Genomic DNA, 43,221 nt, shown 5'->3' on the forward strand with positions numbered 1-43,221 from the left:
CCTCGGTGTGAGTGTTGATCTGTGGAAGGACCAACTTCTCTACCGGGGTCCTGCGCCCGTTCCGGGTCAACTCACCGTCGTCGGCGTGTCGCCCCGCCACCACCGCGCCGCTACTGAGAAAGGCTCAATGCGCTCGAGCGGGCCCCCCTCAGCGCATTATGGAACCGTAATGCGCTCGACTGGGTCCCATCGGCGCGCTATGGAACCATAATGCGCTCGAGCGGACCCTTCCTTCCAGCGCACCCGCTCCATCGCACCCTTCCGGCGCGTTAGGGAACCATAACGCGCCCCAGCAGACCCTCTCAGCGCATTATGGAACCATAACGCGCTCTACCAGACCCGCTCAGCGCGTCATGGAACCATAACGCGACCAGTCGGGACGTCGTGGCGCGTCCGAGGTCGGCCGAGGGCCCGAAGCAGTGATCGCCGCCCCGGTGCTCCGGGACGGCGATCAGGGAGAGCTCAGGCAGCTCGGGCGAGCGGGGCCTCGACCCGCAGGTCCGTCCCGTCGACGTCCACCTCGAAACCCGCGCGGGCGAGGACGAACCGCAGTGGCTCGTGGGCGTCGTCGCTGGCGTGCACCGGAAGGGCACCCCGCAGCGTGCCGTCGGGGCCGAAGCAGCACTCGTCGGTGCGGAGCCAGAAGGCGTACGACCCCAACGCGCGCGGCGCCCGCGTCCACAGCCCCACGAGCAGACGCTCGCGGGCCTCGTCGGCGGTACCGGCCAGCGACTCCTCCGCCGTCACGCCGTACCGGGTGAGCTCCGCGAAGGCCAGCAGCAGCCGGTCCCGGTCGCTGACCGACCCAGCCACGCCGATCACGCCGCCACCTCCCCCACCGGGCCCCGGTCGTCGAGCCGGCGCAGCAGCCGCACCTCGGGCCGCATCGCCGCGCTCTCCGCGCGCAGCAGCGCGCGGATCTCGGCGAGGTCCCAGCGGTAGCCCGCGATCTCCTCGGCGACCGAGAACAGCAACCGGGACACATGGTCGCGGGTGCGGCCGTAGTCCAGCTCGCCCTGCACGGAACGGGCGAGGAGCTCGGCGTCGCGCAGGGCGTCGGTGATGCCGTGCGCGGTGAGCGGGTCCTTGAAGTAGCCCGCGTCGCCGACCAGCGCCCAGCCGGGCCCGGTCGGGGTGCGCAGCACCGCGGGCGCTCCCGGGAACCCGCGCAGCGGTCCCTGCCGCTCCCCCAGGGCGACGCCGGCGGCCCGCCCGAACACCTCGTCGAACAGGACCTCGAGCCCGCGCGGGCGGCCCGCGGCGAACTCCGCCGGTGGCATCCCCGCCCACACGCAGGCCAGGCCGTCGGTGGTCGGGATGATCCCGGCCGTGGCCCCGGGCACGTAGAACCACTCGTACCCGGTGGCCGGCGCGGGGAAGTACCCGTAGACGATCGCGCTCGCGGCGCGGCCGCGGCGCACGGTGCCGGCACCGACCAGCGTCGCCATGGTCGAGCGGGCCCCGTCCGCGCCCACGGTCAGCGGGGCGTGGGCGCGCAGGGTCCCCCCGCCCCGCACCCGGGCCTCGACGCCGGTCACGCGGTCGTCGCACCGGAGCAGGCCGGTCACGTCCACCCCGAGCCGCACGGTGGCGCCCGCCGCGCGGGCGCCGTCGAGCAGCACCCCGTCGAGGACGGTCCGGCGTGGCGCGTAGAGCGGCGCGGCCATCTCGACGGTCTCGACCTGCGTCGTTGCGGACAGAGGGGGCCCGTAGTGGAAGGTCGTCGTGCCGACCGGCGGCGTCCCGGCCGCGACGATCGCGTCGAGCAGGCCCCAGCGTTCGAGCTGGAGCACCCCGCCGCGCATCAGCGCGTGGGTGGAGAGGGTGTCGCGGGTGGGGTCGGTGCGGTCGACGAGCAGGACGTCGAGCCCGGCCCGGGCCAGCAGCATCGCGGTCGCGGAGCCGGCACACCGGGCGCCCACGACGATCGCGTCGTACGAGTCCATCAGGGACCTCCGGAGGGGATGGGGACAGGTGGCCGGGCGACCCCTCGGCACGCCCGGCCACCTGCGGCTCAGGCGGTGACGACCTCGAGGTCGACCGGCACGCCGTTGGTCACGGAGTCGAACACCACGGACCGGTCGCGACCCCGCTCGACGACCTGGCGCAGCTTCTCCGGCGGCGCGTCGCCGGCGATGGTCACGGTCATCCGGATCCGCTCGAAGCCGTTGCGGTGGTCCTCGGTGTTGACGCCCATCGCGCCCTGCACGTCCAGGTCCCCCTCGAGCATCGAGGACACCGAGGTCAGCCGTACGCCGCGGGCGGCGGCGGAGTAGACCAGCGACGTCGTGACGCACGCGGCGAGGGCGTGCAACAGGAACTCGGCCGGGTTGGGGCCGGTGTCGGTGCCCAGCAGGATCGCGGGCTCGCCGGCGTCGAGGGTGAAGGCCTCGGTGCGCGAGGTGTCCTCGGCGCACGCGGCGTAGAAGCCCTTGATCGTCGAGCGGTTGTGCGCGCCGTCGATCCAGGTGTTGGTGGCGCGGAACCGGAACTGCGCGATCTCGGGCTGGGCCTTGATGGCGTCGAGCGTGGCGAACATGGTCGCGGTGTCGACGCCGTTGCGGACGGTGTCGGTGACGGTCTGGCTCATGGTGTGCTCCTCGGCTGTGGTCTCGCGGCCGGCGGGTCCGGCCCGGCACGACAGACCGTGCCCGGCAGCGGGGGGACCGCCCATCGGCGACCACCACCCATCTCCGGACGGCCACCTGCCCATGCCGCTGCGGATGGGTATGGGCAAGGGCCGACATGGGTGCCGGGCACCGATGAGGGCGACGCACAAGCGGGTCGACGCTGGTCGTCGTCCCGAGCCGACCGGTCCCGAGGAGGACGACATGAGCGCCCCGACCCCCCTGACCCCCACCGAGGCATCCCGTCTGCGGTTCGCCGCGGCGCGCGTCCTGCGCACCCACCCCGGCCCGATCGGCGAGCTGCTGCACCGCGAGCTGCTGGCCTGGCAGGACTTCGGGCACCGCTTCGGCGCAGGCCGGCTCACCTCTGCGGTGGCCGACCAGATCCTCGCCGCCCCGCTCCCCCCGGACGCCCAGCCCGACTGGTGCCCGGGCCTCCACCCGGTCCGGAGCGCGCGCGCGGCGTGAGCGGCGCCGCACTCAGCCGGGCGTCTCCAGTCCGGCCAGCGCCCTCGCCGCGTCCCGGCGGGAGGCCACGCCCAGCTTCTGCAGCACCGCCGAGACGTGGTGGTCGACGGTCCGGACGGACAGCACGAGGCTCGCCGCGATCTCCGCGTTGGTCAGCCCGGCGGCCACCAGCCGCAGGATCTCGAGCTGGCGCCCGGTGAGGCCGGCCGGGTTTCCCCGGGTGGCCTGGTGGGGGCCGCGCGGGACCCGGTGCACACCCATCCCCCGCAGCCGGGCCCGGACGAGCGCGGCGGCGGGCCGGGCACCGAGGGCGTCGAGCACCGCGAGACCGTCGAGCGTCGCGCCGGCCTCGTCCGAACCGGTCAGCTCGAGGGCACGTTCGTAGGGCGCGCCGATCCGCTCCCAGGCCGTGGCCGCGGCCCGCCAGTCCCCGCGCAGTCCGGCGGCGTACTCCTCGGGGCAGCCCGGGAACGGGACGACCGGGTCCCCCAGCCGGTGCAGCCAGCGCAGGAGCTCGGCGTGCTCGCGCTCGCGGCCGGGGCCCTCGGTGGCGGCGAGCAGCGCCCGGGCGTGGTCGGCGAGGGAGTCCCGGCCGGTCAGCCACGCCTGTTCGGCCTCCGCGACCGCGGTGGCGACCATCGCGGGCAGGGCGCGGGCGCTCTCGGCGTTCGCCCAGGCCGTCGCGAGCAGCTCGGGCGCCTCGGGACTGCCCTGCCGGACGGCGATCTGGGCCAGGGTGGGCAGCGCCTGGCGGGCGACCATCCCGCCGCCGTCCACGCCGTCGAGCCCCCACCGCAGGTCCGCGTCGGCGTCGGCCCAGTTCCCGCGCAGCGCGGCGAGCCGGGCACCGAAGGAGCGCACCACGCGGTCGTGCGTGGTGTGCTCGGTCCCGTCGGCCTGGCGGCGGCTCGCCTCGAGCACCTCCTCCAGCTCGGCGTACCGGGCGTAGCGCCAGAGCAGCGAGGCGAGGTTCGTGTACCCCATCATCACGTCGTCGAGCCGGCCCAGCTCCTCGGCGAGGGCGATCCCGGCCCGCACGTCCTCGTGACCGTCCGGGTCGCCGCGCTGCCACCGTGCGCGCCCCCGGTAGATCAGACCCGTGGGCCGCAGCTGCGCCAGGCCGAGCCGCCCGCCGACCGCGAGCGCCTCGTCCGCGGCCTCCCGCCCCTCGCGCTCGCGGTCCAGGTTCACCAGGAGCACCGCGCGGTAGGTCAGGGCGAAGGCCAGCGGGAACGAGTCGCCGCCCGGACGCAGCGACGCGACGGCACGCTCGACCGACCGCAGGCCCTCGTCGATCTGCAGGGCGGCCCACTGCTGCAGTGCCAGGGTGCTCAGCGCCTGCCCGAGCGCGGCCGGGTCGCCGAGCCGCTCGCGCAGCGCCACCGCCTCGGTGCCCGCGCGCACCGCGCCCGGCCGGTCGTTGCCGTGGAAGTGCGTCCAGGCCAGGTCCTCCAGCAGCGCGGCCCGCTCCGCGTCGGGCAACGCGGTCCGCAGCGCCTGCCCGTACAGCGCCGCGGCCTGGCGGTGCGCACCGGCGGCCGCCGCCTGCCGGGCGGCCGCGGGGGCGTACTCGGCGAGCGCGGGGTCGTCGCCGGCGCCGGCGGCGTGGTGCACGACCCGGGCGAGGTCCGGCTCGTCGCCGGCCGTCAGGGCGCGCAGGACGGCGGCGTGCAGGGCCATCCGCCGGGTCGCCGGCAGGGCGTCGTCGATCGCGCGGCGAGCGAGCTCGTGCCGGAAGGCCACGGCGTCCGGACGCACCTCGAGCAGGCCGGCGCGCTCGGCCGGGGCGAGCACCGAGAGATCGTCGAGCAGGGCCCTGGCCAGCGGCAACCCGACACCTGAGGGCACGACGGCGAGCTGCTCCAGCGCCGCGAGCGCCTCCGGCGGGAGCACCCGGGCCCGGGCCAGCACGGCGTCGACGACGGTGGCGGGCACCGCGTCGGGGCCCGCGGCCACGGCTTCGGTCACGAAGAACGGGTTGCCGCCGGTGAGCCGGAACAGCGTCGCCGAGGTCGCGGTGGTGCCCCCGGCGAGCCGCGCCACCGCACCGCGCGAGAGCGCGGCAAGCGGGAGCCGGCGCGAGGCGAGCAGGGCTCCGAGGAGCGGGCGCAACGGGTGGTCGGCGCCCATCTCGTCGTCGCGGTAGGTGAGCACGAGCACCGCGGGCAGGCCGGCGATCCGCCGCCCGACGTGGCGCAGCACGTCGAGCGTGGGCTCGTCCGCTCAGTGCACGTCCTCGACCACCAGCACCGCCGGTTCCTCGCCCGCGCCCCGGCCGAGCAGGTCGAGCGTCGCGTCGTAGACCGCGTCCCGGTCGCCGGCGGCCAGGGCCGACGCCAGCGGCCCGCCCGTCGGCGCAGCGTCCCGCAGCGGGCCGAGCGGACGCGGCGAGAGCAGGTCGTCGCAGGCCCCGAGGTAGGCGCGGGCCCGGCCGGCGAGGCGGCGGCGGAAGGCCCGGACCACGCTCGTCTTGCCGATGCCGGCCTCGCCGTGCACGAGTACGACCTCGCCCGCGCCCCCGGCGGCCGCGGCGAGCGCCCCCTCCAGCTCCGCGAGCTCGCGCTCGCGCTCGAGCAGCTCCATCCCCCGATCGTGGCAGCGGACCCGCGCGGGCCCATCGTCCGAAGTGGGCATCTCTCACCGATTTCCCGCGGCTCGCGCGCCGGGCAGCATCTCCGGAACGACAGCGCACGCCGAGGAGGACACCGTGACCGTCGTCGACCGCCTGCTCGCCCTCTGGGACGCCCCGCCGGACACCCGGCCCGATCCCGAGGCCGGGTTCGCCGCGCTCTACACCGACCCCGTGCTGGTCAACGGCACCCCGACGACCGTCGCCGAGATGGTCGACCGCGCCCGCGCGCTGCACGCCGCGTTCACCGGGCACGAGCGCGAGGTGCTGGAGGTGGTCGAACAACCCGGCAAGCTCGCCGTGGCCTTCCGGCTGGTCGCCGACCCCACCGGCCCGTGGCCGACCGCGGTCGGCGAGCTCGCCCCCACGGGCAGGCGTATCAGCACGACGGTGATCGACGTCCTCACCCTCACACCGGACGGTCGGGTCGCGTCGATCGTCATGGTCGCCGACGAGCTCGGCCGCCTGCGGCAGGCCGGGGCGATGTGACCGCAGGACCCGCCGGTCAGAGGGCCGCCGCGGCGGCGTCGTCGGGGAGCAGCGAGTACATGACGACGTCGATGCGACGCCCCTGCACCACGAGCCGGCGCCGCAGCGTGCCCTCCGCGACGAAGCCGGCGGCCTCGGCGACCCGCCGCGACCCGGTGTTGGTCGGGTCCACCATGAGCTCGAGGCGGGCGACCCCGGCCTCGCGCAGGCACCAGCGGGCGAGGGTGCGCAGGGCGTCGCGCGCCAGCCCGCGGCCACGCGCGCCCGCGGCGACCCAGTAGCCGACCTCTGCCGTCCCGCCGCGGACCCCGTGTGCACCGATGCTGCCCACCGGCGCACCGGTCGCGACGTCGACGATCGCGAACACGGCGTCGCCCTGCTGCCACGCCTGCGGGGCGAACGTCGTCACGTAGCCGACGGCGTCGTCGTACGAGTACGGCGACGGCACCGTCGTCCGGCGCTGGATCTCGGCGTCCTGGCAGGCGGTGAAGACGGTGGCGGCGTCGGCGGCGGTCCACGGCCGCAGCCGGACCTTCGCCCCGGTCAGCACCGGCTGTGTCTCCCGCACTGCTCCCCGGACGGTCGCCACCCCGGCAGTGTGCCGGGGCCCGGGCCCGGCGGACACGGCCGACCGGCCCTCCTTACGGGAGCGCGGTTCGCGACTTCGCGTCGAGCAACGTGTGGAGGACGGCGTCGCGGCGGGCGGCCAGCTCGGCCGGGTCGGTACCGGCCAGCTCGGCGTCGACGCCGGCCACGAGGGTCGCGACCAGCTCCGGGGTGAGCGTGACCTGCCCCAGGTCGCGCCACCACTTCTCGGTCGGCGGACCGAGGTGCTCGAGGACGTGCGCGATCCCGCCCGGCCCGCCGGACAGGTGCTGGTTCGCGAACGGCCCCAGCACCGCCCACCGCAGCCCCGGCCCCTGGGAGATCGCGGTGTCGATGTCGGCGACCGTCGCGACCCCGCGTTCGACCAGCGAGTACGCCTCCTGCCAGAGTGCCGCCTGCAGCCGGTTGGCCACGTGCCCGGGGAGCTCCTGGCGGAGCCGGATCGGCTTCTTCCCGACGGCGGCGTAGAAGGCCAGCGCCCGCTCCACCGCCTCCTCGGTCGTCCTCTCCCCCGGCACCACCTCGACCAGCGGGATCACGTGCGGCGGGTTGAACGGGTGCCCGATCACCACCCGCTCCGGGTGCGCGGGGCAGCCGCGGGCGATCGCCGTCGGCAGGAGCCCGGACGAGCTCGACGCCAGCACCACGTCCGGCCGCGCGGCCTCGTCGAGCACCGCGAACAGCGCGTGTTTGACGTCCTCGCGCTCCGGCCCGTTCTCCTGGACGAAGTCGGCGTCGGCGACGGCCGCGGCCGGGTCGGCGGTGAACGCCAGCCGCTCGGGCGTCGCCCCGTCGACCGGGCTCAGGGCCGGCCACAGCGCCGCCACCTCGGCCCGCAGCCGCTCCTCGGCGCCGGGTGACGGATCGGTCGCGACGACGTCGAGCCCGTGGGCGAGGAAGTGCGCGGCCCAGCTGATCCCGATGACCCCGGTGCCCACGACGGCGACCCGGTCCACCCCCGCCGCGCTCACGCCCGACCCCGGGCGAGCGCGACGAACGGGTCCAGCGCGGTCGGGTCGGCCAGCACGTCGCGGCTCGCCACGTCGTCGAGCGCCGCCCCCAGCAGGATCTTCTTGGCCGGCAGCTCCAGCTTCTTGCCCGTGCGGTTCTTCGGCACCACCGGCACCGCCTCGATCCGGTCCGGGACGTGCCGCGGCGACAGCTCGGTGCGCAGCGCGGTGGAGATCCGCCGGCGCAGGGCGTCGTCGAGCGTCGTGCCCGCGCGGAGCTGGACGTAGAGCTGCAGCTCCCCGTTGCCGCCTGCCGGGTCCTCGAGGTGCACGACCAGGCTGTCGACGACCTCGGGCAGCTCCTCGACGACCCGGTAGAACTCGGCGGTGCCCAGCCGGACGCCGCCGCGGTTCAGCGTGGCGTCGGAGCGGCCCGCGATCACCGCGCCGCCCCACGCCGAGAAGCGCACCCAGTCCCCGTGCCGCCAGACGCCCGGGTACCGGTCGAAGTAGGTGTCGCGGTAGCGGGTGCCGTCCGCGTCGCCCCAGAAGCCGACGGGCATCGACGGCATCGGCGTGGTGATCACCAGCTCGCCGAGCTCGCCGACCACCGGTTCGCCCTGCTCGTCGAACGCCTGCGCGTCCACGCCGAGGCAGGGCCCGGAGATCTCGCCGACCCACACCGGCTGCAGGGGGCTGCCCTGCACGATCCCGGAGCAGACGTCCGTGCCGCCGCTGCCGACGTTGAGCAGCACGCCCGGCCCGAACTCGTCGGCCACCCAGCGGTAGCCCTCGGGCGGCAGCGGGCTGCCCGCGGCCCCGATCTGCCGCACCGCCGACAGGTCGAGCTCCCGCGCGGGCCGCACGCCCTCGGCGCGGCAGGCCATCAGGTACCCGGGGCTCGCGCCCATGAGCGTGGCCCCGGTCTCGGCGGCCAGCCGCCACTGCCAGCGGAGGTCCGGGTACAGCGGGTTGCCGTCGATCATCACGATCGACGCGCGCACCAGCAGCCCGGAGACCAGCGCGTTCCACATCATCCACGCGGTGGTCGAGAACCAGAGGATGCGGTCGCCCGCCCGCAGGTCCCAGCTCAGCCCGTGGTTCTTCAGGTGCTCCAGCAGGATCCCGCCGTGCGAGTGGACGATCGCCTTCGGCTTGCCCGTCGTCCCCGAGGAGAACAGCACGTAGAGCGGATGTGCGAAGGGCACCGGGTCGAACGCGAGATCGCCCGGCCCGGCCAGCAGGTCGGCCCAGTCGAGGGTGTCGGGGAGCTCGTCCGGGCCGTAGGCGACGTGCACGACGTGCTCGACCGTCGGTAGCCCGGCGCGGATCTCCGCCACCTGCGCACGGCGGTCGATCGCCTTGTCGCCGTAGCCGTAGCCCGACACGGCGAGCAGCACGGTCGGCTCGATCTGCCCGAACCGGTCGATCACGCTGCGGGCGCCGAACTCCGGGGCACAGCTGGCCCACACCGCCCCCAGGCTCGCGGTGGCCAGGAACGCCACCAGGGCCTCGGGGATGTTGGGCAGGTAGGCCGCCACGCGGTCGCCCCGGCCGACACCGAGCCGCTCCAGTCCGGCACGGCAGCGCGCGACCTGCGCGCGCAGTGCACCCCAGGTCAGCTGCTGCCGGTCGCGGGTCTGCGAGTGGGCCAGCACGGCGACCTCGGCGTCGTCGGCGCCGCTGTCGAGCAGGCCGACGGCGTGCTCGGCGTAGTTCAGGGTCGCACCGGGGAACCACTCCGCCCCGGGCATCTCCCGGCGGCCGAGCACGCGCTGCGGCGGCGAGGCGAACCGGACGCCGAAGAACGCGGCGATCGCGGACCAGAAGGCCTCCGGGTCGTCGACCGACCAGCGGTGCAGGTCCGCGTAGTCCTCGAACGGCAGCCGGCGCTCGCGCTCCAGCCAGCCCAGGAACCGGCCGATCTCGGTGGTGTCCCGGACGTCGTCGGCGACGGGGCGCAGCAGCTCCGGGGCGTCGGTCTCGGTCGCGGTCATCGCCGGACCCGCCCGCCGCGGCCGGAGAGGAACGCGCGCATCCGCTCCTGCGCCTGCTCGCTGCTGCCCGCCAGCGCGGCCATCATGGACTCCATCAGGTAGCCCTCGGCCGGGTTGGCCTCGGCGATCCGCGGCAGCGCCTGCAGCACCGCGAAGTTCGTGACCCGCGAGTTCTTCGCGATCCTGCCCGCCAGCTCGATCGCCTTGGCGAGGCCGTCCCCCGGTCCGACGAGGTAGTGCGACAGCCCCAACGCCTGGCCCTCCTCGGCGTCGAGGACCCGGCCGGTGAGCATCATGTCGGCCATCCGGTGCGCCCCGACGAGCCGCGGCACCCGCACGGACCCGCCGCCGCCGACGAACAGCCCGTGCTGTCCCTCCGGCAGGGCGTAGAAGGCGCTCGACTCGGCGACCCGCAGGTGCGTGGCCGACGCCAGCTCCAGCCCGCCACCGATCACCGCGCCCTTGAGGACCGCGACGACCGGCAGCCGCCCGCGCTCCATCCGCTCGAAGGCGCGGTGCCACATCATCGAGTGCTCGAGGCCTTCGATCGCGTCGCGCTCGGTCAGCTCGGACAGGTCGAGGCCGGCGCAGAAGTGGTCGCCCTCGGCGTCGAGCACCACGGCCTTCACTCCACTGGGCGGCGCGCTGAAGAAGGTCTCGATCCCGAGCACGGTCGGGTCGTCGAGCGCGTTGCGCTTGGCGGCCCGGGTCAGCCGGAGCACGGCGACGTCGTCGTGCCGCTCGACCTGCAGCGACGTGGGCAGCAGGGCCTCGACCCGCTCGCCCGCCGGCTGCTCCGGCTGCGGTGCGGCGCTGGTCATGACGCTCCCTCCGGCCGCGGCCCCGCCGCGACCCGTTCGATCGGATGCTCGTCCGCCGCGCGCCGGCGCAGGTCCACCCGGCGGAGCTTGCCGGTGGCGTTGCGCGGCAGGTCCGCGACGAACTCGACGTACTTCGGGACCTTGTACCGGGCCAGCCGCGACTCGAGATGGGCGCGCAGCGCGGCCTCGGTCAGGTCCGCCCCCTCACGGACCTGCACGTAGGCGACCCCGACCTCGCCCCACCGCGGGTCGGCGACCCCGACGACGGCGCACTCGGCGACCGCGTCGAGCTGCACCGCCACGGCCTCGACCTCGGCGGGGTACACGTTCTCCCCGCCCGAGATGTACATGTCCTTGACCCGGTCGACGACGGTGGCCCAGCCGTCCTCGTCCACGCGCAGCACGTCGCCGGTGCGGAACCACTGCCCGTCGACCAGGCTGTTCGCGGTCTCCTCCGGCAGGTTCCAGTACCCGGCGAACACGTGCGGCCCACGCACCACCAGCTCCGCCGGCTCCCCGCCGGCGACCTCCGGGCGCCCGTCGCGCAGCTGTGCGACGTCGGTGAAGAAGTGCGGCACGCCGACCGCGGTCGGGTGGGCGGCGGTGCCGTCGTGGGTGCTCATGGACACGCCGGGCGACGCCTCGGTCATGCCGTAGCCCTGGATCAGGCGCACGCCGCGGTCGAGCCATTCCCGCGCCACACGCTCCTGCACCGGCGAACCGCCGTACTGCACGAGGGTGAGCGAGCTCAGGTCGGCGGCCGCCCACCCCGGGTGCTCGCACATCATCTGCAGCATCGTCGGCACCGCCGAGAAGCCGGTGATCTGCCCGCCCGAGATCCGCTCCAGGACCAGCCCGGGGTCGGCCTTCGGCAGCACCTCCACGCTGCCGCCCTTGAACAGCGTGGGCAGCGTGACCTGGCCGAGCCCGACGCAGTGGAACAGCGGGGCGATGCACAGGGCCCGGTCGGTGCTCAGCACGTCGACGTGGGCCAGGAAGTTCACGGTGTTCCAGGTCAGGTTGCCGTGGGTCAGCACGGCGCCCTTCGGCCGGCCCGTCGTCCCCGAGGTGTAGAGGATCAACGCCGGGTCGTCGAGGGAGACCGCCGGCTCGGCCACGAGCTCCGGGCCGGCGGCGATCTCGGCCTCGTAGTCGAGACGGTCCGTACCCCCGTGGACCGCGACGACGTGGCGGAGCGCGGCCGGACGGGCGTCGGGCGCCGGGCCGACCACGCCGGCGACGAGGGCGTCCGTGTCGGCGCTGTGCACCAGGACGGACGCCCCGGCGTCGTCGAGCACGAACCGGATCTCGGGCCCGGAGAGGCGGTAGTTGAGCGGGACGGCGATCGCCCCGAGCAGCCAGGTCGCGAAGAACGTCTCGAACACCTCGACGGCGTTCACCCCGACGTAGGCCACCCGGTCCCCCGGACCCACGCCGAGCCGGCGCAGGGCCCCGGCGTACCGGGACACGCGGTCCGCGAGCTCGACGTAGGTGAGCGAGCGGTACGGGTCGCTCAGCGCCACGCGGCCCGGGGAGATCCTGGCCCGCCGCGCGGGCCAGGTCCCCAGGCCCGCGTTGGGGCCGGCGACGAGTGTCGGGTTCATGAGTCCACCACCGTTGGTGCGGCCGGGTCGTTCGGGACCAGGAGCCCGGTCGGTCTCAGACTCCTTGATACGGCATTGATAGCAAGGACCTTGATATCGCGTCAAGCGGTCCGGTCGCCGTGCCGGGCGAGCCCCTCCGGCGGCACCGTCAGCGACTCCAGGCACCGCTCCAGCGCGCTGCCGAACGCCACCGCCTCCTCGGGGGCGAGCCGGGAGAGCATCCGCTCCTCGACGTCGTCGACCGCCCGGTGGCACTCCTTGAGCACCTGCACCCCGTGCTCGGTCAGCCACGCCCGCAGGATCCGCCGGTTCCCCTCGTCCGGCCGACGCTCGATCAGCCGGTCGCGCTCCATCGTCGCGATCAGCTGGTGCATCGCCTGCGGCGTGACGACGTGCCGGCGCGCCAGCTGGGCCGACGACAACCCCTCACGCGCCTCGAGGATGCTCAGCGCGGTGTACTGGTGCAGCGTCACCCCGAGCGGGCGCAGCACCTCCTCCATCCGCGCGCGCTCGGCCATCTCGAGCCGTTTCACCAGGTAGGTCAGGCGCTGGCCGCGCCGGCCGGCCGGTCGGGCCGCTGACTGGGTCATGCCGGGAGGGTATTCCGAAACCTGAGACCGGTCAGCCGTTGACGTGAGGTATCAAGCTCCTTACCATCGGCCGCCATCGACGCCCGGATCCCGGGCCCGTCACCAGCAGACAGGGCATCGCAATGACGCACCCGCACCCGGATCGGCACCCGAGTCGGCACGGCCAGCTCCGCCGCGCCGTGCTGTCGAGCTACCTCGGCAGCGTGATCGAGTACTACGACTTCCTGCTCTACGCCACGGCGTCGGCCGTCGTGTTCAACAAGGTCTTCTTCGCGAACCTCGACCCGCTGGTCGGGACGGTCGCCAGCTTCGGCACCCTCGCGACCGGGTACTTCGCCCGGCCGCTCGGAGGGATCCTGTTCGGGCACTTCGGTGACCGGATCGGCCGCAAGCGGATGCTCGTGCTGAGCATGACGATGATGGGGCTCGGCAGCACCCTCATCGGCCTCCTGCCCACCTCGGCGCAGATCGGCGCCTGGGCGCCGGTCCTGCTCGTGGTGCTGCGCGTGGTGCAGGGGGTCGCCGTCGGCGGCGAGTGGGGCGGCGCGGTGCTGATGTCCGCCGAGCACGCCACCTCGCGGCGCGGGCTCTGGGCGAGCTTCACCAACGCGGGCGCACCGAGCGGCATGGTGCTGTCCACACTGGTCCTGGCCGTGTCCGCCGGCGCGACCGGCGAGCAGGCCTTCCTCGCCTGGGGCTGGCGGATCCCGTTCCTGCTCAGCGTGGTCCTGCTCGCCGTGGGTCTGTTCGTCCGGGCCCGCGTCACCGAGACCCCGGTGTTCACCGAGGCCGTCCGCACCACGCCGGCGACACCGCCCCTGCTCGACGTGCTGCGCAACCACCCGCGCAACCTGCTCCTGTCGATCGGCGTCGGGTTCGGCGCGTTCATCGCGCAGGGCACCCTGACGACCTTCGTCATCTCCTACGCCGTGCAGGCCGGCTTCCCCCGGCAGACCGTGCTCAACGCGCTCACCGTGTCCTCGGTCGCCGCGATCGCCGGCATCATCGGCTTCTCCGCGCTCTCGGACCGGTTCGGACGCCGCCCGCTGGTCCTCGCCGGCGCGGCCGCCATGGCGGTCTGGGCGTTCCTGCTGTTCCCGCTGATCGACAGCGGCTCGACCTTCCTGCTCGCGGTCGCCGTCGTCGTCGGGCAGGGCGTGGTGCACGCCTGCATGTACGGCCCGCTCGCGGCGCTCTACACCGAGCTGTTCTCCACCCGGGCGCGCTACACCGGCGCCTCGCTCGGCTACCAGATCGCCGGCATCGGCGCGGGCGTCTCGCCCGTAGTCTTCGCCTCGGTCCTGGCCGGGGGTGCCGGCACGACCACGGTCTCGATCATCATCGCGGCCGGGTGCGTGCTGACGATCGCCTGCATCCTCGCCCTCCGCGAGACCGCCACCCTCGATCTCGGCGGGTCGACGGAGACCTCCGCGGCGCCGGCCGCGCGAGCCTGACGTCGACGACCCGGGCGGTGTCCGGCGGCCACGGCCGCGGGGCACCGCCCGGCGTCGCCTCGCTGCGGGACCGACCGGTCAGGCCGGCTGGTCCGCGGTCTGCTCCTCGCGCCACTGCTCGACCAGCGACCGCTTGAACCGGTTGTTGGACGGGACCTCGATCCCCTTGTCCTCCGCCCACTGCCGCAACTGCTCGCGCTCCTCGGCGGTCAGGCCGGTGCTCGTGCTGACCTGCCCCCCGGCCCGCTTCGCCGGACGCAGCTCCGGGATCGACGCGTCGACGCGGCCCGCATCGATGTAGGGCTGCAGCAGCGCCAGCAGCTTGCGGTACTCCGGCCCGGCGAGGTCGATCTGCACCCGCATCTGGTCGATGTTGAGCTCGTGGGACTCGACATCGTGCTCCGAGCCCGTGAGGTCGCAGTACCGGATCTCCCTGATGCCCATCGATCAGCCCGCCTCGGCCTCGTCGCCGGTCCGCGCCGGGCGCCGCCGCCCGGACGCGCCGCCGGCCTCCTGCGCCGCCTCCTTCGCCGCCTCCTTCGCCGCCTCCTTGGCCGCCTTGCGCAGCGCGGTAAGGGTCTGGCCCGCGAGCGCCTTCGAGGCCACCGAGTCGCCGATCTGACGCGGCGTCATGCGGCCGCGACCGGTCTCGGCAAGGTAGGTCTGCCCGTCCGGACCGGTCCGGTACTCCAGGTTGGAGGCGACCCGGTGGAACCGGGTCCGACCCCGCTGGCGCACGCCCTCCCACCGCTCCACCTTGACGGCGAGCAGGCAGCACGTGCAGGTCAGTCGGCGGACGAACAATCCCTCGTCGTCCACCTCGGTGAAATGGATCCCCGCCTGCCGGATCGTCGGGAACAGGTGCCGGCCACGTTCCCGACACGCCAGCACCTCGTCGGAGACGCGGTCGACGTAGAGGTCGACGTCCTCGTCCGAGGCCCGGACGATTCCCGTCTCCTCCAACTGCTCGCCCTGGATCGACTTCGGCAGATCGGCATCGCCGTCGGCCACCTGGCACCCCTTTCCACAGTGTTGCGTGCAGTGTCGTGTGCAGTGTCGCGGTCCATCACGGTCCGCGGAACCAGCAGATCACATCATCACCGGCGATCGGACGCCCGTTCGGGTCCAACGATCCGCGCAGATCGGTGGTTCCGCCACCCCGGCATGGGCAGCGGTGGGCCCCCGACCTGGGTGATGGTCACCGATGTCCGGCGCGGGCCGGCAGGAGCAGGCTCGTCCCGTCACCCGACGAGAAGGGACCGACCATGACCACCGCCACACCCCCCACCCCCGCCCCGGCGGCGACCACCCCGAAGGAGCTGGCCGTGCGCTGGCTCGACCTGATCTCCGCCGGCGACGTCGAGGAGCTGTGCCGCACCGCCTCGCCGACCTGGTCGATGGCCGGCGGCCCGCCCGGCCTGCCGCCCGGCCCCGACGGGATCCGCGCCCTCGTCGCCTCCTTCGGGCGGATCCGGCAGCACTGGACGGTCGAGGACGTGATCGCCGAGGGCGGGAAGGTGGTGGTCCGCGCCACCAACCACTGCGAGCAGGACGAGTTCCTCGGCGTGCCCGCCACCGGGATCGAGCAGGTGTTCGCCGCGACCTTCGTGTTCCGGATCGTCGACGGGCACGTCGAAGAGATCTGGCGGACCGCCCAGGACCTGCAGCGGCTCCTGCAGCTCGGTGCGACCGTCCTGCCGCCGTCGCAGCGGGCGAGCATGCCCTGAGCGCGGATCGGGCCCGGCCGCAACCTCCTCCTTGTCCGCTGCAACATTTTGCTCATATGCTGCACGCGTGAGTGTCGCCGATCACAGTCGAGCCGCGGTGCGGTCGGGCTCCCGGGAGGCGGTGCGGCTGGCTCGGCGGGCGTTCATGGCCGGTGAGCGCCTCGATGCGCAGCGGATCGCCGCCCGGCTCGGCGTCGACCGCACCACGCTGTTCCGCTGGGTCGGCAACCGCGACCAACTGCTCGTCGCGGTGCTGACCTCGCTCGCCGACCCCACCCTGCGCGACGCGGCGGCCGCCGCGCCCGGCTGCGGGCCCGAGCGCATCGGCCGGATCCTGCGCGACTTCTCCCAGGCCCTGATCGACGCGCCGTACTACCGCCTCTTCCTGCAGCGCGAGACGGAGCGCGCGCTGCGCCTCATCACGACGAAGGCCAGCCCGCTGCAGCAGCACGTCGTCGGCGCGGTCGAGCGGCTGCTGGCCGAGGAGTGCAGCCGCGGGCACCTGCGCACGTCGATGCCGCTCGGCGACCTGGCCTACCTCGTGGTGCGGATCGCCGAGTCGTTCATCTACGCCGACCTGCTCACCGGCGACCCACCGGACGCCGTCAAGGTCGAGGTCGCGGTCACCGCGCTGCTGCACGGCGCAGCCCGCGTCCCGGCCCCCGCGACCTCCGAGACCTGACCCCGCACGATCCGCACCCGACGAGGAGAGCACCGATCATGGCCGAGCTCCAGGGCACCTGCGAGGACCGCTTCGACCCGCTGCGCAGGCGGCTGCAGGACCATCTCGACAGCGGCGAGGAACTGGGCGCCTCGCTGGTCGTGGACCTCGACGGCGACCGGGTCGTCGACCTCTGGGGCGGGTACCGCGACCGGGCCCGCACCACGGCGTGGGACGAGCACACGATCGTCAACGTCTGGTCGACGACCAAGACCGTGACCGCCCTGGCCACGCTGATGCTCGTCGAGCGCGGGCAGCTGGACGTGCACGCCCCGGTCGCCCGGTACTGGCCGGAGTTCGGGGCGGCCGGCAAGGAGCGCGTCCAGGTCCGCCACCTGCTCTCCCACACCTCCGGGGTGTCCGGGCTCGACCAGCCGGCGGCGGTCGAGGACCTGTACGACGCCGAGCGGGCCGCTGCTCGGATGGCGGCCCAGGCACCGTGGTGGGAACCGGGCACGGCGTCGGGCTACCACGCCCTGAACTACGGCCACCTGCTCGGCGCGCTGATCCGGCGCGTCGACGGCCGGACCCTCACCGACTTCGTCGCGCAGGAGATCGCCGGCCCGCTCGACGCCGACTTCACCGTCGGCGCGCCGGAGAAGGCGTGGGGGCGGATCGCCGAGGTCGTGCCGCCGCCGCCGCTGCCCGTCGACCTCTCGGCCGCCGATCCCACGAGCCCCGCGGTCCGCACGCTGACCGGCCCGCTCGTCGAGGCCGAGACGGCGAACACCGAGGCCTGGCGGCGCGCCGAGATCGGCGGGGCGAACGGCCACGGCAACGCCCGCTCGGTCGCCCGGATGCTGTCCTCGATCCCCCGCGGCGGCGAGGTCGACGGCGTCCGGTTGCTCTCCCCCGCGACCATCGACCTGATCTTCGACGAGCAGGCGAACGGTGTCGACGTGGTCCTCGGCGTGCCGCTGCGGTTCGGCATCGGCTACGGCCTGCCGCAGCGGGACACCCTGCCGTACCTTCCCGACGGGCGCATCTGCTTCTGGGGCGGCTGGGGCGGATCGATGATCATCATGGACGTCGACCGGAGACTGACGATCTCCTACATGATGAACCGCATGGGGCCGGGCATCATCGGGTCGGAGCGCAGCGCCGGGTACGTGCGCGAGATCTACCGCGTGCTGGGGGCGGCGTGATCATCCACAGCCCGTACCCCGCCGTCGAGATCCCCGAGGTCTCGCTGCCCGAGTTCCTCTTCGGCGCCGGCTTCGGCGACCGGGCCGACGCCGAGGCCTTCATCGACGGCGCGACGGGCTCGTCCGTCACCTTCGACGAGCTCGACGGCATGGTCCTGCGCATCGCGGCGGCCCTGCACGAGCGCGGGCTTCGCCAGGGCGACGTCGTGGCGCTGTTCGCGCCGAACTCGCCGGCGTGGGTGGCGATGTTCCAGGGCATCCTGCGCGCCAACGGCACCGTGACCAGTGCGAACTCGCTCTACTCGGTCGCCGAGCTCGCCCACCAGCTCACGGACTCCGGCGCGACGATGCTCGTCACCGTCTCCCCGTTCCTGGACCGGGCGACGGCGGCGGCCGCGCAGGCCGGGCTGCCCGACGACGCCGTCCTCACCCTCGACCGGGTCGACGGCCGCACGTCGTTGCTCGACCTCCTGGCCGGCACCGCGGCACCGCCCGAGCTCCGGGTCGGGCCCGCGGACACCGCCGTGCTCCCCTACTCGTCCGGGACGACGGGGCTGGCGAAGGGTGTGGTCCTGACCCACCGCAACCTCGTCGCCAACCTGCTGCAGTTCACACCCCTCGGGACCACGGACGAGACGACCCGGATCCTCGCCGTCCTGCCGTTCTTCCACATCTACGGCATGACCGTCATGATGAACCACGGCCTGCACCGGCGGGCCACGGTCGTCACGATGCCGCGCTTCGAGATGACGGAGTTCCTGCGGGTCGTCGCGGAGTACCGGCTGAACCGGCTCTACATCGCCCCGCCGATCGCCGTCGGCCTGGCCAAGCACCCGCTGGTCGACGAGCACGACCTGTCCTGTGTGGACGTCGTCTTCTCCGGTGCCGCCCCGCTCGACGCCGAGCTCGGGCACGCGGTCGCCCGCCGCCTCGGGTGCGTGGTCCTGCAGGGCTACGGCATGACCGAGCTGTCGCCCGTGAGCCACTCCATGGACGAGCGCCGGCCCGACGACGACCTGAACGGCGTCGGCTACGCCATCCCGAACGTCGAGAGCAAGCTCGTCGACCCCGAGACCGGTCGCGAGGTCGACCCCGGCGAGCGCGGCGAGCTGTGGGTGCGCGGCCCGAACGTGATGTCCGGCTACCTGAACAACCCCGAGGCCACCGCCGGGACGCTCGACGCCGACGGCTTCCTGCACACCGGCGACGTCGCGACGGTCGACGAGACGGGCTTCTTCCGGATCGTCGACCGGGTCAAGGAGCTGATCAAGTACAAGGGCTACCAGGTGCCGCCGGCCGAGCTCGAGGCCGTGCTGCTCACCCACGAGGCGATCGCCGACGCCGCCGTGATCGGGGTGCTCGACGCCGAGGGCGAGGAGGTGCCGAAGGCCTTCGTCGTGGTCCAGGACGGGGCGACGGTGAGCGCCGAGGACGTGATGGCGTACGTCGCGGAGCGGCTCGCCCCGTACAAGAAGGTCCGTGTGGTCGAGTTCCTCGAGGCGATCCCGAAGTCTGCCTCAGGGAAGATCCTCCGCAAGGACCTGCGGGCGCGCGAGCAGGCCGCAGCGGTCGGCGGCTGAGTCGCCGACCGCGCTCGTGACCTGCGCCACCGCCATGGTCGGCCGCACCGGTCCGGACGTGCGCGGACCCGGCGGCTGGCCCAGGCTCGGACCATGCCTCCGGAGCGCACCGCCGCGGCGAGCCGTGGTGGGAACAGGACGCGACCGCCCGCGAGCGCCGCTGGACCGGGGCGGTCGAGACGCTGGAGGCGCTCACGGACGGGCTACCGTGATCGCGTGACGCGCAGGAGGAACGGCTGGGGCGAGGTGCTCGACCCTTGGCGGCAGCTCGCCGAGATCGCGTGGTCGGCGCCGCAGGTCGTGGCCCACCGCACGGCCCGCATGGCCAGGGGCGGATGGCCGCCGGGCCCGCGGGACCGCCGGGAGTACCGGCGGATGGTCGCGGAGAAGGGCACCGCGTTCACCCGCGCCGCCGTCGCCTCGGCCTGGGCCGTCCCCCGGGCCGCGAGCCTGGTGCTCACCGCGGGCCTCACACCGGTCCACCGCACGGTCACCGCGAACCGTCGCCGCCTCTCGCGCTGAGCTCCCCGTCAGCGCGCGGGCGAGTCCGTGGTCCCGGTCAGGAACTCCTCCACGCCGAGCACCCGCAGGAGCTCCAGCCGCTCGCGGGTGTCGGCATCGGCCGGGGTGAGCACCAGCAGCTGCTGCCCCAGGTCGGGCGTGACCAGGGTTTCGCAGTCCATCACCAACGGGCCGACCCGCGGGTGCACCAGGGTCTTGCGGTCCGCGCGGCGGACCGCGACCTCGTGGTCGTCCCAGAGTCGGCGGAAGTCGGCGCTCGCCGCCCGCAGGCGTTCCACGAGCCCGGCGACCGTGGGGTCCCCCGGCCGGCGGCCCGCGACCGCGCGCAGGTCCGCCACCATCTGGCGGCCGTGGCGCTCCCGCTCCTCGGGCGGGGCGACCGCCCGGGCCTCCGGCTCGGTGAACCACCGGTACACGGGATAGCGGCGGTCGCCGGCGAAGGCGGTCTGGTCCCCCGTCAGCAGCACGGACGCCCGGTTCTGCGCCAGGACCTCGCCCACGTCGGAGATCACGAGCGCCGGGGTGTCGCCGAGCAGGTCGAGCAGGCGGACCAGGCCCGCGCGGGCCAGGCGGACGACGCCGTCGGCCAGCGGCGGGCGGTGGCCGGCCAGGTGGAACAGGTGGTCGCGCTCGTCGTCGGAGAGGCGCAGCGCCCGGGCCAGCGCGCCGAGCAGCTGGGTCGACGGCTGGCTGCTGCGGCCCTGCTCGAGGCGGACGACGTAGTCGACCGACATGCCCGCGAGCATCGCCACCTCCTCGCGACGCAGGCCGGCGGTCCGACGACGGGGCCCCTCGGCCAGGCCGACCTCGGCCGGGCGGACCGCCTCGCGGCGGCGGCGCAGGAAGTCGGCGAGCTGGTCGCGCTGCATGACCCCATGGTCCGCGCGGGGCGTGCGGTGATCCAGGGACCGGCGCTCCCACGATCGACGGTCGCTCCCACGCGGCCCGACGCGGGCGCAGAGTGGATCGCGAGATCGACCGCTCGAGCACGACCGCTCGGGAACGACCGCGAGGGAGTACGCGATGCAGACACGGACGCTGGGCAGCACCGGACCCACCGTCTCCACCCTGGGCCTGGGCGCGATGAGCATGTCGGGCGCCTATGGTCCGGCCGACCGCACGGAGAGCATCGCCACCGTGCACGCCGCGCTCGGCGCCGGCGTCACGCTGATCGACACCGGCGACTTCTACGCCATGGGGCACAACGAGCTGCTGCTGGGTGAGGCGCTGCGGGGCCGTGACCGGGACGGCTACGTGCTGTCGGTCAAGTTCGGGGGTCTCGCCGGCCCGGGCCTGCCGCCCCTGAAGCAGGACTGCCGGCCCGAGGCGGTGAAGAACTTCCTCGCCTACTCGCTCACCAGGCTCGGCGTCGACCACATCGACATCTACCGCCCGGCCCGGCTGGACCCCGCGGTGCCGATCGAGGACACGGTCGGCGCGATCACGGAGATGATCGAGGCCGGCTACGTCCGGCACGTCGGCCTCTCGGAGGTCGACGCGGCCACGATCCGCCGGGCGCACGCCGTGCACCCGATCGCCGACCTGCAGATCGAGTACTCGCTGATCTCGCGGGCCGTCGAGGACGAGGTCCTCCCGACCCTGCGGGAGCTGGGCATCGGGCTCACGGCCTACGGCGTCCTTGCCCGCGGCCTCATCTCGGGACACTTCACCGCCGACCGCACGGGACGGCCCGGGGACGCCCGCGCCCGCAGCCCGCGGTTCTCCGCCGGGAACCTGGAGCACAACCTCGCCCTGGTGGAGGCGCTCCGTCAGGTCGCCGACGCCAAGGGCTGCACCGTCGCGCAACTGGCGATCGCGTGGGTGGCGGCGCGCGGCGAGACCATCGTGCCGCTGGTCGGCGCCCGCACCCGTGAACGGCTGGCCGAGGCACTGCCCGCGGCGGAGCTGACCCTGACCGCGGACGACCTCGCCGAGATCGAGAAGGCGGTCCCCGCGGGATCGGCGCGCGGCGACCGCTACCCGTCGGTGTTCATGTCCGGCCTGGGCGTGGGGAACTGAGCGGGGGGGAACTGAGCGGGGGAACCGAGGTCGCCCGGCCGGATCGGCAGGGCCCGCGTGCAGGGACGGTGGGCGGTCGCAGCCCGGGTGCGCGCAGCCCCCGTCGCGGGAGTTCACCGCGCCCGCCCCTCGGGACGCCGTCTGCCGCGTGCGACGGGAAACGGTCGGCACGTGCCTCGACCGCCGTGGTGGGACAGGGAGGCGCAATCCCGCTCCTCACCTGCCAGGGTGGGACGCGGAGCGAGAACGGAGGCCCGCGCATGAGTGCCCACCCCCACGACATCACCGTCCCCGGCCGGCCGACGCTGGAGGAGGTCTCGGACGGGATCTGGGCCTACGTCCAGCCCGACGGCACCTGGTGGATCAACAACACCGGGTTCGCGGTGGGCCCGCAGGGCGTGGTCGCGGTCGACTCGTGCTCCACCGAACGGCGCACCCGCGCCTTCGCCTCCGCGATCGCGTCGGTGAGCCCGGCGCCGATCCGGACGCTGGTCAACACCCACCACCACGGCGACCACACCTGGGGCAACGCGCTGTTCACCACCGCGACGATCGTCGCGCACGAGCGTGCCCGGGAGGAGATGATCGCGTTCGGGCCGCCGCGGGAGCTGCCGTTCTGGGAGAACCCGGACTGGGGCTCGTTGCCGCTCGACCCGCCGTTCCTCACCTTCACCGACCGGATCGCCCTGCACTTCGGGGACCTGCGTGCCGACGTGCTGCACGTCGGCACGCCCGCGCACACCACGAACGACTCGCTGGTGTGGTTCCCCGAGCGCTCGACCCTGTTCTGCGGCGACCTGGTGTTCAACGGGGGCACGCCCTTCCTGTTGATGGGCTCGGTCGCCGGGGCGGTCGAGGTGCTGGAGACGGTCGTGGAGCCCCTCGGCGCGGCGACCACGGTGCCCGGTCACGGGCCGGTCTTCCACGACCGCGCGCCGCTCGACGCGACGCTGGACTACCTGCGGTTCGTCCTCGCCCTCGCCGAACGCGGGCGTGCCGCCGGGGTCACGCCGCTGCAGGCCGCGCGGGACACCGACCTCGGCCGCTTCGCCGACTGGCCCGACGCGGAGCGGATCGTCGGCAACCTCCACCGGGCCTACGCCGAGCTGGCCGGGGCCGGGCGGGGTGCGCCGATCGACGTGATCGCGGCGCTCGGCGACATGGTCGCCTACAACGGCGGGCGTCCCCTCACCTGCCTGGCCTGATCCAGGAACCGCCGAGCCGAGCCGGAACGACCGGCGCGCCGCACCGGCACCAGACAGCCCGGCGACGCGCTCGAACCCGGGGCCCGGCTCGTCGGCGAGCAGGACATGGCGGCCGCTTCTCCGCCGGCCCGGGAGGCCCTGCGGGGCCGCGACCGGCCCCGCGCCGCTCACCCAACCGGACCAGTACGCGGCGGCATCTGCTCCGGCCTGGGTGGGAGTGCGTGGGCGACGGAGGCCCTGCGGGGCGCGGCGTTGTCCGACGGAGCTGGCCGGCAGACCGGCCAACCGCTCCGTGGCACCGGGGAACGCTGGTGATACGGGGAGCGCCCCACTAGAGTGGCTCTCGGGTTCGACCAGCAGCCCGCCCCTTGCCAGGAGACAAGAAACCGTGGGCGTCGCTGCACCGGAAATCCGTCGGCCCGATCTTCGTACCACGTCCGCACCGCCGTCCGGGCTCGACGGTGTCGTCCTCAGCCCGGGCGACCACATCTGCTGCTTCTCCACCACCGACCCGGGCCGCCGGGTCGAGCCCGCCTTCCGGCGGGCCGGCATGCAGCACGGGGACGAGTGTTCCTACCTCGGTGATTCCACCGGTCCCGACCTCGTACGCCGCCACGTCGAGGCCCCTGCTCGGCCGGCCCCCGACCAGCTGGTCGCCGAGCTCGCGACAGAGGCCTACCTGTGGTGAGGCCGGTGGTCCGCCGCCCGGATGATCAAGGTCTCCGACGAGCGGAGAGGGACGTCGTCGGCACCGCCGGCTACGAAGCGGCGAGGAACGACTTCGCGCCGCGGTGCCTGCAGGCGCTCCTGTGGCTGGACGACGTGCGGCGGTTCGGTTCGGCCATGCTCGTCGACGCGGTCGGGACCCACCCGACGATGCCCATCGGCAACCTCCTCGTGGAGAACTCGCGGTGCATGCCCGCGCTCGAGCCGTGGGTCTCCGGTGCCGATTCCGTGGGGGTCTGCGAGCACCGCGGGCAGGGAGGTGCGGAATGACCTGCTCCACGGAGCACGATGTCCTGGTCCGGACCCGGATGTCCCAGATGAGCTCGCTGTTCGTGATGTCGATGCTCATGTCCGACCGGCTCGACGTCCGCGAGATCCTTGATCTGGCCCTCGGCGCGATCCCCTCGCTCACTCCATGTCGCGTCATGGCCGGCTGGCTGACCGGCGACGGGAGCATGCTCCGCGGGCCCGAGGGCGGTCAGATCACCAGCGACGAGGTCGCCCAGCAGCTCGTCTCGCTCGACGGTGCCGACGGGCCGGTCACCGGCAGTGCGGCCTGGGTACGGGCGTTCGCGATGCGAGCGGTGAACGGGCATTGCGGCTATATCGTCGTCGGCGCCGACGAGGAGCCTTCCGAGCACGAGCAGTCCTTGCTCCGGATGCTCGCGCAGCAGACCGGCGATGCGGTCAGCAGCGCCACGCTGCACTGCAAGGAGCAGGAAGGGGCGGCCGAGCTGCGTCGCCTCACCGTCGAGCTCGCCGCCGTCAACGAGCAGCTCAGAGCGAACGTCGTCGACCTCGAGCGGCGGCGGCGTATCCACGAAGTCCTCATGGCCGTCGCCGTGTCCGGCGCGGGCGTGCGCGGGATCGCAGGCGCGGTGCACGAGCTGACCGACCTGGCGGTCGCGGTGGAGGACCGCTTCGGCAACGTCCGCGTCTGGGCCGGGCCGGGCAGCCCGCCCCACTCCGGCCGTTCGCCGTCCCGCCGGGAGGAGGTGCTCGCGAGGGTGCGTCAGGCGCGTCGACCGGTGCGTGACCGCGACCGCGTCGTCGCCCTCGCGCAGTCGCGAGACGAGGTGCTGGGGGTGCTCGCGCTGGTCGATCCGGGTCGCTGCGTCGGCGAGCACGAGCTGGCGGTTCTCGAGGAGGGCGCCGTCGTGCTGGCGGTGGAGCTCGCCCACCTCCGGGCATTGGCCGAGACCGAGCTGCGGTTGCGTCGGGACCTCGTCGACGACCTCCTGTCCGGAACGGACGACGAGAGCGCACTCTCCCGTTCGGCCGCTCTCGGCCACGACCTGACCGTCCCGCTCAATGTGCTGGTCGTCAGCTCGGCCTGCGGGCTGCGCGATGAGACGGTCGAACAGGCCGTCGACCGCGCGGTCGCGACGACCCTGCACGAGCGTGCGTTGCTCGCGCGGAGGCCTGGTGTGATCGTGGCGATCGTGCCTCGCCCGGCGCAGTGGTGCGACGGCGACCCGTGGCGCGGGTTGCAAGCCGCCGTGGCCAGGCGCCTCGACTCGGCCGAATTCTCGATCGGGGTCGGCGGGCTCGTCACCGCCCCGTCGCACATTCCCCGTTCCTACGACCAGGCGCTCCGGGCGTTGCGGATCCGGCAGGCGGCCGTGGTCGCGACGGGTGTCACCGCCTACGACGAGCTCGGCATCTACCGGCTCCTGGCCGATGGCGACACCGTCGAGACCGAGCGGTTCGTCCGGGAGTGGCTCGGCGGCCTCCTCGACTACGACGAGGCGAACCGCACCCAACTGGTCGAGACCCTGTGGCAGTACTACGAGTGCGGCGGCAACTACGACTGCACCGCGCGTGCACTTCTCATCCACCGCAGTACGTTGCGCTACCGGCTCCGCCGGATCCGCCAGCTCACCGGCCACGATCTCAATGCCGTCGAGAGCAGGCTCAACATGCACGTCGCCGTACGAGCCTGGCGCGTCCTGCAGGGCTTCACGTGAGTCGGTCCGCTGGACCGGGCCGCAGCCGGCGTCCGCGGGCCCCTGAGGTTGAACCCTGGTCCGGCGCCTCGTCCCGACGGACCGACGACCTCACCCACCGCCGGGAGCAGCATCGCGGCATGTCTGTGGGACAGCCCCGAGGTGACCTGCACGGTGGACGAACGCGCCGCGTCCACGCGGCCGCTGTCGGACGTCCCCCGCTGCCCCGGGCTGCGCTCGCGCTCCTCCTGGTGGTGGCCGCTGCGCTGGCGGGGTGCTCGACCCGCGCGGACGAGCCGGCGCCCCCGGTGTCGGGGACGGCCGAGTCACTGGAAGCACAGTTCACGTCCGTGGTGCACGACGTGCTCCCTTCGGTCGTCGAGATCACCCGCGACGGGGCGGTCGGTTCGGGCGTCGTGTTCGACAACCAAGGGCACATCGTGACGAACGCCCACGTCGTCGGGACGGCGTCGGCGTTCGAGGTCCGGCTGGCCAACAGCAGCGCCGTCCGCCCCGCGAGGCTGGTGTACTCCCACGCGCCCGAGGATCTCGCGGTGATCCGGGTGGAGGACCCCGCGGGGCTCGCGCCCGCCCGCTTCGGTTCCAGCCGTGATGTGCAGGTCGGCGGCATCGTCCTGGCTATGGGCAGCCCGTTGGGCCTGGAGAGCAGTGTGACCCAGGGGATCGTGTCGGCGTTGGGGCGGGCGGTGCCCGAGCCGCCGGACCCGGCGAGCGGAGTGCCGGGAACCGTGCTGCGGCAGACGATCCAGACGAGTGCTCCGATCAACCCGGGCAACTCCGGCGGAGCGCTCGTCGACCTGCATCGCGAGGTCGTCGGCGTGCCGACGCTGGCCGCAGTGAACCCGGGTACGGGCGGTACCGCGGCAGGGATAGGTTTCGCCATCCCGGGTGACATCGCCCGTGACATCGCCCAGCAGATCGTCGCGAACGGGCGGGTGGTCCACTCCGGGCGGGCCGCGCTCGGGATCAGCGCGGTCACCGTCACGAACGACCGCGGGGAGCCGGTCGGTGCCGCGGTCGCCGCGGTCGCCGCGGTCGACCCGGCCGGCCCGGCCCCCGGGGCCGGGGTACAGGTCGGGGATCTGATCACGCGGATCGACGACCAGGAGATCCGCACGGCTCAGGACGTGCAGGCCGTGATCGCCGCGCAGCAGCCCGGCGATGTCGTCCGTCTCACGATCACGCGTCCGCCGACCGCGGAGCCACGCACGATGACGGTCACCCTCGGCGAGCTGCAGGTCCCTGGCGGAGGCGCGTGATGCTCACGGCCGAGACGCTCACGCCTCGGTGTTCACCGCCCGATGAGACCGCAACCGTCCGTCCAGAACTCGACCTTCCAGAGGATCGACCGGTCCGGCAGGCCCGTGGCATCGGTGTCGACCCGGGAGGGCGACAGCCCTCCCGGAGGTTGACCCCGCGGGACCCGTTCGACGTCCCGACCGCGCTGGAACAGTGAAGCGAGCCGTCCACCTCGGGAGCCGGTCATGGCCGATGACGCGAGCACTGTCAGCCAGGCGCGTTCGACGGTGGTGCAGCGTCCGCCACTGCTGGTCCTGCGCGACGGCGTGGTGGTCGCCAGGCAGGCCGGCGTCGCGCCCGTCCCGGTATTGCGGCTGGACCCGGCGCTTGCCGACCCGTCGAGTGAGGAGAGCACGTCATGAACCTGCGCGACCGCGCGTGGGGGACGCCGCCGCGGCTCACGGCAGGGGCGTCCGTCCTGGACTCGGGCCTGCGCAAGTGGGTCGACGAGGAAACGGCGAAGGAGCCGCCCGGCCTCCCGAGCGGCGCCTCTCCGTTCCCGAACGACGTCGAGCCGCCCTTGGCGAGGCGCTCGTGGCTCGCAGCCATGGGTGCTGCACTCGTGCGCGGGGACCGGAGGGAGCGGTGACTGCGGGATACGGGGCTCCCGGCCGGGTCACGGACCCGCACCTCGCGTCGGTCCGTGACGTCGTACCTCGCACGCCGCAGGGGTGCGAGGAGTGCCTGCGCATGGGCACGCCCTGGGTGCACCTACGGCTGTGCCTCACATGCGGTCACGTCGGGTGCTGCGACTCCTCGCCGATGCGACACGCCCGGGCGCACGCCGGCGTTCTCGGCCACCCGATCGTCCGCTCGATGGAACCCGGGGAGAGATGGCGGTGGTGCTATGTCCATGAGGCCTTCGCGTGACGACACACCAACATCGGGAGGCGCCGTGCGACCGCAGGACATGATGACCTTCGAGGAAGCCCGCAACCGGGCGTACGAGGCACTCGGTGACGTGCGCGACCTCCTCGCCGGCGAGTTCGAGCCGCAGAGCATCCCGTCCGGGCTCGCCGCCGCAGCCCTCGCGGAAGCGCTGGGGCACCTCAGCGCCGCCGAGGACGCGCTGGACCGGGCGGGACTCGGATGACGATGCACACGGGATCCGCTGCTCGGGGCCGGCCTCCGACCGAGGCGGTCGAGGAGACGCCGCTCGCCCCGCACGTCCTCGTCGTCATGGGCGCCACCGGCGACCTCGCCCAGCGCAAGCTGTTCCCTGCGTTGTTCCACCTCTGGCAACTCCGCCTGCTGCCCGAGCGTTTCCGCCTCGTCTGCTCCAGCCGTACCGGGCCGGAGATCGGGGACACCTTCCTTCCGATGGTGCACGCGGCCGTGGACGTCTACCGGGGGACGGTCGACGACGCCGCGTGGCAGGAGTTCTCCCGGCGGATCAGCTTCGTACCCACGTCCGGGGACGACGGCGCCGCCTTGGAGAGGGCGGTGGCAGAGGCGGCCAAGGAGGTGGGGAGCGACTGCGAGATCCTGTACTACCTCGCGGTTCCACCGTCGGCGACGGAGAGCGTCGTCCGTATGCTCGGCACGTTCGACGTGCCCGGTTCGGCGAAGATCGTCCTCGAGAAGCCGTTCGGAAAGGACCTCGAATCGGCCCGCAGCCTCAACGAGACCCTGCACGAGTTCTTCGAGGAGCGCCAGATCTACCGGATCGATCACTTCCTCGGCAAGGAAGCCGTGCAGAACATCCTCGCGCTGCGCTTCGCCAACGGGATCTTCCAGCCGGTGTGGAACCACCAGCACATCTGCTACGTGCAGATCGACGTGCCGGAACAGATCGACGTTCAGGGCCGGGTGGAGTTCATGGAATCGACGGGCACGTTCCGGGACATGATCTCGACCCACCTGTTCCAGCTGCTCGGCTTCGTGGCGCTGGCCCCGCCGGCACGCATGGACGCGGACTCGTTGCATCACGAGACGATCAAGGTCTTCCGAGCGATCCGCCCGATCGATCCGGAACGCGTCGTGTTCGGCCAGTACGAGGGGTATCGCGACGAAGCCGGCGTCGACGAGGCCTCGAACGTCGAGACGTTCGTCGCCATGGAGGTCTACGTCGACGACTGGTACTGGATCGGCGTCCCCTTCTACCTGCGCACGGGGAAGGCGCTCGCCGAGAGCCGGCGCACGATCACGATCGGTTTCCGGGAGCCGCCCCTGAAGGTCTTCCCCGGGGACGTCGACGACACCTGCAACGAACTGGTCCTCGAGCTCACCGACGACCCGACGATCTTCGCCGACGTCCGGGCCAAGGTGCCGGGCCCAGCGTTCGGGCTCGGCCGGGCCCGGATGCGGCTGGCCCTGGTCGAAGCGTTCCCGGAAGCCGAGCCGCTCGAGGCCTACGAGCGCCTGCTCCTCGATGTCATGCGCGGCGACTCGACGTTGTTCATCAGTACGGAACAGGTCGAGTTGCTCTGGCGCCTGTGCGACCCGTTGCTGCGGAATCCACCGCGGCCGATACGCTACCCACGCGGTTCGTGGGGGCCGAGCGAGGCCTCACGACTTCCCTCCGGGCGTGGGTGGCGGTTGCCCGACTCCTAGCCGGGTCCGCGGACGTGCTCGCCGCGCTCGAGGCCGCCGGGCGCCCGTCCGGCGACAAGACCGTGGCCGCTGCGCCCGACCGTTCCGGACGGGTTCGGTCTCGACGAACTCACCGTTGCCCCGGTTCAGGAGTAGGGGCCGTGGCGGCTCCATCCTTCCCGCCGGGTCCAGAGGTAGACGCTGTGCCCGATCAGCGGCGCCAGCCACAGGTGGGACACGCCGGGGCCGGCTGGCGGAGCAGTGGTGGGTACACCGGCGGCGCGCGCGAGCGCATCGAGCGCCCGACTGACCGGGGCGCCGCACCCGAGGGTGAGGTACAGGTGCCGCTCGTCGGCACGTCGCGCTCCGAGGCGGCGGAGCGCGCGGACCGATGTGTCACGGCCGAGCCACACGGGAAGTGCCGGCCCGACAGCTGCCATGCCCACCGCTGGCTCCCGGCCCGGGGCCACGACCACCGTCGCCGGCCGGCCCAGCTCCAAAGGGTGCCCGCGGAGCTGGGCCGGCCGGGCGTGGAGGAGCCAGTGCAGGTCGGGAACTGCCCAGGTCAGTGGGGCCGGGAGATCGCCCGGGCCGCGGACTCCGACCGCTTCGCAGGTCCGTGCCGCCATCGGGAAGAGTTCTCGCACCCGAGGCAACACGGAGACGTCGTGGACGGTGACGTGCCACCACCACCTGGCCGGCGCCGGCCACTGCATGGCGCACCGGTGGCGGAGGTGCTCCGGCCGGAGGTCCTCGTCCGTTCCGAGCGTGGCCTCCTCGAGAACGGCGCGGCGCCCGTCCCGGTAGGAGAGGGTGATGCCCCCGGACCGGGAGCCGGACGGCCTGGCGCCCAGGACGTGCCCGGCGATCTCGCCGGCGACCTCCTCCTGAGCGGATCGGGTGAGGGTCGACGGTGCCGGCGATGTCGACACGACGGGGACCTGGGCCACGGGGCCAGGATGTGGCGCCGTGCCGGCAGCGAACTGGCGTGCAACTGCGGCAGAGACGGTCTTCGTGGTCACGGCCGAAGGGTGCCGGTCGGCGTCGCCCCTGGCATCCACCTGCAGCCGCGAAGACGTCCCATCGGCCCTGACCCGGTAGGACGGTCCTGGCGACCTCCCTCGTCCGGCTGGGTGAGCATGGCGGTCCGCGGCTTCCGCCGTCGCGCGCTCTGGCCGGCGCGAGGCCTGGACCGTCGAGACGGTCGTACCTGGTCCACGGTGGCAGGTCACGCCTGCTCGTCCGGGGGTTCGCGATCGCCGGACACCACGAGATGCCCGGCTGCCGCAGCATCGGAAGCGCCAGGGCGAGCAGCCGCAGGTGCCTGCCCGATCGACCTGACGGTGACCCAGAGGTGGTCCCCCGCCACGACGGTCGCTTCGGCCGGTCAGGGTGAATCGCCGGACCCTTCTCCGCACGAGGTGTCAGTGCTCGCTCGGTGGTGCTCGCTCGGTGGTGCTCGCTCGGTGATGCCCGCTCGGAGGTGCCCGGTGGCGAGCCGAGCCGTGTCCGAGCGAGGAGCCGGCCTCGCGGGTCGAGGTCGGAGCCCGATTTTGCCTCTGCCGAAGCGGTTCGTCCCGGCGCCGTCCGGTGCCACGGTGGGCCGTGCGCGAACCCCGGCCGGCGCCGGGTCGCCCCTGGCCCCTACCACGACCCGTTCTCGGAGGAAGCCGTGGCTCTGATGCGTTTCGACCCGTTCCGTGAGCTCGACCGGCTGGCCGAGCAGGCCATGCCCCGTGGCGCTTCCCGCGGCCTGCCGATGGAAGCCTTGCGCCGCGGGGACGAGTTCGACGTCTTCCTCGACATCCCGGGCGTCAACCCGACAGCTGTTCCTGGGGGAGAACCTGGACCCGGGCGGGCTCGCGGCCGACGTCGCCGACGGCGTGCTGACCCTGCGGATCCCGGTCCGGGAGGCGAGCAAGCCACGCCGGATCCCGCTGGGTACCGGTGCGGCTTCCGGCTCCGGCGGCACCGGGTCCGGGTCCACGTCCGGACAGCCCGACGCCGCGCCGACCGCCTGACCAGGTGACGATCATGCCTGGTCCCTCCGGCACGGTGGTGTTCGGCCGGTTCTTCCGTGAGGTGGCTGCCCTGCGGATGGACCGCAACGACGTCAAGCGTTTCCAGGAGTTCGTCGATGAGATGATCGACGCCATTGCCATCACCGGGCGGAACGTCGCCAGGTGGAACGGCCGCGACGTGATCGCCCCACAGGATCTGCCGCTCACCCGGGGCCTACAAGAACGGATCCGCGAGTTCGACAAGCACGCGGATGCCCCCGACATTCGCAGGTTGCTGGCACAGGTGGTGCGCCGCCCGCCCGCCGACGTGACCTTCTCCGAAGAAACCGAGGACCTGCTGCCGGAGCTGTTCGGAGGGCTGAGCATCGCGCTCGCCCGCACCTTCCGGATCGTGGACCCGAATGTCGTCAATCCGGGCGAGGAGCACTGGGAGCGGGTCACGGACGCGTTCCGCCAGATATTGTGATCCGGCGCCGCGAGCGATCCTCCGCAGCGTGCTGCTTCTGCCCTGTCCCGTCCCCGGCCCGCAGCTCGTTCCCCAACGTGCCGGGGGGCGATGCCGTACGCCGCCATGATCGGCGCCGCCGGCGACGACGGGAGCATGAAGTCGGCTCCGACGGCGCTCAGTGGATGTGCGAGCCGCCGTTGACGTCGTAGGTGGCACCGGTGATGTAGCCGGCCTCCGGGCGGCAGAGATAGGTGATCAGGTCGGCGACGTCGGCGACCCGGCCGTTGCGCCCCACCGGGATCCCGGAGAGCAGCGCCTCCTTGCGCTCGCCCTCGAGCGCCCCACCGGTGATGTCGGTGTCGATCAGGCCGGGGGCGACGCTGTTGACGGTCACGCCGTGCTCGCCGATCTCGCGGGCCAGGGCGCGGGCGAACCCGAGCTGGGCGGCCTTGGCGGCGGAATAGGCGACCCCGCCGAAGACTCCGCCCCCGCGCTCGGCGGACACCGAGGACAGGAACACGATCCGGCCGAAGCCGCGCTCGGCCATGCCCGGGGCGAGCCGGCGGGTCATGTTGTAGGCGCCCCGCACGTTGACGGCGAAGATCCGGTCCCACTCGGCACCGTCGACGTCGAGGAACCGGGTGGGCGAGGTGATGCCGGCGTTGTTGACCAGCGCCCCTACCGGCGGGGCGTCCGCGGTCAGGGTCTCGACGGCGGTGGCGACCGAGGTCTCGTCGGTCACGTCGCAGGTCAGGCCGAACGCCTGGACCGCGTGCGCGCCGGCGATCTCGTCGGCGGTGTCCTTGGCCGCGGCCTCGTCGAGGTCGAGGACGGCGACGTTCCAGCCCGCGGCGGCGAGCGCGTGGGCGGTGGCGCGGCCGATGCCGCGCTTGGACGCGGCCCCGGTGACGACGGCGGTGGAGTTCGAAACGGACACGAAGGCTCCTCAGAGGGCGGCCTTGACCCGCGCGCAGAGCGCGGCGGTCGACAGGCCGTAGCGGTCGTGGAGGGTGGGCAGGGCACCGGCGGCGAGGAACTCGTCCGGCAGCGCGGCGGGCTGGATGCGGGTGGCGATGCCGGCGTAGGCGGCGGTCGCGGCGACCGCCTCGGAGAGTCCGCCGACCACGGTGTGGTTCTCCGCGGTGATCACCAGGCGGTCGGTGCGCAGCTCGCGCACGATCGTCCCGGTGTCCAGCGGCTTGATCGTCGGCACGTGCAGGACCGCTGCGTCGACGTGGTCGGTCTCGAGGCGGGCCGCGGCCTGCAGGGTCCGCATGGTCATCAGCCCGGTGGAGACGAACAGGACGTCCTTGCCCGGGCGGACCAGCGCCGCCCTGCCGAGCTCGAAGCGATAGTCGTACTCGTCGAGCACGGTGGGGACCTTGCCGCGCAGCAGGCGCAGGTAGGTCGGCCCGGCGTGGTCGGCCAGCTGCGGCACGGCCTGCTCGATGTCGACCGAGTCGCAGGGGTCGACGATCGTCAGGTTCGGGCAGGCCCGCAGGATCGCGAGGTCCTCGGTGGCCTGGTGGCTGGGCCCGTAGCCGGTGGTGAGGCCGGGCAGCGCGCCGACGACGTTGACGTTGAGCCCGGGTTCGGCGATGTCCAGGCACAGGAAGTCGTACGCCCGGCGGGTGGCGAACACCGAGTAGGTCGAGGCGAACGGGACGAGCCCGACCTCGGCCAGTCCCGCCGCCGCGCCGAGCATCGCCTGCTCGGCCATGCCCATCTGGTAGAACCGGTCCGGGTGGGCGTCGCGGAAGATGTGCATGTCGGTGTACTTCGCGAGGTCCGCGGACAGCCCGACGATCTCCGGGCGCTGCTCGGCGAGCCGGTTCAGCGCGTGCCCGAACGGCGCGGGCGCGGTGCGCTGACCGGGGTCGGCGAACGAGGCGATCATCGCCGAGGTGGTGAGGCGCTTCGTGGTGGCTGCGGTCATCGCCGAACTCCCTCGAGGGCGTCGTGGGCGGCGGCCCACTCGTGTTCGGCGACCGGCATGAAGTGGGCCTTCTCCCGGGTCTCGAGGAAGGGGACGCCGCGGCCGGTGCGGGTGTCGCAGATCAGCACGGACGGACCCGCTCCGTCCCGCAGAGCGCGGTCGCGGATCTCGTCCAGGCCGGCCAGGAGTGCGTCGACGTCGTTCCCGTCGACGCGTACGGCGTGCCAGCCGAAGGCCCGCCACTTCTCGGTCACCGGCTCGGTCTTCAGCACGCCGGGAGTCGGGCCGTCGGCCTGCAGCCCGTTGACGTCGACGATCGCGGTCACGTTCGTCAGACCGTGGTGGGCGCAGGCCATCGCGGCCTCCCAGGTCGAGCCCTCGTCGAGCTCGCCGTCGGAGAGCAGGTCGAAGACGCGCGCGGGGTTGCCGCGGTGGCGCAGCCCGAGCCCCATCCCGCAGGCCACGCCGAGGCCGTGGCCCAGCGAGCCACCGGAGATCTCCATCCCGGGCGTGTAGGAGGCCATCCCCGACATCGGCAGTCGGGAGTCGTCCGAGCCATAGGTGTCGATCTCGGCGAGCGGGATCGTCCCGGCCTCGGCGAGGGCGGCGTAGAGCGCGATCGCGTAGTGCCCGATGGAGAGCAGGAACCGGTCGCGGCCGTCCCACTCGGGCTCCTCGGGGCGCAGCCGCAGCTCGCCGTCGCCCTTCGCGTAGAAGGCGGCGAGCACGTCGGCGACGCCGAGGGCCTGGCCGATGTAGCCCTGCCCCTGCACCTCCCCCATGGTCAGGGCGTGGTGGCGGATCCGGGTCGCGGCCGCGCGGACCCGATCCGCCTTGGTGACCTCGATGGTGGTGGTCATTCCTCTCCTCCTCAGGCGCGAGCGGGCTGGGCCGCGGTCTCGGACGTGGCGAGGGACCGCTCCAGGGCGGCCACCTCGGCGCGTTCGGTACGGCCCCAGGTCTCGCGGGTCAGCAGCGTCGCGACGAGGCCGAGCACGCCGTAGGCGCTGAACAGCAGCGCCGGGCCGACCCAGCCGGTGTTCACGAACAGCGCGGTGGTGATCAGCGGGGTGAACCCGGAGACGACGGCCGAGAGCTGGTAGGCCAGCGACGCGCCGCTGGTGCGGGTTCGGGCGTCGAACAGCTCGGAGAACCAGGCGCCCTGCACGCCCGCCAGGCAGTTCTGGCAGACCGCGTAGCTCACGACGAAGGCCAGCACGATCGCCACGGCCTGCCCGGTGTTGAGCAGCAGGAACAGCGGCACACCCCAGACCACCGAGAGCACGGTGCCGATCAGGTAGACCGGACGGCGGCCGATCTTGTCGGTGAGCGCGCCCCAGAGAGTGGTCGCGACGATGCCCAGGCCCGCGGCCAGCAGCAGGCCGAACAGCGTGGTCGAGCGCTCGGCCAGCCTCTCGCTCGCGAGATAGGACAGCACGAAGGTGACCGAGATGGCGTAGCCGGCGGTCTCGGTGATCCGCAGGCAGAACGCCCGCAGGACGTTGCGCCAGTCGTCACGGAGCACCTCGAGCAGCGGGTTCTTCGCCACCTCGCCCTCGGACCGCAGCGCCTCGAACTCCGGCGACTCCTCGACCTTCAGCCGGATCACGACTCCGACGACGATCAGCACGGCCGACAGCAGGAACGGCACCCGCCAGGCCCATTGGTCGCCGAGTGGCACCGACAGCAGGAACGCCGCGTTGGCCAGCAGCAGCCCGACCGGGAAGCCCGCCTGCGTGATGCCGGTGTAGAGCCCCCGCTTGCGCCACGGTGCGTGCTCGAAGGTCATCAGGATCGCGCCGCCCCACTCCGCGCCGAACGCCAGGCCCTGCACGACCCGGACGGCGACGAGCAGGATCCCCGCCCACACGCCGACCTGCGCGTACGTGGGCAGCACACCGATCAGGACGGTCGCGACGCCCATCAGCAGCAGGGAGCCGACCAGCACCGGCTTGCGACCGATCCGGTCCCCCAGGTGGCCCCCGATGATGCCGCCCAGGGGACGGACCGCGAACCCGATGCCGAGCGTCGCGAAGGACAGCAACGTCCCCGACAGCGGATCGGTCGACGTAAAGAAGACGTGGTTGAAGTACAGGGCCGCGGCCGTGCCGAAGCCGATGAAGTCGTAGGTCTCGATCGTCGCTCCGATCGACGACCCGACGGCGACCCGTCGCCGGGCCGGCGTGCCCCGTACCGCCGGCGGGGGCGCGTGCTCTCCAGACATGTGATCTCCGGTGATCCGTTGTCGGCCGAGCCCGGGACCATCTCCCGACAGTCCGACTGTTAACACTCGGCAGTGATGGAGAAACCCTGGGGCCTCACGGGCCCACTGTCAACAGTCGGACAGAACTTTCCCGAATCCGGACGGGCCGGGGATCAGCGCGCGCGGGTGCTCGTGAAGTGGTCGGCGGCCGCGGCCATGTGCTCCTCCACCACGGCCAGCGCGCCCGGGAGATCGCCCCGCTCGATCGCCTCGATGATCGGCGCGTGCCGGCCCGGCGTCATCATCGCCGGTGCTTCCTCCGGGTCCCGGTTCATGATCGTGACCCGCATCCGGCCCTCCAGGTGCCGCCAGGACTCGACCAGCATCGGGTTGCCCGACAGCTCGCACAGGCGCACGTGGAAGCCGAGATCGGCCTCCACCTTCGCCGCGAAGTCGTCCCCCGCGCCGGCCAGCTCGTCGACCGCGGCCCGCAACGCGGCCACGGCCGCCGAGCGGTCCGGCCGCGCGATGATCTCCGTGACGGCCAGGCCCTCGAGCGCCGCCCGCACCCGGAACAGACCTCGGATCTCCTCGACGGACAGGGAGTTCACCCGGAGCATCCCGCGGTTGCCCGCCGTCACCAGGCCCTCCTGCTGAAGGTGCCGGAGCGCCTCCCGAACGGTTCCCCGGCTCACCCCGAGCCGGCCCGCGAGCTCGACCTCGCCCAGATGGTCGCCCGGCCGGTACGCCCCGGAGGTGATCGCCGAGCGCAGGGCCCGCAACACGCGCTCCCGCAGCGTGCTGCGGTCGATGTTCGGCAACGGCTCGACGGACACGGTGCTCCCTCCGACTGTCGACAGACTACCTGCCGACAACGGCATCACCGGCGCGCGACCCGGACCCGCCCGACTCACCCACACCGGGCGGTGCCGACCGGCCCCGACTCGCCGACGGTCGACACCGAGCACGCCCCGCCGGGGCGGTCGAGGTGCAGGAGTGGCCGATGTCCGCGGTGGACGACCTGAGCGAGCTGGTCGAGCGCGCGGGGGCGGCGGAACGGGCCGCGCTCGCGTCGAAGTGGAAGGACCGTCCGGAGGTCGACGCCCTGCGGCAGAAGGTCCGGCGGGCCGTCGACGAGAACCTCGCCGCCGAGCGGCGTACCGACGGCAGCGGACTCGCCCCCCGGCGGGCCGCCCAGCGGGAGGCGTTCCTCGACGCTCCCGATCCGCCGCCCACGGTCGAGGGGGAACCGGCCACCCACGCCGACGCCGCCCGCGTCGAGCGGGACGCGGCCGCCGCCGTGGGCGTCGCGCGGCTGGCCCTGCTCGAGGCCCACCTCGCCGTGCTCGACGCCCGCCTCGCCCGCATCGACGCCGGCGAGGACGAACCCGGGGCCGCGGCCGTGGACGGGCACCTCCCGCTGCAGGGGCGCAACGCCGTCAGCCGGCACGGGCCCGCCCTGGCCCACGGCCTGCGCGGTGAGATCGCCTACGTCCTGCGGCGCCGCCCGCGCACGGCCGTGAAGAGCCTGGCGGTCAGCCTGGCCCTGGGCCTGCTCTACCTCGGTTTCATCCGCGTCTTCGAGTGGGACCGGGACCAGCGGTGGCTGCCCTACCTGGGGCTCTGGGTGATCTCGGTGATGATGGGCGGCGCGGTGTGCATCAACGCGATGTGCTTCGACGCCATGCGGGTCCGGGCTGCGCTCGAGGGCGGCTCCCGGCTCTGGCACCTGCTCGTGATCAAGAACCTCGCCGTCGCCGCGCTCGTCGCCCCGATCGGGTTCCTGCTCAGCGCCCTGCTCGCCTGGCGGGCCGGTGACTTCGGCGCGCTCATCAAGGCCTGTGCGCTGGTCCTCTGCTTCATCCTGCTCTGGCTCGGGGTCGGCAACGTCCTGTCGGTGCTGCTGCCCGTGCGCGACGAGCCGATCCGCCGGCGCAAGCGGTCCGGGAGCCTCAAGCAGTTCGCCGTCGCCTTCGTGGTCGCCTATGCCGTCGGCTACCTGGTCAACCTCATGCTCCTGTGGCGCATCCTCGCCGCCCAGGGACTCGCCGCTCGGCTGGGCGGGGAGGTCATCCCGGTCGTGCTCGTCGTGCTCAGCAGCCTCGTGATGTGGTTCCTGCTGACGGTCTTCGCCGTCGCCCTGTCCCAGCAGCCGAAGATCCGCCGTGCCCTCATGCGGGAGATCGTCGAGCAGACCGCCGCGAAGGCCGAGGCCCCGCCCACGGCCGAGGCCCGTCAGGCGGTGTGACCCCCGCACCGTTGCGCCGGTGACCCTGCAGTGAGCGAGACTGCGGGCGTGGGAAGGAACCGACGATGAAGGCGCTCGCCGACGGCAAGGGTTTCAAGCTGGGCCTGTTCTCCGCGAACTGCTCCTCCGGGCTCGCGGTGACGCGCGTCCCGGAGCGCTGGTCCGGAAGCTGGGCGGACAACCTGCGGCTGGCCCGGCTGGCCGACGAGGTGGGGATCGACTTCCTGGTGCCCACACCCCGGACGACGTCGCCGACGGGATCGCCCGCTTCCACGAGGCCGGCTTCGCCGGGATGACGCTCGCCTTCCTCGACTACGCGGGCGAGCTCGGCTGGTTCGCCCAGGAGGTGCTGCCCCGGCTCGAGGCCCGCGGGGTCCGCGTGCCCGCGTGACCGGCCCCGGACGCGCTAGCGTTCCCACCCGACCCCACCATCCACCCGAGGAGCAGGAGCCGGTGCCCACCACCACCGAACTGCGTACCCGGCTCGTCGACCGGCTCGCCTGGTCCCGGGACGCCTCGCACTTCGCGCTCGTCCCGCAGGCCGTGGCCGTGCCCGCCGACGCGGCCGCCGTCGGCTCGTTGTTCGCCGACGCCGCGCTGACCGGCGTGCCGCTGACCTTCCGGTCGGGCGGCACCAGCCTGTCCGGGCAGGCCGGGACCGAGGGGATCCTCGTCGACACCCGCCGGCACTTCCGCGGCATCGAGGTGCTCGACGACGGTGCCCGCGTGCGCACCGGACCCGGCGCCACGGTCCGCCAGGTCAACGCCCGGCTGGCGCCCTACGGCCGCAAGATCGGCCCGGACCCGGCGAGCGAGTCCGCCTGCACCCTCGGCGGGGTCGTCGCGAACAACTCCAGCGGGATGGCCTGCGGCACCACGGCCAACAGCTACGCCACCCTGGACTCGCTGGTGCTGGTGCTGCCGTCGGGCACCGTGCTGGACACCGCAGCGCCCGACGCCGACGCGCGGCTGCGCGCCCTCGAGCCCGAGCTGCACGCCGGGCTGGCCCGGCTCCGCGACCGGGTCCGCGACGACCCGGCCCTGCGGACCCGCGTCGAGCAGCAGTTCGCGATGAAGAACACCATGGGCTACGGGTTGAACTCGCTGCTCGACCACACGCGCCCGGCCGACGTCCTGGCCCACCTCGTGGTGGGTAGCGAGGGCACGCTCGCGTTCATCGCGTCGATCGTGCTGCGCACCGTCCCGCTGCTCCCGCACGCCCGCACCGGGCTCCTGGTCTTCTCCGACCTCGCCGGGGCCACCGGTGCGCTGCCGGAGATCGTCGACACCGGTGCGACGACCATCGAGCTGCTCGATGCGACGTCGCTGCGAGTCGGGCAGGCGGACCCGCAGGCCGACGCGGCACTGCGGGCGCTGGAGGTCGACCGGCACGCCGCACTGCTGGTGGAGTACCAGGCCGCGACCGCGCAGGAGGCGGACGACCTGGCCGGCGCGGCGACCGGGGTGCTGGGCACGCTGCCCGTGTCCGGGCCGCGCAGCCTGGCCGCCGACCCGGCGGCGCGGGCCGCTCTGTGGCACATCCGCAAGGGCCTCTACGCCACGGTCGCCGGCGCGCGTCCGACCGGCACGACGGCCCTGCTGGAGGACGTCGTCGTCCCCGTCCCGGCGCTGCTGCCGACCTGCGAGTCGCTGAGCCGGCTGTTCGACAAGCACGAGTACGACCACGCCGTGATCTTCGGGCACGCGAAGGACGGCAACATCCACTTCATGCTGACCGAGCGGCTCGGCGGCGACGTCCCGCTGGACCGGTTCGCCCGGTTCACCGACGACATGGTCGACCTGGTCCTCGGCCACGGCGGCTCGCTCAAGGCCGAGCACGGCACCGGCCGGATGATGGCGCCGTTCGTGCGCCGCCAGTACGGCGACGAGCTCTACGAGGTCATGCGCGAGATCAAGCGGTTGTGCGACCCGCGCGGCGTGCTCAACCCGGGCGTGCTGATCGACGAGGACCCCGAGGGGCACCTGCGGCACCTCAAGAGCGCCCCGGCCGTCGAGGAGGAGGTCGACCGGTGCGTGGAGTGCGGGTTCTGCGAGCCCGTGTGCCCGAGCCGGGACCTCACGACCACGCCACGGCAGCGGATCGTGCTGCGCCGCGAGATGCAGCGGGCGCGGGAGGCCGGCGACACGGCCGTGCTGGCCGAGCTGGAACGCGACTACGAGTACGCCGGCATCGACACCTGCGCCGCCGACGGGATGTGCCAGACCGCCTGCCCGGTCCTGATCAACACGGGTGACCTGGTGAAACGGCTGCGCGCCGAGCAGGCCGGCCCGCTGGCGCAGCGGGGCTGGGCGGTCGCGGCGAAGCACTGGGCGGGGACGACCCGGGCGGCGGCCGGCGCCCTGACCGCGGCCGACGCCCTCCCGGACCGGCTCGTCGCCGGCGCCACCGCGCTCGGCCGGCGGGTCGTCGACCCCGAGGTCCTGCCCGCCTGGTCCCCCGAGCTGCCCCGCGGCGGCCGGCCGCGGTCCGACACCGCACGGCCCCGTGCCGACGCCGTGCTGTTCGCCTCCTGCACGGGCACGATGTTCGGCCCGGCCGGTGACGACCGGTCCGGCGAGCGGGGCGCCGCGGCGGCCTTCGAACGGCTCTGCGCCCGCGGCGGGGTCACCCTCACCCGCCCGGCCGGGCTGGCCTCGCTCTGCTGCGGCACCCCGTGGAAGTCGAAGGGGCTCACGGCCGGGTACGCCGAGATGGCCCGCCGGGTCCTGCCGGCGCTGTGGGAGGCCAGCCGCGGGGGCGAGCTGCCCGTGATCGGCGACGCCTCGTCCTGCACCGAGGGTCTCCGGCAGCTGGTCGCCGACGCCACGGACCGGCGCTACGCCGCGATCCGGGTGGTCGACGCCGTCGCCTTCACCGCCGAGCGCCTGCTCGACCGGCTGACGGTCACCCCGCTCGACTCGCTCGCGCTGCACCCCACCTGCTCGGCGGTCCGGATGGGGCTCGACGGCCCGCTGCGTGCGGTGGCCGCGGCCGTCGCCCGCACGGTCACCGTCCCCGCCACCTGGGGCTGCTGCGGCTTCGCCGGCGACCGCGGCCTGCTCCACCCGGAGCTGACCGCCGCCGCCACCGCGCCGCAGGCCACCGAGCTCGCCGGCCGGACGTTCGACGCCCACGCCTCCTGCAACCGGACCTGCGAGCTCGGCATGACCCGCGCCACCGGCCGGCCCTACGAGCACGTGCTGGAGGTGCTCGACCGGGTCAGCGCGGCGTCGGTTCCAGCAGCGCCGTGAGCCGCTCCCCCGCCGCCTCCGGCAGCCGCCGCCGGCTCCGGAGGTGCCGGAAGACGGGGCCGAGGAGGTCGTCGGCGAGCAGCACGGGGCGCGGCAGCGGGTGCGGCAACGGGCGCACGACCGCGCTCGCGTGCCAGCCGCCCTCCGCCCGCGGCTCGGCGTCGGTCGTGAACTCGACCAGCGCGGCGACGCCCCCGCCCGGTCCGGTCAGGTAGACCACCGCCCGGTCCCCGGCGCGGGTGGAACGCAGGCAGCAGGGCGCAGCGGGCGGGTCGCGAAGTTCCTCGGCGTCCCACAGCAGGACCGAGCTCGGGGCGGTGTGCACGCGGGGAGTTCTACCCGTCCCGCGGGTCGAGGCACCGGTCGGCCGGGCGGCGTCGGCGAAGCGACGGCCTGCTCGTCGTCGAACAGCAGCGGTGGCAGGTCGGTGCCCGGGGGTCGCCGCCCTCCCCCACCTGTCCGCGACCCGTCCGCTTCCCGAGGCGCGCTGGAACGAGCCCGGCGGGGCGCGGATCGTGCGCCAGGTGCTGGTCCACGTGTTCGCCGAGACCGCCCAGCACGCCGGGCACGCGGACATCCTCCGCGGGTCGATCGACGGCCACACGGCGAGCCGATGGCCCGGCTCTCCCCGGGCGCTGAACCGCGCCACGCTCGGCCGCCAGCTCCTGCTCGACCGCGCGGACCTCCCGGTCCCCGACGCGGTCGCGCACCTGTGCGGCCTGCAGGCGCAGGCGCCGCAGGAGCGTTCACCGGCCTCTTCTCACGGCTGCGGGCGTTCGACCCGGCGGTGTTGTCGCGTCTTCTCACCGCCCGGCGGCTGGTCCGGACGACGCTGATGCGGCGCACCCTCCACCTCGTCACGCGGAGGACGCGCGGGCCTGGCGGCCACGCCACGACGCGATGCTGCGCACGCGGGTGCCGACGCCCGCGCCCCGACTCCGACACCCCGGCGCCGGTGCCCTTCCTCCCCGCCTTCGACAACGCGCTCCTCGGCTACGACGACCGCAGCCGCCGCGTCGACGCCGACCACCGCGGCCTCTCCGTGGCCGGGGAGCGCGCCGTCCTCGTCGACGGCCGGGTCGCCGCGCTGTGGACCGTCGAGGCCGGCACCGTGACCGTCGCTCCGGCTCCCCTGCGGGGCTTCTCCCGGGCCGACCGCGCCGCCGTCGCCGAGGAGGGCCGGCTGGGGCCGGGTTCCTGTCCGCCGGCGAGCACCACCGGGTGCGGGTGGCGGCCTCACCCCGCCGAGCACCACGCGGTCAGTAGGCCCGGCCGATCAGCACGGCGTGCCGGGCCGGCTCCCCGGTGACCACGCAGGTCGGGGCGGGCGGCTCGGCGTCGACCAGGCAGCGGATGGTGGCGCCGGTCCGCTCCGCCAGCACCTGCTCCGACCCCTGCGCGCCGGACCAGGCGGCGAGGAAGAGCCCGCCGTCCC

General features: G+C 73.7%; 45 protein-coding genes and 3 pseudogenes. 26 read left to right on the forward strand and 22 right to left on the reverse strand.

Annotated features, from left to right (window positions below; translation table 11 throughout):
* Positions 1 to 462: 462 nt before the first annotated feature.
* From LWC35_RS31210 to LWC35_RS31220, 3 genes are all read right to left on the reverse strand, one after another.
* Positions 463 to 822: a hypothetical protein gene (locus LWC35_RS31210; protein ID WP_232873878.1), complete on the reverse strand. Its 360-nt coding sequence runs from the start codon at positions 820 to 822 to the stop codon at positions 463 to 465.
* Entirely contained in the window at positions 819 to 1,946 is a 1,128-nt protein-coding gene (locus tag LWC35_RS31215; protein ID WP_232873879.1) for an NAD(P)/FAD-dependent oxidoreductase, read from the reverse strand. Before LWC35_RS31215 ends, LWC35_RS31210 begins: the two co-directional genes overlap by 4 nt.
* Before the next feature lie 68 nt (positions 1,947 to 2,014).
* A complete protein-coding gene (locus LWC35_RS31220) occupies positions 2,015 to 2,590 on the reverse strand; it encodes an OsmC family protein (protein ID WP_232873880.1) in 576 nt (191 codons plus the stop codon).
* Between the two features lie 241 nt (positions 2,591 to 2,831).
* Here LWC35_RS31220 and LWC35_RS31225 point away from each other — a divergent pair, with 241 nt between their 5' ends.
* The gene (locus LWC35_RS31225) at positions 2,832 to 3,095 is read left to right on the forward strand and encodes a hypothetical protein (RefSeq protein WP_232873881.1); all 264 of its coding nucleotides are present in this window, start codon (positions 2,832 to 2,834) and stop codon (positions 3,093 to 3,095) included.
* 12 nt (positions 3,096 to 3,107) lie between these two features.
* On the opposite strand, the gene LWC35_RS31230 is transcribed toward LWC35_RS31225, so the two are convergent.
* Positions 3,108 to 5,297, reverse strand: coding sequence for a LuxR C-terminal-related transcriptional regulator (locus tag LWC35_RS31230; protein ID WP_232873882.1), 2,190 nt, complete (start codon positions 5,295 to 5,297; stop codon positions 3,108 to 3,110).
* Between the two features lie 21 nt (positions 5,298 to 5,318).
* Positions 5,319 to 5,678, reverse strand: a complete 360-nt coding sequence (locus LWC35_RS31235; protein ID WP_232873883.1) for an AAA family ATPase — start codon at positions 5,676 to 5,678, stop codon at positions 5,319 to 5,321.
* Positions 5,679 to 5,802: 124 nt separating this feature from the next.
* On the opposite strand from LWC35_RS31235, the gene LWC35_RS40580 reads away from it, so the two are divergent.
* Positions 5,803 to 6,213 carry an ester cyclase gene (locus tag LWC35_RS40580; RefSeq protein ID WP_232873884.1) on the forward strand — a complete coding sequence of 137 codons (411 nt, stop codon included), beginning with the start codon at positions 5,803 to 5,805 and terminating at the stop codon, positions 6,211 to 6,213.
* Positions 6,214 to 6,229: 16 nt separating this feature from the next.
* Here LWC35_RS40580 and LWC35_RS31245 read toward each other — a convergent pair whose 3' ends face one another.
* The 6 genes from LWC35_RS31245 to LWC35_RS31270 form a co-directional block, all read right to left on the reverse strand.
* A complete protein-coding gene (locus LWC35_RS31245; protein ID WP_232873885.1) occupies positions 6,230 to 6,802 on the reverse strand; it encodes a GNAT family N-acetyltransferase in 573 nt (190 codons plus the stop codon).
* A gap of 52 nt (positions 6,803 to 6,854) precedes the next feature.
* Entirely contained in the window at positions 6,855 to 7,790 is a 936-nt protein-coding gene (locus LWC35_RS31250) for a 3-hydroxyacyl-CoA dehydrogenase NAD-binding domain-containing protein (protein WP_232873886.1), read from the reverse strand.
* Positions 7,787 to 9,766, reverse strand: a complete 1,980-nt coding sequence (locus LWC35_RS31255) for an acetoacetate--CoA ligase (RefSeq protein ID WP_232873887.1) — start codon at positions 9,764 to 9,766, stop codon at positions 7,787 to 7,789. The genes LWC35_RS31250 and LWC35_RS31255 overlap by 4 nt, the downstream gene beginning before the upstream one ends.
* Positions 9,763 to 10,587, reverse strand: coding sequence for a crotonase/enoyl-CoA hydratase family protein (locus tag LWC35_RS31260; RefSeq protein WP_232873888.1), 825 nt, complete (start codon positions 10,585 to 10,587; stop codon positions 9,763 to 9,765). Before LWC35_RS31260 ends, LWC35_RS31255 begins: the two co-directional genes overlap by 4 nt.
* Positions 10,584 to 12,191 (reverse strand): acyl-CoA synthetase, encoded by a 1,608-nt coding sequence (locus LWC35_RS31265; RefSeq protein ID WP_232873889.1) that lies wholly within the window; start codon positions 12,189 to 12,191, stop codon positions 10,584 to 10,586. Before LWC35_RS31265 ends, LWC35_RS31260 begins: the two co-directional genes overlap by 4 nt.
* Positions 12,192 to 12,292: 101 nt before the next feature.
* Positions 12,293 to 12,781, reverse strand: a complete 489-nt coding sequence (locus LWC35_RS31270; protein WP_232873890.1) for a MarR family winged helix-turn-helix transcriptional regulator — start codon at positions 12,779 to 12,781, stop codon at positions 12,293 to 12,295.
* A gap of 122 nt (positions 12,782 to 12,903) precedes the next feature.
* Here LWC35_RS31270 and LWC35_RS31275 point away from each other — a divergent pair, with 122 nt between their 5' ends.
* The gene (locus LWC35_RS31275) at positions 12,904 to 14,235 is read left to right on the forward strand and encodes an MFS transporter (protein ID WP_232873891.1); all 1,332 of its coding nucleotides are present in this window, start codon (positions 12,904 to 12,906) and stop codon (positions 14,233 to 14,235) included.
* A gap of 78 nt (positions 14,236 to 14,313) precedes the next feature.
* On the opposite strand, the gene LWC35_RS31280 is transcribed toward LWC35_RS31275, so the two are convergent.
* The gene (locus tag LWC35_RS31280) at positions 14,314 to 14,679 is read right to left on the reverse strand and encodes an Lsr2 dimerization domain-containing protein (RefSeq protein ID WP_232872516.1); all 366 of its coding nucleotides are present in this window, start codon (positions 14,677 to 14,679) and stop codon (positions 14,314 to 14,316) included.
* 3 nt (positions 14,680 to 14,682) lie between these two features.
* Complete coding sequence (locus LWC35_RS31285; RefSeq protein WP_232872517.1) at positions 14,683 to 15,246, reverse strand: hypothetical protein; 564 nt, start codon at positions 15,244 to 15,246, stop codon at positions 14,683 to 14,685.
* A 254-nt stretch (positions 15,247 to 15,500) separates the two neighbouring features.
* Here LWC35_RS31285 and LWC35_RS31290 point away from each other — a divergent pair, with 254 nt between their 5' ends.
* From LWC35_RS31290 to LWC35_RS31310, 5 genes are all read left to right on the forward strand, one after another.
* Positions 15,501 to 15,962: a nuclear transport factor 2 family protein gene (locus LWC35_RS31290; RefSeq protein WP_232873892.1), complete on the forward strand. Its 462-nt coding sequence runs from the start codon at positions 15,501 to 15,503 to the stop codon at positions 15,960 to 15,962.
* A 67-nt stretch (positions 15,963 to 16,029) separates the two neighbouring features.
* A complete protein-coding gene (locus LWC35_RS31295) occupies positions 16,030 to 16,644 on the forward strand; it encodes a QsdR family transcriptional regulator (RefSeq protein WP_232873893.1) in 615 nt (204 codons plus the stop codon).
* Between the two features lie 38 nt (positions 16,645 to 16,682).
* Positions 16,683 to 17,828 carry a serine hydrolase domain-containing protein gene (locus LWC35_RS31300; protein WP_232873894.1) on the forward strand — a complete coding sequence of 382 codons (1,146 nt, stop codon included), beginning with the start codon at positions 16,683 to 16,685 and terminating at the stop codon, positions 17,826 to 17,828.
* Complete coding sequence (locus LWC35_RS31305) at positions 17,825 to 19,408, forward strand: AMP-binding protein (protein ID WP_232873895.1); 1,584 nt, start codon at positions 17,825 to 17,827, stop codon at positions 19,406 to 19,408. The genes LWC35_RS31300 and LWC35_RS31305 overlap by 4 nt, the downstream gene beginning before the upstream one ends.
* 216 nt (positions 19,409 to 19,624) lie before the next feature.
* Positions 19,625 to 19,930, forward strand: coding sequence for a hypothetical protein (locus LWC35_RS31310; RefSeq protein WP_232873896.1), 306 nt, complete (start codon positions 19,625 to 19,627; stop codon positions 19,928 to 19,930).
* Positions 19,931 to 19,938: 8 nt separating this feature from the next.
* Here the strand turns inward: LWC35_RS31310 and LWC35_RS31315 are convergent, their stop codons facing one another.
* Positions 19,939 to 20,799 carry a helix-turn-helix transcriptional regulator gene (locus LWC35_RS31315; RefSeq protein ID WP_232873897.1) on the reverse strand — a complete coding sequence of 287 codons (861 nt, stop codon included), beginning with the start codon at positions 20,797 to 20,799 and terminating at the stop codon, positions 19,939 to 19,941.
* Between the two features lie 154 nt (positions 20,800 to 20,953).
* Between LWC35_RS31315 and LWC35_RS31320 the strand changes: the two genes are divergently transcribed.
* The 11 genes from LWC35_RS31320 (at position 20,954) to zwf (ending at position 29,699) form a co-directional block, all read left to right on the forward strand.
* Complete coding sequence (locus LWC35_RS31320) at positions 20,954 to 21,949, forward strand: aldo/keto reductase (protein WP_232873898.1); 996 nt, start codon at positions 20,954 to 20,956, stop codon at positions 21,947 to 21,949.
* Between the two features lie 260 nt (positions 21,950 to 22,209).
* Positions 22,210 to 23,154: an MBL fold metallo-hydrolase gene (locus LWC35_RS31325; protein ID WP_232873899.1), complete on the forward strand. Its 945-nt coding sequence runs from the start codon at positions 22,210 to 22,212 to the stop codon at positions 23,152 to 23,154.
* 388 nt (positions 23,155 to 23,542) lie between these two features.
* Positions 23,543 to 23,842, forward strand: coding sequence for a hypothetical protein (locus tag LWC35_RS31330; protein WP_232873900.1), 300 nt, complete (start codon positions 23,543 to 23,545; stop codon positions 23,840 to 23,842).
* A gap of 5 nt (positions 23,843 to 23,847) precedes the next feature.
* On the forward strand, positions 23,848 to 24,150 hold the full coding sequence (locus LWC35_RS31335) for a DEAD/DEAH box helicase family protein (RefSeq protein ID WP_232873901.1): 303 nt from the start codon (positions 23,848 to 23,850) through the stop codon (positions 24,148 to 24,150).
* Positions 24,147 to 25,847: a PucR family transcriptional regulator gene (locus LWC35_RS31340; RefSeq protein ID WP_232873902.1), complete on the forward strand. Its 1,701-nt coding sequence runs from the start codon at positions 24,147 to 24,149 to the stop codon at positions 25,845 to 25,847. The genes LWC35_RS31335 and LWC35_RS31340 overlap by 4 nt, the downstream gene beginning before the upstream one ends.
* Positions 25,848 to 26,176: 329 nt before the next feature.
* Positions 26,177 to 27,106, forward strand: coding sequence for a S1C family serine protease (locus LWC35_RS31345; protein WP_232873903.1), 930 nt, complete (start codon positions 26,177 to 26,179; stop codon positions 27,104 to 27,106).
* Positions 27,107 to 27,331: 225 nt separating this feature from the next.
* On the forward strand, positions 27,332 to 27,508 hold the full coding sequence (locus tag LWC35_RS31350; protein WP_232873904.1) for a hypothetical protein: 177 nt from the start codon (positions 27,332 to 27,334) through the stop codon (positions 27,506 to 27,508).
* Positions 27,505 to 27,735, forward strand: coding sequence for a hypothetical protein (locus tag LWC35_RS31355; RefSeq protein ID WP_232873905.1), 231 nt, complete (start codon positions 27,505 to 27,507; stop codon positions 27,733 to 27,735). The genes LWC35_RS31350 and LWC35_RS31355 overlap by 4 nt, the downstream gene beginning before the upstream one ends.
* Positions 27,732 to 28,016: a UBP-type zinc finger domain-containing protein gene (locus tag LWC35_RS31360; RefSeq protein ID WP_232873906.1), complete on the forward strand. Its 285-nt coding sequence runs from the start codon at positions 27,732 to 27,734 to the stop codon at positions 28,014 to 28,016. Before LWC35_RS31355 ends, LWC35_RS31360 begins: the two co-directional genes overlap by 4 nt.
* Before the next feature lie 25 nt (positions 28,017 to 28,041).
* Positions 28,042 to 28,239 (forward strand): hypothetical protein, encoded by a 198-nt coding sequence (locus tag LWC35_RS31365; RefSeq protein ID WP_232873907.1) that lies wholly within the window; start codon positions 28,042 to 28,044, stop codon positions 28,237 to 28,239.
* A gap of 2 nt (positions 28,240 to 28,241) precedes the next feature.
* Positions 28,242 to 29,699 carry a glucose-6-phosphate dehydrogenase gene (gene zwf, locus LWC35_RS31370; RefSeq protein ID WP_232873908.1) on the forward strand — a complete coding sequence of 486 codons (1,458 nt, stop codon included), beginning with the start codon at positions 28,242 to 28,244 and terminating at the stop codon, positions 29,697 to 29,699.
* A 125-nt stretch (positions 29,700 to 29,824) separates the two neighbouring features.
* Here zwf and LWC35_RS31375 read toward each other — a convergent pair whose 3' ends face one another.
* Positions 29,825 to 30,628: a hypothetical protein gene (locus LWC35_RS31375; RefSeq protein WP_232873909.1), complete on the reverse strand. Its 804-nt coding sequence runs from the start codon at positions 30,626 to 30,628 to the stop codon at positions 29,825 to 29,827.
* 731 nt (positions 30,629 to 31,359) lie between these two features.
* On the opposite strand from LWC35_RS31375, the pseudogene LWC35_RS31380 reads away from it, so the two are divergent.
* Positions 31,360 to 31,699 (forward strand): annotated as a pseudogene (locus tag LWC35_RS31380) (Hsp20/alpha crystallin family protein).
* Between the two features lie 13 nt (positions 31,700 to 31,712).
* A complete protein-coding gene (locus LWC35_RS31385; RefSeq protein ID WP_232873922.1) occupies positions 31,713 to 32,165 on the forward strand; it encodes a DUF1931 family protein in 453 nt (150 codons plus the stop codon).
* A gap of 157 nt (positions 32,166 to 32,322) precedes the next feature.
* On the opposite strand, the gene LWC35_RS31390 is transcribed toward LWC35_RS31385, so the two are convergent.
* From LWC35_RS31390 to LWC35_RS31410, 5 genes are all read right to left on the reverse strand, one after another.
* On the reverse strand, positions 32,323 to 33,084 hold the full coding sequence (locus LWC35_RS31390; RefSeq protein WP_232873910.1) for an SDR family NAD(P)-dependent oxidoreductase: 762 nt from the start codon (positions 33,082 to 33,084) through the stop codon (positions 32,323 to 32,325).
* A gap of 9 nt (positions 33,085 to 33,093) precedes the next feature.
* Positions 33,094 to 34,083: a transketolase family protein gene (locus LWC35_RS31395; RefSeq protein WP_232873911.1), complete on the reverse strand. Its 990-nt coding sequence runs from the start codon at positions 34,081 to 34,083 to the stop codon at positions 33,094 to 33,096.
* Entirely contained in the window at positions 34,080 to 34,943 is an 864-nt protein-coding gene (locus LWC35_RS31400) for a transketolase (protein WP_232873912.1), read from the reverse strand. The genes LWC35_RS31395 and LWC35_RS31400 overlap by 4 nt, the downstream gene beginning before the upstream one ends.
* Positions 34,944 to 34,954: 11 nt before the next feature.
* Positions 34,955 to 36,307, reverse strand: coding sequence for an MFS transporter (locus LWC35_RS31405; RefSeq protein ID WP_232873913.1), 1,353 nt, complete (start codon positions 36,305 to 36,307; stop codon positions 34,955 to 34,957).
* Positions 36,308 to 36,459: 152 nt separating this feature from the next.
* A complete protein-coding gene (locus LWC35_RS31410; RefSeq protein ID WP_232873914.1) occupies positions 36,460 to 37,122 on the reverse strand; it encodes a GntR family transcriptional regulator in 663 nt (220 codons plus the stop codon).
* A 167-nt stretch (positions 37,123 to 37,289) separates the two neighbouring features.
* Between LWC35_RS31410 and LWC35_RS31415 the strand changes: the two genes are divergently transcribed.
* The 3 genes from LWC35_RS31415 to LWC35_RS31425 all read left to right on the forward strand — a co-directional run bounded on the left by LWC35_RS31415 (position 37,290) and on the right by LWC35_RS31425 (position 41,786).
* Entirely contained in the window at positions 37,290 to 38,534 is a 1,245-nt protein-coding gene (locus LWC35_RS31415) for a hypothetical protein (RefSeq protein ID WP_232873916.1), read from the forward strand.
* 65 nt (positions 38,535 to 38,599) lie between these two features.
* Positions 38,600 to 38,830, forward strand: a complete 231-nt coding sequence (locus LWC35_RS31420) for a hypothetical protein (RefSeq protein ID WP_232873917.1) — start codon at positions 38,600 to 38,602, stop codon at positions 38,828 to 38,830.
* A gap of 157 nt (positions 38,831 to 38,987) precedes the next feature.
* The gene (locus LWC35_RS31425; RefSeq protein WP_232873919.1) at positions 38,988 to 41,786 is read left to right on the forward strand and encodes an FAD-binding and (Fe-S)-binding domain-containing protein; all 2,799 of its coding nucleotides are present in this window, start codon (positions 38,988 to 38,990) and stop codon (positions 41,784 to 41,786) included.
* Here LWC35_RS31425 and LWC35_RS31430 read toward each other — a convergent pair.
* Positions 41,755 to 42,111, reverse strand: a complete 357-nt coding sequence (locus LWC35_RS31430; protein ID WP_232873920.1) for a hypothetical protein — start codon at positions 42,109 to 42,111, stop codon at positions 41,755 to 41,757. The two genes, LWC35_RS31425 and LWC35_RS31430, sit on opposite strands and share 32 nt — an antisense overlap.
* Before the next feature lie 91 nt (positions 42,112 to 42,202).
* On the opposite strand from LWC35_RS31430, the pseudogene LWC35_RS41090 reads away from it, so the two are divergent.
* Positions 42,203 to 42,325 (forward strand): annotated as a pseudogene (locus LWC35_RS41090) (hypothetical protein); the annotation flags it as partial.
* Between the two features lie 51 nt (positions 42,326 to 42,376).
* Positions 42,377 to 43,052: pseudogene (locus LWC35_RS31440) on the forward strand (DNA glycosylase AlkZ-like family protein).
* Here the strand turns inward: LWC35_RS31440 and LWC35_RS41095 are convergent.
* Positions 43,046 to 43,168 carry a hypothetical protein gene (locus tag LWC35_RS41095; protein ID WP_372463135.1) on the reverse strand — a complete coding sequence of 41 codons (123 nt, stop codon included), beginning with the start codon at positions 43,166 to 43,168 and terminating at the stop codon, positions 43,046 to 43,048. The pseudogene LWC35_RS31440 and the gene LWC35_RS41095 sit on opposite strands and share 7 nt — an antisense overlap.
* Positions 43,169 to 43,221: the final 53 nt, after the last annotated feature.

It is taken from the genome of Pseudonocardia kujensis, assembly GCF_021283305.1.
GTDB classification, from domain to species: Bacteria; Actinomycetota; Actinomycetes; order Mycobacteriales; family Pseudonocardiaceae; genus Pseudonocardia; species Pseudonocardia kujensis.

Excerpts from the sequence above, each read along its gene's own strand:
- LWC35_RS31215 (WP_232873879.1), bottom strand. The coding sequence starts at position 1,946 with ATGGACTCGTACGACGCGATCGTCGTGGGCGCCCGGTGTGCCGGCTCC.
- LWC35_RS31220 (WP_232873880.1), bottom strand. The coding sequence starts at position 2,590 with ATGAGCCAGACCGTCACCGACACCGTCCGCAACGGCGTCGACACCGCG.
- LWC35_RS31225 (WP_232873881.1), top strand. The coding sequence starts at position 2,832 with ATGAGCGCCCCGACCCCCCTGACCCCCACCGAGGCATCCCGTCTGCGG.
- LWC35_RS31235 (WP_232873883.1), bottom strand. The coding sequence starts at position 5,678 with ATGGAGCTGCTCGAGCGCGAGCGCGAGCTCGCGGAGCTGGAGGGGGCG.
- LWC35_RS31255 (WP_232873887.1), bottom strand. The coding sequence starts at position 9,766 with ATGACCGCGACCGAGACCGACGCCCCGGAGCTGCTGCGCCCCGTCGCC.
- LWC35_RS31260 (WP_232873888.1), bottom strand. The coding sequence starts at position 10,587 with ATGACCAGCGCCGCACCGCAGCCGGAGCAGCCGGCGGGCGAGCGGGTC.
- LWC35_RS31265 (WP_232873889.1), bottom strand. The coding sequence starts at position 12,191 with ATGAACCCGACACTCGTCGCCGGCCCCAACGCGGGCCTGGGGACCTGG.
- LWC35_RS31270 (WP_232873890.1), bottom strand. The coding sequence starts at position 12,781 with ATGACCCAGTCAGCGGCCCGACCGGCCGGCCGGCGCGGCCAGCGCCTG.
- LWC35_RS31275 (WP_232873891.1), top strand. The coding sequence starts at position 12,904 with ATGACGCACCCGCACCCGGATCGGCACCCGAGTCGGCACGGCCAGCTC.
- LWC35_RS31280 (WP_232872516.1), bottom strand. The coding sequence starts at position 14,679 with ATGGGCATCAGGGAGATCCGGTACTGCGACCTCACGGGCTCGGAGCAC.
- LWC35_RS31290 (WP_232873892.1), top strand. The coding sequence starts at position 15,501 with ATGACCACCGCCACACCCCCCACCCCCGCCCCGGCGGCGACCACCCCG.
- LWC35_RS31300 (WP_232873894.1), top strand. The coding sequence starts at position 16,683 with ATGGCCGAGCTCCAGGGCACCTGCGAGGACCGCTTCGACCCGCTGCGC.
- LWC35_RS31315 (WP_232873897.1), bottom strand. The coding sequence starts at position 20,799 with ATGCAGCGCGACCAGCTCGCCGACTTCCTGCGCCGCCGCCGCGAGGCG.
- LWC35_RS31320 (WP_232873898.1), top strand. The coding sequence starts at position 20,954 with ATGCAGACACGGACGCTGGGCAGCACCGGACCCACCGTCTCCACCCTG.
- LWC35_RS31325 (WP_232873899.1), top strand. The coding sequence starts at position 22,210 with ATGAGTGCCCACCCCCACGACATCACCGTCCCCGGCCGGCCGACGCTG.
- LWC35_RS31340 (WP_232873902.1), top strand. The coding sequence starts at position 24,147 with ATGACCTGCTCCACGGAGCACGATGTCCTGGTCCGGACCCGGATGTCC.
- LWC35_RS31350 (WP_232873904.1), top strand. The coding sequence starts at position 27,332 with ATGGCCGATGACGCGAGCACTGTCAGCCAGGCGCGTTCGACGGTGGTG.
- LWC35_RS31355 (WP_232873905.1), top strand. The coding sequence starts at position 27,505 with ATGAACCTGCGCGACCGCGCGTGGGGGACGCCGCCGCGGCTCACGGCA.
- zwf (WP_232873908.1), top strand. The coding sequence starts at position 28,242 with ATGCACACGGGATCCGCTGCTCGGGGCCGGCCTCCGACCGAGGCGGTC.
- LWC35_RS31385 (WP_232873922.1), top strand. The coding sequence starts at position 31,713 with ATGCCTGGTCCCTCCGGCACGGTGGTGTTCGGCCGGTTCTTCCGTGAG.
- LWC35_RS31395 (WP_232873911.1), bottom strand. The coding sequence starts at position 34,083 with ATGACCGCAGCCACCACGAAGCGCCTCACCACCTCGGCGATGATCGCC.
- LWC35_RS31400 (WP_232873912.1), bottom strand. The coding sequence starts at position 34,943 with ATGACCACCACCATCGAGGTCACCAAGGCGGATCGGGTCCGCGCGGCC.
- LWC35_RS31405 (WP_232873913.1), bottom strand. The coding sequence starts at position 36,307 with ATGTCTGGAGAGCACGCGCCCCCGCCGGCGGTACGGGGCACGCCGGCC.
- LWC35_RS31415 (WP_232873916.1), top strand. The coding sequence starts at position 37,290 with ATGTCCGCGGTGGACGACCTGAGCGAGCTGGTCGAGCGCGCGGGGGCG.
- LWC35_RS31420 (WP_232873917.1), top strand. The coding sequence starts at position 38,600 with ATGAAGGCGCTCGCCGACGGCAAGGGTTTCAAGCTGGGCCTGTTCTCC.